Raw genomic sequence first — 57671 nt, forward strand, 5'->3', positions numbered from 1 at the left:
CCCCAGTCCCCAGTCCCCAGTCCCCAGTCCCCAGTCCCCAGTCCCCAGTCCCCCAAACACTACCTTTCCCTTTCCGAACGGATTCAATCTCGACCTTTACCACCTGTGGAAGTTGTGGATATGCGGGAAGAGTTACGGGAGGGGAATAAGTCGATTTTTAGTCGATCGCTCCAAGAAGCATTACAACAATTACAAACCCAAAAAAAACAAGGAATTCTCTTTATTCATCGTCGCGGACATAGTACTTTTGTCTCCTGCCGTAGTTGCGGATATGTCATCGAATGTCCCAATTGTGATGTCTCTTTGTCCTATCATCACACCCAAGAAAACGCACCCGAACTTTTACGTTGTCATTACTGTAACTTTATCCGTTCTCATCCCGAAGATTGCCCAGAATGCGGTTCTCCCTATTTAAAATTCTTCGGTAGTGGAACGCAAAAAGTAGCCGAAGAATTAAGAAAATTATTTCCTCAATTACGAGTCATTCGTTTTGACAGTGACACCACTCGCACTAAAGGAGCACATCGAACTTTATTAACTCAATTTACCAATGGCGAAGCCGACTTATTAGTAGGAACTCAAATGCTCACCAAAGGATTGGATATTTCCCAAGTTACATTAGTCGGAATAGTCGCCGCCGATGGATTATTACACTTATCCGATTATCGAGCAACAGAAAGAACATTTCAAACCTTAACCCAAGTAGCAGGTCGTGCAGGTAGAGGCGACGATCCCGGTCGAGTAATTCTACAAACTTACACCCCCGAACATTCCGTAATTCAAGCAGTTAAAAAACATGATTTTCAATCATTCATTGCTGAAGAATTACCCCAAAGAGCCGAATCAAATTATCCGCCTTACGGACGTTTAGTATTATTCAGATTAAGCAGTTTAGATGCTGCCCAAGTTGAAGAAGCTGCCCAAATTTTAGCAGGTTGGTTGCGTCCTCCACAAAATAGTAATAGTTATGAAATTTTAGGCCCCGCACCCGCTAGCATTATGCGCGTAGCTAATCGTTATCGTTGGCAAATTCTTTTGAAATTACCACCTAATATAATTGTGGAATTACCAGACTTTAACGAGTTGCGTGACTTATGCCCGAAAGCAGTTAGTTTGACGATCGACGTTGACCCCATAAACATGATGTAATTGGGAACTAGGAACTGGGGACTGGGGAAGTTTTGAGTTGAAGAGTTCTCTTGCCCCTCTGCCCCCCTGCCCCTCTGCCCCTCTGCCCCCCTGCCCCCCTGCCCCTCTGCCCCTACGCTGGACAAACAGAAGCATTTGTGCCGTCTGGTTTTAGTTGTTGATAAGTAAGGTTAAATCTGCCAACTGCGCCCGGAGTTGCACTAGTTACTAGTAAGTTATAAGTACCAGTTGTGGGTAATTTTGTCCGAATTACTGCGTTAATTGAATTTGCTTGTTTTGGCTGTTGCTCTACCATTTGACCATTAGGAGCATAAAGTACTACAACAGGATTAATTAATAATTGATTTACCTGTAATGTATCTGCCCTTGTTTGGGTAGGACTACCTCCGACTAAACTAACTCGAATTAATTGATCTTTTTGCCCATTAAACAAGTACTTTTGAAACCTTCTGCCTTGAAAACGAAAGTCACTTGTTGAGAGCCTACCCTGAATAGTTTTGTCACATTGTAAGCGGGTAGAACGAGAAATTTTCGCCGGAGATGGCAATTGACTTTGAGCAATCAGAAGTTGATTATTGGTTTGTTTAGGAATTAAAGCTTGAGCAAAACCATCAGGAAAGAACAGCGGATTACTCAAGATGGTCAACCCAAACCCCAAAAGGCAACAACCTAAATATACACCTAATTTTGCCAGGTAGCGTTTTTGCAACTTTTTCCCCACAATTACCACTGTTTGATTTTCCTCACTAATTCCAAATTTTAAAGTTAAATTCTCAAATTTTTAAGCAATGCCTGTGGGATTACTCCACAACCGTTGGATAATCCGATCGATCTCTTCTGCCTGTTCTTCTTTCCCTTGAGCTTTAAACAAATCTCTAGCTTTTTTAAAGGCTTCTATTGCTTCCTCTTTTTGACCTGTACGGCTCATAACTAAACCTAAGTTAGCGTAAGCTTCGGCAAATTCTGGCTGAATCCGAACCGTTTCTTCCCACTGTTTAATTGCTGCTTCTACTTCCCCTTGCTGGGCAAGAACGTTGCCTAAATTGTAGTGAGCTTTGGCGTAGTCGGGTTTAATTTTAATTGCTGCTTTATACTCTTTTTCTGCACCTGTAAAATCTTCTTGTTGCACTAACATATTGCCCAAGTTATAATGAGCCTCTGCCATGTTTGGTTGAATAGTTAGGGCTTTTCGATAAGCGGCGATCGCTTCCGAGTCTTTACCTTGACTTGCTAAAGCTACTCCCATATTTAAATGCGCTGCTGCTAACTTAGGATTCAAATTTAGGGCTTTTTGGTATTTGGCGATCGCTTCTGCCAATTTCCCTTGCTGTTGCAAAGAAATTCCCTCTTCATAATAATCTTGAGCCTGTTCTTTATTTTGGGAAACTTGAGCAACTACACTCTCAATGGTGGACTGATTTGTTCCCTGTTTCTGCCAACTTGACTCCGATAATGCTGGTGCAGGATTGCTTAGAGTGATGCCAGTAACAGCGGCAGTTAACAGGTTGATAAAAAAATAAGTGTTTTTAATCATTGACATGAACTGAAAAGTGTGTATTAGGAGCCTTAGCTGCTTTTCGCAGATTAAAACCCATGATATCGTTATCGAAAAAAAAAGCTAGTGTTTTGCCAAAAGTTCTGCGGCGACTAAATCTTTCTGAATCGCTAAAACTGCGGCTTGAGTGCGATCGCGCACTTCTAACTTTTGTAAAATTGCATGAACATGAACTCGCACAGTGCCAATTGTAATGTAAAGGAGTTCCGCAATTTCTTGGTTGTTTTTTCCCGCAGCAATCAACGCCAAAATTTCCTGTTCCCGCCGAGTCAGGGGATTAGTTAAAACTTCTGTTGATTTAGCATTAGAAGGCGGATTTGCAGCAAAAGCGGCGCGAATTTCGCTGGTAACAGTTTGATCCCACCAAGAAGCACCTGCGGCGACAGAACGCAATGCCAAAATTAAAACTTCTGCTTCAATTCCTTTGAGACAATATCCTTGAGCTCCTGCGGCAATTAAGCGTTCGATCAAAGGTTTTTGGGAATGGGAAGTTAAAACTAAAACAGGCAATTGTGAATGTTGTTCTTTGATGCGACGACAAGCTTCCACACCGCCAATTCCCGGTAATCCCACATCGAGTAAAACCACATCTAAAGGATATTGATTTGCTAATTCTACAGCTGTTTCGCCGTCAGTTGCTTCTGCTACTATTTCTATTCCAGGTTCTTGTTGCAAACGCATAAATAAACCCAGGCGAAATAGTTCATCATCTTCGACTAAAAGTATTCGTAAAAGTGCAGGTTTCATCACGAATTTTCAGAAATTGCTGGAGAACTTGGGAGTCGAAAACCAAACAAAGCGCCAGATGGTAAGAGGTTTTCTGCCCAAATTGTACCTCCATGAGCGGTAATAATTTGCCGACTTAAATATAAGCCTAACCCAGAACCTTGACTTTGGCGATCGCTACTTCCCTGGTAAAATCGCTCAAATAAGTGAGCTAGTTCATCTTTAGGTATTCCTTGTCCGCGATCTAAAATTTTGACTACTTGCTGATGGGAATCACTTTCTAATCTTACTTCTACTTTTCCCCCACGAGGAGAATGATTAATCGCATTAATTAGGAGATTGGTAAATACTCGCTGTAATTGTAAAGCATCTCCATTTACCCACAAATTTTGCCGAAAATTGGATGCACCATAATTAAGAGAAATATGCACGCGCCGAGAAGCTGCTAATTCAGTCAAAGTCGCAATTACCTCTTCAACTAACGATGCTAAATTAACTAATTTTAATTTTAGTTTTAATCCTTCCGAATCGTACTGATAAATATCTAAGAGAGTTTGAACTAATTGCAGGGTTGATTGATGGGAACGCACCATCATTTCTAACACTTTACGTTGAGCAAAACTACATTCCCCAAATTGACCTTTTTCAAAAGATTTAATAGTTTCAATTGCGCCCAAAATGGGAGTTTTTAAATCGTGAGTCAGCGTAGAAACAAAATCTTCTCGCATACTCGCTAGTCGTTGTTGGTAAAGTAATTTGCCTTGCTGATTAGCGATTGCTTCTTCATAATGACGAATGCGATCGCTTAACCAACCTGTCACCACAAGTGCCAATACTGCGATAAACCGATTTGCCAAAGTTGGTAGTGAAAAATCATAGTCAGGAATGAATAAATTTACCAATGTTAACGCTGAAGCTGCTAAAGTTACTTGTAAATTTGCTTTTCTACCTAAACGATAATTAGTCAATAAAATTGGCCCTGTATAAAGGTAGCCAAACACATATTCCGAAGGTGTAGCATACTCTAAAGCGATGACGATCGCAAATGCGATCGCAATCATTATCCAAGTATTTCTGCGATCGTTCTTAGTAAAAATAGCTGCCTTCATCGTTCACTATTTATAAATTGTAGGGTGCGTATAGCCTACGGCATTTAAGAAAAGCGACAGCGTAACGCACCATCTCCAACACTTAGCATCTTTCCCCAATATTAACGTAAAACCTCCAAAAAAAAATCACAACTATACTTCCAGATATAGATCCGTTTATAACTTCAAATATAGGTAACAACTGAAAGCTATTTTAAAATATATAGACGCAAAATATATAAACCATAATAACCACACCCAAACAATTTTATATCACCGATCTGATGTAAACAATCCCCAAATAAATAAAAATAATTGTAGAAATTCCCATTGGCTAAAAACATCATGAAAACCATAAACATGATGAAACCTAGACTGACTCAAATAACAATACAATTCAACAGTTGTTACTGCGGTTTACCCTTATCTGCAATTAAATTACCCAAACATTGCCTTTGTTTAGGAATCATCAGAAAAGATGAATTAATTTTAGCCAGCAGCGAACCAATAATTTACTGTGGAGATGACATTTTAGCCCTAGCAATTAAAGGAGGAAACGCCCCAGAACTTGAATTTATCCTCAGAAAACATCATCCAATTTTATGGTCAGGCATCAGCTGCGATCTAGCAAGAAAGCACCATTCTCATGAACACGAATTATTCCAGTGGTAACATTTTGGTAAATATTTATGTGGCAAGGATTTTTACAAATTGCACTAACTCTCGTCATTTTAATCATCATTACCCCCTTTTTGGGACAGTACATGGCGCGAGTATACTTAGGCAAAAAAACCTTTTTAGAACCGATAATTTCTCCAGCAGAACAACTGATTTATAAACTCAGTGGCATTGCTTACCCAACAGAAATGACAGGTTGGCAATATATCAAAGCCCTACTTTATAGCAACTTGTTCATGGGGATTTTCGTTTATTTAATCTTCCTGTTACAAGGAGTATTACCCCTAAATCCCACCAACCTAGATGCACCCAGTTGGGATTTAGCATTACATACAGCAATCTCCTTTTTAACTAACACAAACCAACAGCATTATTCCGGCGAAACAACCTTAAGTTACCTCAGTCAAACAGTTGCTATTACTTTTTTAATGTTCACTTCCGCAGCAACAGGTTTAGCAGTTGGCATTGCCTTTATTCGCGGATTAACAGGCAGACCATTAGGCAACTTTTACGTTGATTTAATTAAATCAATTACTCGAATTTTACTACCGATTTCTTTAGTTGGGGCATTGCTATTACTAATTTTTGGTGTGCCGGAAACCTTAGCAAGTCCAGCTACAGCCACTACCTTAGAAGGCAACATTCAAGTAATAGCCAGAGGGCCAGTTGCCCACTATGAAATTATTAAACAATTAGGAGAAAATGGCGGTGGATTTTTTGGGATAAATTCTGCCCATCCCTTTGAAAATCCTAATGCTATAACCAATTTAATTGAAATCCTTGCTATGGTTAGTATTCCGGCAGCGTTAATCTACACTTACGGAATATTTGCTAATAATACCAAGCAAGCATGGTTACTGTTTTGGATGGTATTTATCATCTTTGTTTTCTTAATTGGAATTAGCGCCATTGGTGAATATCAAGGCAACCCTTTAGTCAATACCATTTTAGGTAGACAAGAACCAAATTTAGAAGGAAAAGAAATTAGATTTGGTTGGGCACAAACAGCACTTTGGGCAGTTGTTACCACTGCAACAATGTGCGGCGCAGTTAACGGAATGCACGATTCTTTAATGCCTACAGGTGGTTTTTCCACTCTGTTTAATTTGTTTCTACAAATCATTTGGGGAGGTCAAGGAACGGGTACAGCTTACTTGTTTATTTACTTAATTTTGTCTGTGTTTGTGACTGGATTAATGGTAGGAAGAACTCCCGAATTTTTAGGGCGAAAAATTGAAAAGCGGGAAATAGTTCTGGCTAGTGTTATCCTCTTAGTTCATCCAATTTTTGTGTTAATTCCAGGGGCAATTACCTTAGCTTTTCCGGGGATTTCAGGAATTACTAACCCTGGTTTTCATGGCATTTCCCAAGTAATTTATGAATATGCCTCCGCTTCAGCAAATAATGGTTCTGGTTTTGAAGGTTTAGGAGACAATACATTGTGGTGGAATTTGAGTGCTAGTGTCAGTCTTTTGGGAGGACGTTACATTCCAATTATTGCGCTTTTGTTATTAGCAGATAGCATGAATAACAAACAACCAGTACCAGAAACTCCGGGTACTTTACGCACTGATACAACGTTATTTACTAGTGTTACAGCTGGCGTAATTTTGATTTTGGGTGCGTTAACTTTCTTTCCGGTTTTAGCACTTGGTCCGATCGCAGAAGGCTTTTTAATCGCCAGTGGTAACTAATCAATAAAACAGGACTTTTAACCAATGACAAAAACTACTTCTAAACCCAGACGTACACCTCAAGGTTCCAGAGAATCTCGCCGTCACACACCAAAAGTTAACACCAAAGGACTTTATAAAAGGGCGATTCGTGATGCTTTTGTCAAACTCGATCCCCGTATCCAAATAAAAAATCCGGTGATGTTTGTAGTTTGGATTGGCACAATTATCACCGCCTTATTAACAATCAATCCCTATTTATTTGGCAACGTACTAGGCGATAATTTACGGCTTTTCAATGGCTTAATTACTGTAATTTTGTTCCTCACATTATTGTTTGCCAATTTTGCGGAAGCAGTGGCAGAAGGCAGAGGAAAAGCCCAAGCAGATGCCCTACGTTCTACCAAATCAGACACCATTGCGAGAAAACTTTCTCCTGATGGCAAAGTTCAAGAAGTAAGTTCTACAACTTTGCGTCGAGGTGACATTGTTAAAGTAATTTCTGGCGATATAATTCCGGCTGATGGAGAAGTAATTTCTGGCGTTGCTTCGGTAGATGAATCAGCAATTACCGGAGAATCTGCACCAGTTTTAAAAGAACCGGGTTCTGATATTGCTAGTTCGGTTACAGGCGGTACAAAAATTATTTCCGATGAACTAACAATTAGGGTAACAGCTGACCCTGGAAAAGGGTTTATTGACAGAATGATTTCCCTAGTAGAAGGTGCAGAACGTAGCAAAACACCAAACGAAATTGCTTTAACTGTTTTATTAGCAGTTTTAACTCAAGTATTTCTCATCGTTGTAGCGACACTTCCGCCCTTCGCTAACTATGTACAAAATCCCGTCAGCGTGGCGATTTTAATTGCCCTTTTAGTCGCCTTAATTCCGACTACAATTGGCGGTTTGTTGAGTGCGATCGGGATTGCAGGAATGGATAGAGTTGCCCAATTTAATGTAGTTGCTACTTCAGGAAGGGCGGTAGAAGCTTGCGGCGATGTCAATACTTTAGTGTTAGATAAAACAGGCACAATCACTTTAGGAAATCGCCTTGCAGAAGAGTTCATTCCTGTTAATAATCATTCCGTAGAAGAAGTTGCCAATATTGCCTTAGCTGCGAGTGTTTTTGATGAAACACCGGAAGGTAAATCAATAGTAAGATTAGCGGAAAAACTGGGTGCTAAAGTGAATTTTAACCGCAAACAAGCTGAAGGAATTGAATTTTCTGCTAAAACCCGAATGAGTGGCACAGATTTACCAGATGGTAGAGAAATTAGAAAGGGTGCGGTGGATGCAATTAAAGGATTTGTTCGTTCTCGCGGAGGCAAATTAGCAGCAGATTTAGACGCAGCTTATGAAAGAGTTTCCCGCCTTGGTGGTACACCTTTAGCAGTTTGTCAAAATGGCGATATTTATGGAGTAATTTATCTCAAAGACATCATTAAACCAGGGATTCGAGAAAGATTTGAACAACTGCGACGCATGGGTGTGCGAACAGTTATGTTAACCGGAGATAACCGAATTACTGCTTCCGTAATTGCCGAAGAAGCGGGTGTCGATGACTTCATTGCGGAAGCAACTCCTGAAGACAAAATTGCTGTAATTCAAAGGGAACAAGCTGAGGGAAAATTAGTAGCAATGACGGGAGATGGTACTAATGATGCGCCAGCTTTAGCCCAAGCAAATGTAGGTTTAGCGATGAATTCTGGTACTCAAGCTGCTAAAGAAGCGGCGAATATGGTTGATTTAGATTCTGATCCTACAAAGTTAATTGATTTAGTGACAATTGGCAAACAATTGTTAATTACTCGTGGGGCTTTAACTACTTTTTCTGTTGCTAATGATATCGCTAAATACTTTGCAATTATTCCCGTAATTTTCGTTGCAGCAGGGTTAGAAGCTTTAAACATTATGGGATTAACAAGTACTCAGTCAGCGGTGTTATCAGCATTAATTTACAACGCTTTAATTATCCCAGTTTTGATTCCTTTAGCCTTAAGAGGAGTAAAGTTTAGACCTTTAACAGCTAACCAACTTTTGCAACGCAACATTTTAATTTATGGCTTTGGTGGAGTAGTCGCACCGTTTATCGCAATTAAGGTAATTGATGTCATCATTTCTGCGGTGGGATTAGCATAGTAAATTGATGAATTTTAGGAGATATTCTGATGAAACTTAGCAAAAATATTGAGTTATTTCAGTTGCAATTACCTAGAAAACCTTTACCAATTGTCCTGTTTTTTTCTCTATGTTTAAACCTGATTGTTGCTCCTGCGGTTTATGCGGCAGCTAATGGAGAGATCGATCGCTTTTCCGCCTGGGCAATTGGTTTATTAGGTTTATTAACTTTCGGTCTTTCTATCTACTTATTTGTTGTAATCTTTCAACCGGAGCGTTTTTAAAATGATGCGAGAAATTGGACGATCGATTCGCGTTAGTTTAGCACTTTGGGTGTTAACTGCTATTCTTTATCCCGGCGTAATGTTGGCTGTTGGTTTATTACCACCTTTGCAATTTCAAGCTAATGGAAGTATTTTGAAAAATCCTCAAGGACAGGTGATTGGTTCAGCTTTAATTGGTCAATCTTTCACTACAAATCGTTATTTTTTGAGTCGTCCTAGCACTGTTGATTATAGCACTTTTACGCAGCAGGAATTTAATCCAGTCAACCCTGATAATATCATTGAAAAAACTGGAACTTCCGGCGCTAGTAACTTGGCTCCCAGCAATCCAGAATTAATTAAAAGAGTGCAATTGCAAGTTAACAACCTTAAACAATTGGGTGTTCAACCAACAGCAGATTTAGTTTATACTTCTGGTTCTGGGTTAGATCCTCATATTAGTTTAGAAGCAGCTAAGGCTCAGATTTCTAGAGTAGCACAAGTGCGATCGCTAAATCCCAACCAAGTAGAAATATTGGTTAATCGAAATGTCGATCGCAGATTTTTAGGCATCTTCGGAGAACCCGGAGTCAACCTCCTAAAACTAAATCTAGCTTTGGATAATTTACCCGTAACTCGATAACTTTTCCAAAAATAAAGAAAAGTTTTGGCGGTTAAAACCGCAACTACACAAACAAAGTCCGCCTACGCGGACTTTCAGAATTAAAACCTGCGTAGGCAGGTTTTGTATGTATAGCCGCGACTTCAGTCGCACAAACAATACCAAAATTTCCCCGAACCGTTTATGATTCATTCCAGTGAAATTTTCCATCAATCAAATTCCCAACGTCGAGGCAAACACAAAATATTTATTGGTATGGCTCCCGGCGTTGGCAAAACTTACCGAATGTTAGAAGAAGCCCATAAACTAAAAGAAGAAGGAATAGATGTTGTAATTGGTTTGCTAGAAACTCATGGGCGAGAAGAAACAGCCGAAAAAGCAATAGGTTTAGAGGTAGTTCCCAACCAGGAAATTATCCACACTGGCATTATTTTAAAAGAAATGAATACCAATGCCATTATCGCCCGTCAACCCCAATTAGTCTTAGTTGATGAATTAGCTCATACCAATGTACCAGGCTCAATAAGAGAAAAAAGATATCAAGATGTAGAAGTGATTTTAGCAGCCGGAATCAATGTTTATTCTACTGTAAATATTCAACATTTAGAAAGCCTGAATGATTTAGTGGCTAAAATTACTAGTATAGTGGTTAGGGAGAGAATTCCCGATCGCATCCTAGACGAAGCAGACGAAGTTATAGTTATCGATGTCACCCCAGAAACCTTACAAGAAAGATTAAAAGAAGGCAAGATTTACGCCTCAGAAAAAATTGAACAAGCTTTACATAATTTCTTTCAACGTCGTCACTTAGTCGCCTTGCGAGAATTAGCTTTAAGAGAAGTCGCCGATAACATTGAAGAAGGTGCTGTCACCTCCAGTCCAACTGATAGATATTGCTGCGTTCATGAGCGAGTATTAGTTTGCATTTCCACCTATCCTAACTCGATCCAACTATTGCGAAGAGGTGCTAGACTAGCTTTACAATTACACGCCCGTTTGTATGCCTTATTTGTTACTCGCCCCGACCAATTTTTAACGAAAGAAGAAAGTTTATATATAGAAAATTGTGAAAACCTGTGTCATCAATTTGACGGGATATTTTTACGAGTAAATAGTACAGATATCGCTCAAACGATCGCAGACACCGCCCACAAATACCACATTACCCAAGTCGTCTTAGGACAATCACAAAAATCTCGTTGGGAACTATTCTGGCGAGGTTCCCTAGTGCAAAAATTAGTTAGATATCTCAAAGAAGTAGATTTGCACGTCATCGCCACCCAAGAAACCAAATCTAAGTAATACAAAATTCAGTTTAGCTACCCCCTTTATTGTTTTCTACTTCTTTCTTCTTTCTTCGTGTCCTTCGTGCCTTACGTGCTACGCACACGCTACGCGAACGTGGTTCAAAAAAAAGGGAAAATCAACCTGGATTTAGTGTTAATGTTCAATAATAATCAATTGGTTGACTTACCCATTACCAAATGACTAGAGTAATAGGATTAATTAGCGGTACATCAGTAGATGGGATCGATGCAGCATTAGTAGAAATTTCCGGCACAGAACTAGACCTGAAAATCGAACTTTTAGCCGGGGAAACATACCCTTACCCACCCGCATTAAGAGAAAAAATTTTAGCAGTTTGTGCAAACTCAGCCATTTCTATGGCAGAATTAGCAGAACTAGATGATACGATCGCCCAAGCCTTCGCCCAAGCCGCCCAAAACATTCAAAACAACCAACCAAAAGCCGAACTAATTGGCTCACACGGACAAACAGTTTACCATCGTCCACCTAATTTACCAGGAAGCAGCAGCACTTTAGGATATAGTCTGCAATTAGGTCGAGGCGAAGTCATTGCTCAATTAACTGGAATTAACACCATCAGCAACTTTCGTGTAGCAGACATCGCCTGTGGTGGACAAGGTGCGCCTTTAGTATCCCGTGTTGATGCCTTCGTGTTGAGTCATCCCACAGAATATCGCTGCATTCAAAACATCGGTGGGATCGGAAATGTAACCTATTTACCACCACGAAATCAAGAAAACTGGTTACAATCAATCTGCGGTTGGGACACAGGCCCCGGAAACTCCCTTTTAGATTTAGCAATCCAGTATTTAACAGCCGGAAGTAAAACCTACGACAACAACGGCGAATGGGCGGCTAGTGGTACCCCCTGTATTCCCTTAGTCGAACGCTGGCTACAACAGCCATTTTTTCAAGAACCACCACCGAAATCCACAGGGAGAGAATTGTTTGGTGTAGATTACTTAAAACAATGTTTAACAGACATTAAAGAATATGAACTAACTTCTGGTGATTTGCTGGCAACCTTGACCGAACTTACCGTTGCCTCAATAGTTGAAAGTTACCGCAATTTCTTGCCAAAAATGCCAGACAAAGTGTTAATTTGTGGTGGAGGTAGTCGAAATCTTTACTTAAAGAAACGCTTGGAAATCAAATTAAACTTAAATTCAGAAACCAAAATCCCTGTTTTAACCACAGATGAAGTTGGTTTAAGTGCAGACTATAAAGAAGCGATCGCATTCGCTGTATTAGCCTATTGGCGAAATCAACAAATACCTGGTAATCTTACGCAGGTAACAGGTGCCCAGAAAGAAGTAAATTTGGGGAATATTCACCTTGTTACCAATGGACTCCGTGTTAGCATAGAGTCCTGCAAATCGCGCAGTGAGCAATCGTAGCAAGGAATAGAGGCGTGGCTCACACCTTTCTGTTAGAGTCGGGGCGTTGGACGTTACAAGGAAACTGGCTTGAACGTAACGGAATGCCTATTATTGTTAAAGGGAAAACCCTGGTAGCATGGCGAGAAAACTGGTTCACGATGGTGACTCAGTTAATGTTTCCTGACAGCGATCGGGAAAACATCACCTTTCAGTACCGGGGACGTTTAGATCTTGGTGAACGCCAGTATACATTCGTGTTGCAGCATAATTTATTAGGGCGCGTCGAAGGCGAAGGTTGGATCGCCCCAGAATCGATCGTTCAGCGATACTGGGTATTAGGCGATCGACAACGCCGCAGCGGTTTTGAAACCATGCACCGACTAACCGACAACCAATACTATATGTCCAGCAGCATTCTAGCCGGACATTATTTAACCAGTATGATGGAAGTCACATTAGAACGTCAGCCAGAATAGAATTATCCTTGATTGTTAACTAAGGATGAGGGGGTCAAATCAAGAGATTTATCTCTTTAGTATCAGCTTTAGTCACCAAACCCTCACCTATTTCACTCACGGATAGTTTGAAACTTGACAAAGCAAAGGTTAAATTTTGAAAAGGAGGTCAACACTCTCCAACCCTTTTGGAGAAGCCAGAAAATAGTGAGTGCTTTATTGACTAGCCCGGTTCTCATTTTGACCGTTAACTTAATCAATGATTCGGTATCCTATTTTCTAATATTTAGATAAATTAAGTAAATAGGCATCTTGCCACTAGCAGCTAGGGTAATCTGTTCTAGCTAGTTTAGTCAGAAAAAAGCCTATCGAAAAGTACAATTTATACCTCTTTCCAATGGCGCTGAGGCATAAATCATGCCCAGCCAAAGGCAGGTATTTCAAGAAACTTAAGGGGAAAATAAGACTAATGTCTAGCGGGGTAAAAGGCATTTCTTTACCTGATAAATCGAGGTAATATCCCGATGTTATGAAGATAGGAATACCAAAAAACAGTTCATACCCAACTGAAGAACACTTATATTTTATTAACGCTCCTTTTTGAGCGGAGCTTTATCAAAATGGCAGATCCGAAAGATCCAAATATTGGTCGCTTACTTGATAGTCGCTATCAGCTAATGGAGTTGATAGGGACAGGGGCTATGGGTCGGGTTTATCGGGCTAATGATACATTACTAGGAGGAGTCCCCGTCGCTGTTAAATTCCTGTCTTTAGGAATTCAAAACCAAAAATTGCGACTGCGGGAGCGATTTGAACAAGAAGCCCGAACCTGTGCCCTTTTAGGTCAAAAAAGTTTACATATCGTCCGCGTTACGGATTTTGGCGTGGATGAAAACAGCACGCCATTTTATGTAATGGAATATTTACAGGGAGAAAGCCTTAGTGATGTAATTCGAGCGCAAGCCTTACCTTTACCTAAATTCCTGAGTTTAGCCAGACAAATCTGCTTAGGATTACAGTGCGCTCATCAAGGTATTCCTGTAGAAGGACAAATCTGCTCAATTATTCACCGGGATATTAAACCCAGTAATATATTGGTGATTCAAGACCCCAGTCTAGGACAGTTAGTAAAAATTCTCGACTTTGGGATTGCCAAACTACGTCAAGCTGATAGCGATCAAACTAATTATTATTTGGGAACTCTGGCTTACTCTTCCCCAGAACAAATGGAAGGTAAGGAACTAGACAATCGCTCAGATATTTACAGTCTCGGTGTCTTAATGTTTGAAATGCTCACCGGGAAAATGCCATTGCAAGCAGAAACACACTCCTTTGGAGGCTGGTATAAAGTACATCATTTCCAGAAACCACGCTCTTTCGATTCAGCTAATCCTGACTTAAAACTGCCAAAAGCTCTAGAAAGTTTAATTATGAGTTGTTTGGCAAAAACACCCAGCGAACGACCCCAATCAGTAGCCCAAATTTTGAAAGCTTTAGAACCTTTAGACCAAAGGTTTAGTACGGGTAGGCAAATTGGTCAACGCATCGGGAGTAAACTTTCGGAAATCTCCCAAGGACACCAAGCAAAACTGCTGAACACACCTTCAGCTTCTCCAGAGGAAATGGAGCGGTTGGCGAGAATGCAAACTTGGCCCACAGATAAACCGCAAGCAGAAATTGTCTTCGCCAATACTTTGGGTAATGGTAAGCAGAAGTTAGCTACTCTCTGGGTAATGCTGAAAAAACCGGATATTCAACGGCGCATGGTTTGCAAGCGTTATAATCAATTCTTGTTTTCCATGTCTCCTCATCCAATGCTGCTGTGGATTACGGCTCTTTACACTCGTGAGGCTGGTGCGAAGTGGCTGCGTTGTTATTTGGATATGAAAAATCCTCAAGGTGAGGAGATCACTAAACTTTTAGGGGAAACAGGTCGATATTTGGTGCTGTTGTTTCCTTTGGAGGAGCCGAAACGCTGTATTCATGTCCTGAGTGTGAATATTGCTCCTAGCCAATGTCAGTTATTACAGCAGTGGTCGCAAACGAGTCAGGCGTTGATCTCGACGGGATCTCCCAAAATAAGTAAGGAATTGCTCCACAATCAGTTTGAAAGGATTAAGCCGCAAATTTTGATGAAACTGGAATCTAGTTCTTCTTTGGGTCAACTGGATGACAAGTTTGAAAAACAAAGTTAAATTTACAGGTTAGCTGGAAGAATGCAGCCTCAATTTAGTTTCTGTTTATTAATAATTTAGTGGAATTACTTTTAGTTGACCCGATCGGCTTGATGGAAATTTGGGATCGGTTTTCGATCGAACAAGGTCAATTACTTTTTGTGAGTTCCTGTGTGAATTTTCGCTGAACGGTTTAGTTGACGCCCCATCATCCCCAGCTTCTTTCCCCAAGGAACAAAGCAAGAGAAGGAGGTCGCCCCCTGAAGCGACGATACTCTATTCAAAATGTGGACTTGGTTCTAAACCCCACTGGTGCTTGAGTAGATGTTTGTAGGTCGCTTCTCTATAAACCATTTGCTCATAGAGTTTAACGAGGAAGTCTTGCGCTTGTTCGTGGCTCATTTGTTCCACTTGGGTTTGGAAGGAACGGATGTTGAATTGTTGTTCTAGGGAAAGTTCGATCGGTTGATTCATGACTAACTCCTAAGAAATAGTACAAGGGTGTTGACTTTAAAAGTCTTTGTCCCATTCAGTTTGAGCAGTTCTGGTAGTCTGCCCTATCTTTATATTACAGAATATAACAATGATTTGACAAATTGCTCATACTGCTCTGGGTGTATAGTTCTACAATCAAAAGGTGGATTAGCGTTTCCGGAAAGTTCCATATCGCTTAATGGTATTTTTAGCAAGTAGTTCCAGTAAAAATTGCTCAGTGTGAACAAAAATCCTGAGTAAATTTACTTATTTGATTAAGAAAATATTTGGAGACTGAATTTTTTGCCGATCGCTACATTGTCGGACGGAATTCCCCAGATATAGTAAATTAACTGGATGTATTGATTGATTCATCCAGTTCCGATGGCACTAATGCCGTTGAGTTTTTCTAGTTTGGTCTAGGATTCTTGAGTGAGAGAACTTTCGATCGCCACAATGATCGCGGTAATATTGTCTCTGCCGCCATTCTCTTTGGCTGCTTCGACCAAAGCGGTGGCAGCTTTGTCACATAAAGGATACTCTAACAGCTTGGCAATTTCTGATTCTGGGACTTCTTCTGTGAGTCCGTCGCTACACAGGAGTAGGCGATCGTCCTTTTGCACATCCAGGGTGTGAATTTCTACCTGAGCTAAATCTTCCCTTCCCAAACATTGAGATAGCATATGTCGCCAGGGGTGTGTTTTCGCTTGTTTGGGGGTGAGTGCGCCAGCTTTGGTGGCTTTGGCGACCCAGGTATGATCTTCGGTGATTTGCTCCAAGTTTGCGGAACGGAGACGATAGAGGCGAGAGTCACCGACATGAGCTACCCAAGGACTTTGTTCTCTAAATATTAGTACCACGGCAGTTGTTCCCATGTCCGATCGCTCTGGGTGCTTGCCTTGGTCGTTTAAGATTGCCTGATTTGCTTTATGGAATGCTGCTTCTAAGAGATTTTCCGAATTTTGCGGGGAATCCCAATGTTCATCCAGATAGGACTGGATAGTTTTAGTAGCTATCCAACTTGCCTCTTGACCTCCGGCGTGTCCGCCCATACCGTCGGCGACGATAAAAAATCGTCCTTCGGGGTCGATGTAATAAGCATCTTGGTTTACCTGGCGAACCAGTCCGGGGTCAGAAACACCCTCAAAGCTACTTTTCATATCCTTGGTAATATACCAATAATAACGATCGACGTAATCGAATTAGAACATTCTTTCATAGCGGTCTAAGCGCCGGAGCAACCGAATTAAGGCTACAGAGACTATAACTGCCACTAAAGCGGCAACGATCGCTAGACCTACCTTATCATGAACGAATAAGATAGTAGCGGAAAGTGTCAAAGCACTTATGATTAGTCCGTAGGTTGTCCCCATTTGGGTACCATTAATTCGACGCAAAATCCGGTCTGTTTCTGTGGAACGGACGCGGACACGAATATCGCCCCGTTCTAATTTCTCTAGTGTATCCTCAATTCGCCTGGGTAGACCAAGGGCGGTGCTGCTAACTTGAGCAGCTTGACGACCGAGTTCTCCTAATAGACTATTGGTGGGATCGAAACCGTTTCCTTCGCTCATAAGCTGCATTGTAAAGGGTTGAGCAACTTCCATAAAGTTGAATTCGGGATCTAAACCTTTACCGACTCCTTCTAGAGTAGAAAAGGCTCGCATCACAAAGGTAAAGGTAGCGGGAAAGCGAAAAGGCTGATCGTAGGCGATTTCGTATAAGTCATCAGCGATCGCATTTACCGACTGAGTTTCAAACGGCTTATCCATAAAGTTATCCAGCATATACTGGATCGATCGCCGTACTGGGCCCATGTCATCGGTAGGAGATAAAGCGCCGAGTTTCACTAAAGAATTCATTACGCGATCGCCATCTTTCCCCGCAATCCCAAACAGCGTTTCCATCAACTGTTCCCGCACGTTGGTTTCAATTTTTCCCATCATCCCGAAGTCGTAGAAAATCAAAGCACCTTCAGGACTGACAGCGATGTTACCTGGGTGAGGATCGGCGTGGAAAAAGCCATAATTCAGCAATTGTTGTAAGTAAGCTTTTGCTCCTAATTGAGCTAAAGTTTTCCGATCCAATCCGGCTGTTTCTATAGCTTCGTAATGGCTAATTTTAATTCCGGGTAAATACTCCAAAGTTACGACTCTGGGTGAAGTATAACGCCAATAAACGCGAGGTACTTTTACCCAATCTGCATTCCGAAAGTTCCGCCGAAAAGTATCAGCATTTCTTCCTTCATTTAGGTAATCAATTTCTAGCCACAAAATGCGACAGCACTCTTCATAAATTCCTAACCAATCTCGACCTCGACCCCAGTTAGGATGGTTTTGAAAGTAGCGAGTGATGCCTTTAAGAATTTCTAAATCGATCGTAAATAGCTTCACTAAACCTGGGCGTTGTACCTTGACAACTACTTCTTCACCAGAATGTAATTGTGCTTTGTGTACTTGTCCCAAACTAGCTGCTGCTAAAGGAATTGGATCGAAACTGCGATACAGTTCCGGCACTGTTTTCCCTAAATCCTGCTCGATAATTGCTTCTACTTGTTCGTAACTGAAAGCAGGTACTTTATCTTGCAGTTTGCTCAGTTCCTCTACATATTCACCGGGAAATAAATCAGCCCTAGTCGAGAATAATTGCCCCAATTTAATAAAAGTTGGGCCTAAATCTAGGAAAGTATCTCGAATCCAGATTGCTTGTTTTTTCCTTCTCGCAGCTTTTTTGGCATCAGTCATTCCCCCCGGATAACTCCAGGGTTTACTGTCAAGCCACAATTCAAACATTAGGGTGAGAACGAAACCCCAAATGTCTAAAAAACGGCGTTGTCGAGAGTAATTTTCTCGATTCCAGCGGTAGGCTTTCTCTTTGTAGGGTTTTCCCATATTCCAAGACCTGCCTGATACCTTTGGGAAGGCAACTTCTTCACCTGGGGAAAGTTTTTCTGAGTATGGGCGATCGCTATATCGCTTGGGCATGGGTTGGTAAGGCAGGACAGATAATCGCGTTTACAACTTTGCTTAACTTAATAAATCAAGAAAATAAATTTTCCTTGATTATGATTAACGTGCAGCAATTTAGCTACCGTCTCTTCTCTATACTATACAGAGCAAAAGCGATTAGCGGGAAAAGCGCCAAGAACAGAGAAACTTATTTAGTCTCACCATCGACTTATTCCCCTGTGTCCTTTCCCACTTTAAACCGAACGATTGACGCGATAACGCTGTAATTCAGCCCGTAATTCGGCAACTTCGGCTCTCAAATCATCTATCATCGCTTGCAGGTCTTGTTCTTGATTCGGTGCAGAACCATAATCAGAACTATAGCCACTAGTCCGCCCCTGCATGGACAATTCTTCTTCTCGTCTTGCTCTTTCTAAAACTTGTTCGGTAAATTGACGCAGGTTTTCCCTTTGTTCGGCATCAAATTTGCCCAGTTCGCTCATAAAGTTAGTTAGGGCAGATTCTACTTGCTGATTAAGAGTTTCGGCAACTGCTCTACCCACAAAAAAAGCTTGAATCAGAGGATTACTCATGGAAAATTTCTTGCTTTAGAACCGAAAGAATTATAACGCGGTCTGGAGAAGGGGCGCAGAGAGGAAATTTCACAACTCGGAATTTTCTTCTGATTTTTCATTAGTTGGGAGACGTTTCTCGCTGGGGGGTGTTACGGGTTCCGAAGAGGGGGGAATGGGAGGCATGATTTGTAAAGGTGAGGATGGAGAGGATTCGCTGTTTCCTGAGTTGTTGGCGGAGTTGTTGGTTGGTGTGGGTTGGGTTTGTGCTGGGGAGTTTGTTTCTGGGGTAGTTGCGGAGTTGGTGCTTGAGGGAGAACTGGGGGTCGTGGTTTCTGGGGGGTTGGAGTTGGGGGTTTCTCTGGTGGTTTCGGGTGTTGTTTGGCGGTAGTTACGTATAGGTTGCTGGTAAGTTTGAGAGGAACGGACTCGACGACGGGGACGTTTTTTTGGGGTAGGTTCGGGTTGGGATACAGGTGTCTTGGTTGATTCTTTGGATTGTTTAGTTTGGGAGTTTTCTTGGTTTTCGGTTTCTGGGGATGCTTCGGATTCGGGGGTGGGGGAAATGGTGGGTTCTGCGGTGGGCCAATTTTCGGTGGGTGGGAAGGTCTGGGGGCGTTGGAAGATGGTTCCACCGTTGCTGAAGCGGAGGGCTAAGCCGAATGTCATTCCGACTAGGGCGGCGATGGAGGCGGTAATGGCTAAGGATTTGAATTTAGGATTTTGTAATAGTGAGGAAATGGCTAGTTGCTGAGGGGATGGGTTGCCCTTGGCATTTGGCAAAATAGTTTCAGTGGCGCTAGTCACAGATGTATTTTCGGTTTCTGTGTAAGGCAGTAAAGATAACCAATTTTCTACGGTTTGGGGACGTTTGACGGCTTCCATTTCCATTCCCCGCAATATTGCTTGTTCGGTTTGGGGGTTGATGTTGGGGTTGATTTGGCTAGGATTAGGTAAGGAAATGCGATCGCGCAATGCCGATGCTACTGGTGGTTGTCCTGTAAGTACAAAATAAAGGGTAGAAGCTAAAGCATAAACATCTGTAGCTGGACTCCGACGAGCTTGTGGTAAATATTGTTCTATGGGTGCATATCCGGCTGATAATACGCCTGTGTGAGTTTGGGTAACTCCAGGGGTAAATTCCCGGGCAATGCCAAAATCGATCAAGATTACGGTTTCTGTCCCTTGGCGACGAATAATATTTTGCGGTTTGACATCTCGGTGAAGTAACCCATTTTGGTGTACTACCTTTAAGGCTGAACCAATTTGACGAATGTAACAAATCGCTTGTGCTTCTACCAAAGGCTGTCCTGGGGCGACTAATTCGGCTAAGGTCGGGCCTGGAATATAATCCATGACAATGAAAGACTGCCCTTCTTCTTCAAAAAAGTCTAGCACTCGCACAATGTTGGGGTGCTGACATTTGGCAAGTCTTTGGGCTTCAGCGACAAATTGTTGCTGAAATCGTTCAAAATACCCTTCTCGGCGCAATTCTTCGTTTAGGGTTTTGATGACAACTGTCTGTCCTAGATAGTTGTGGGTAGCTTTGTAAGTAATGCCAAATCCTCCCTGACCAATAGCGCCATCCAGGACGTACTTGCCATTTTGTAAGGCTTTACCAGCAGTGATGTTCATGGAGCAATTAACGCAACTTAAAACTAGTGGCAGTTTTCCATCATAAGCTACTCTTTGACAACTGCCCCAAATGTAATATGCCAGTATCCGATCGAACTGTTTCTGACCAAAATGTACTATTAGGTGCATTGAGGTTTGTTAGTATCATTTGTTTTACTAGCCTTTTTCGGTGTGAAGAGAAATGGATAATTTATTGTGGCAAAGTTGGTTAATTAGTCCGGCGATTTTGGTTGCTAGTGGGTTAATGGCTTGGGGTACTTTGGCAGCTGAAGTGACGGAAAAGGGAAAAGGTAGGAGTGAGGAGGCGATCGAAGTTGCCCAAATTTCTGACTTAGGCGACACTACTACCATTGACGATCTCAACCAAACACCAACTGATTCTCTAGATGTTTCCGAATTAGATCAAGTAACCTCGGTTTCCCAATTGCGCGATGTGCAACCGACAGATTGGGCTTTTCAAGCTTTACAATCTTTAGTGGAAAGATACGGTTGTATTGAAGGATATCCCGATCGAACTTACCGCGGTAATCGGGCAATGACTCGCTATGAATTCGCCGCTGGATTAAATAGTTGTTTGGATCGAATTCAAGAATTAATTGCTGCTTTACCCCAAGGTGTGAGTCGCGAAGATTTAGATACTTTACGCAGATTACAAGAACAATTTGCTACTGAATTAGCCACCTTACGCGGTCGAGTCGATTCTTTAGAAGCTAGAGTTACTGAAGTAGAAGCAAATCAATTTTCTACTACTACTAAACTAAGTGGTTTTGTTACTTTTAATGTAACTACAGCTTCTATTGCTGGAGATAATGTTAAAGTTGAAGGTTTTAGTGGCCCTCCAGCCATAGCAATGCGCGATCCCGTGACTAATCAACCAATGGTTAGAAGAGCAAATAATCCCAATACTACCCTAAGTGGATTAGTATGGTTAACTCTGAATACTTCTTTTACTGGTAGAGATTCTTTAGTCACTAAATTAGTAGCTGGAAATGGTAATTCGCCAATCAATCAGTTGCTTTCTGCTGGATTATTTAACACTGCTGGTACGCCATTTTTTGACCAAACTGCTGGTGTAGTTGCTAATGATGTTGTACTTGGTGAATTATTTTATAGTTTTCCTGTGGGTGACAATTTACGAGTTACTGTAGGGCCAAGAATTAATTGGTTCCTTCACTTTGATTTTAATCCTTTCACTCTACCTTTTACAGGTGCTAATACTTTCAACGCCATTAACAGCACTACTATGACTTCCACCAAGCGGGGTGCAGGTGCAGTTGTCGAGTGGAATATCTCGAAAAACTTGGAATTTCGCACGGGATACTTAGTAGAAAACATTGAGTTTTTTCCTGGTGTCCGTCCTCCTGCCGATCCTAACAGAGGTTTGTTTAATGGCGCAGATACAATCACCGCTGAATTGACTTTTAAACCTGCAACAACGGCGAATATTCGTTTACTTTATCAGCGTTCTAATTTAGCGAGAAACTTTGCCGGACAAATTTCCGCCCAACCAATTTTAGGAGTTGCTGATGATGGTTTTGGTGGTAGAGTTCATGATGCTACTGCTGATACTTTTGGGGTAAACTTTGATTGGTTAATTACCAAAGGTTTTGGTATTTTTGGACGCTATTACTATTCGACTACTGACATTAGTCCGATTAATCCAGCACGTCGAGGTGGTAGTATTAATGCTCAAAATATCCAAGCTGGTTTAGCTTTTCCTGACTTAGCGAAAAAAGGTGCTTTAGCAACTCTAACTTTTGTCATTCCCTTTGATGTTTTGGAAGGTCGGAGATTTTTAGTTGCTGGTGGTGGAAATGGTGGAACTCAATATGAAATTGGTGCAACTTATTTTATTCCCCTTTCCCAAAATATCGCCATTGTGCCTTCTTTGTATGTAATTAGCAATATCAACAATTTCGATGATAATCCGACGGTTTTTGTCGGGAACTTACAAACTGAATTCCGTTTTTAAAACATAAGTTCCTCAAGTTCGTTGTCGGGACTTTAGTCCACTGAGACTGAAGTCTCTACAACGAACTTTTTTAGTTATTTTGATAGTTGGGTGTAGTTGTTTGTAGTCTGCGTTTTTGGTTGTTTCTAATTGTTTCAATTGCTTCTGGTGGTGTGTTTGGTCCGATCGCACCACAGTAATATAAGTTCATTACTGCTTTGAATGCCCAATCATTCGGTGATAAATCTCGAAAGGGTATGGGCAAAGTTTCCGGTATACCTTGAACGCAAGCATTAATAACTTGATCTTCGGTAACTTGTCTTGTAGGTTGAGGTGCGCTACTTTGGGCTAGGGCGGGTAACGCTAAACAAAGGTAAGTTAAAAAGGTGGAAGTTGTAATTTTTAAAGGTTTCATAGTTTTGCTTAAAAAGTAGGAAATAGCAAAAAACTTTTGAATTTTGAGTTCTGAGTTGAGGAGTAAGTTCTGAGTTCTAAGTTTTAAGTTATCTCCTCTGCCCCTCTGCCCCTCTGCCCCTCTGCGGTTTTAGTTTCAGTTTTTCAGGATAGTTTTAACTGATTAATGATAGAATCTTCGGCAGTTTGTGACTGGGCAAAATGTTTTGCTAATGGGGGAACAAAGACTAAAGGATTGCTAAAACCGGAGAAAATGTGAATGCCTGTAAAGCCGGGAATTTTTCCAATTACGGGTAAACTGTTATGGCTAAATGCTACTAAACAATGATGCCAGGTTCCGGGTAGGTTTGCTAATTTGGGGAGGATGTTTCCGACTTGGGTACGGATGGCAGTTTCGCTGGTTTTGCGATCGATCTTAGCATGGCGATCGCTCAATGTCCGGCTAATTTGTCCGATAATGATTCGGCCATTTTTAAATTGAATCGCACCTGGATCTAAAATATAAGGAATTATCTCTGTTTCTGGTTGTTCCCAAAGGTAATCAACTTCGGTTTTGCTAGATTCTGCTTCCAGTTGGAAGCGTTTGATTTGCGCTGGCATGACTAAAGTTTGTAACTTTGAATCAACGGGGGGAATTTCAATTAGTTCGGCGTGCGTAAAGTACAATCTAATATTAATTCCCGCAGCTTTGAGTAAACTTCTACTCATTCCGCCAGCACAAACGACAACGTTAGCACTTTGGTAAGTTTCGCTATTGGTTTTTACTCCGAAAATTCGCTGCGTTTCTTCAAGGAAACCTACAACTTCCGCTATTTGGATTTCTCCGCCTAATCGGATCATTGCTTTAGTGTAACCTTGGGTGGTTAATTCTGGGTTAATATGTCCATGTTTAACTGTTAAAGCACCATTAATAGAGTCGGGATTTAATAAAGGTTCGAGTTCGCCAGCTTCTTTACTATTTAGCAGTTTTGGGGGAATGGCAAATTGATTGTAAGCAGCGGCAATTTTTTCGGGATCTTCGGTGCGATCGATGGTTAAAATTAAGTTTAATTCCCGAAATTCTGTATCTGTTTCTAATTCTTCAGATAACTGGCGATGAATGGTAATTCCTTCGGTGCAAAGTTGCCGAGTTAATTCGCTTTTTCCTGACCAATATGCTAAACCACCGTAACTATAGCGAGTGGCATTTTCTGGTTTAATTTCTTTTTCTAAGAGTAGTACAGAAAAGCCGGATTTTGCTAGTTCATAACCTAATGCTGCGCCTGTAATTCCGCCGCCGATAACAATCCAATCGTAGGTTTTCATTTGTCAATTTTAGTAGTTGCCTAAATATCCAATTTAGCAAGTTCTGGGGGGATTTTAAATTTGCCGTTGGCATCTGGGGGAAAGGCGATCGCATTTACCACAGCATCAGTATTTAATGCGCCATAAATATGGGGAAACTTTTCTCCATCTACCACTTCATATTTAATTTCTGGTTGGACTTTTTCTGCATCAATACAAAGTAAAACTAATCCGGTTTGATTGGCGAAAAAATTATTCGCTGTTCTTTCAATTTGTGGGATAGTTGAACAATGAATAAATCCCTCGGAATCTAATGTGCTATTATGATAGATTCCAGCCAGTTCTGCTTGTTCCCACTGTATTGTTTCAGTAATATGTAAAATAAGGCTCACTTAAATTTCCTCCGTCTTTAGTCAGAGTTTTCTACAGATCAACTAAGCTTAACCCAAATATAAATTATACATAACCTTAGTGCCAGAAAATAGCAAAGAAAAGCAATGAATACCGACACCTCATTAGGACTTACGCAGAAAAACGCAGTGCTGTTACCTGCTTACTAAATAAGAGTTCCGGTAAGCAGTTAGCGGTTAGCTCCTATTTTTTTAGGTTAAAGCGTAAGTCCTATTCATATCTGTTTCTAAGAATACTTTCTGATTATATGAGTGGTTTTTCCGAAAATAAATGGCAAAGAATTAAGTTTTTAGCGGCGAGATTACAAGCTATTAAAAATTTGTTAGATACTTTTAGTAGAGAAGTAACTAATCAACCATTTGCTGAAGATTTACAACCAATTAAAAGACAGTTAGAAGCTGATTTTGAAGAAACCTTAGATGAGTTACTAAAACTTATTGATAATGGTAATAATAGTAATTCTGGTATCAACGAAGTAAATAATCATTAGATTTCTGGAACAAGGCAAAATCTAGGAATTTTTAACCGCGAATAAACTGAAATGAAAGGATTAAGTTTTTTAGACTTCTTTCCTTCTGCCTTATTGCATTAAGCTGTTACGCATTTAAAAGTCATATTGTAGGGTGCGTCAGATTTAGATATTTTCCTTTCTACATAGGCTTTACCGTCTGACGCACCCTACTCGTTAATAAGTGGTTTAAATGCGTAACAGCTTAAACTAGAAAGTAGATTAATCAGGTAGGAGTATTTCCCGATGACAGCAGAAGTAGGAGAAGCTGTTACCTATCAGGGTGGGTGTCACTGTGGCGCAGTCAGGTATGAGGTGGTAGTCGATCGCCATGAAGCAGTAAATTGTAATTGTTCAATCTGTAAAAAGAAAGGTTTTTTACATTTAATAGTACCCAAGGAAAAGTTTACCCTGTTAAAGGGTGAGGATGCTTTAACGACTTATACTTTTAATACGGGAGTAGCGAAACATCTGTTTTGCCGAATTTGTGGGATACATTCTTTTTATATACCCCGATCGCACCCCGATGGCATAGATGTGAATGTACATTGTTTGGATGAAGATATTGCCTCACGATTTCGCATTGTGCCTTTTGATGGCGCAAATTGGGAGGAAAATATAAATAATCTGCGAAAAAATTAGCGATCGGGTAACGATTAAATGCCAAAATAAATATTCTGCAATTTCAGATTGGGAACAGATATGACACAATCACAAAAATATCGGATTACGCTTTTGCCTGGTGATGGAATAGGCCCAGAAATAACTACCGTTGCAGTAGATGTATTAAAAGCGGTAGGTCAACAATTAGATATCACCTTTGAATTTCAAAAAGCCAAAATCGGTGGTGCTGCTATTGATGATACAGGCGATCCTTTACCACCCGCTACATTAGAAATTTGTCGTAACAGTGATGCCGTTTTACTCGCCGCTATTGGGGGTTGGAAGTGGGATAATTTACCTTCGCAGCAACGTCCCGAACAAGGACTTTTAGGGTTAAGGGCGGGATTAGGTTTGTTTGCTAATCTGCGTCCTGCGAAAATTCTACCGCAATTAATTGACTCTTCCACATTAAAAAAAGAAGTGGTGGAAGGTGTAGATATTATGGTGGTCAGAGAACTCACAGGGGGAATTTATTTCGGTCAACCCAAAGGAATTTTTCCTACTGAATCTGGGGAAAAACGGGGTGTAAATACGATGGCTTATACGGAAAGTGAGATCGATCGCATCGGTAAAGTAGCCTTTGAAACTGCTCAGAAACGCCGCGGTAAACTTTGCTCAGTAGATAAATCAAATGTGTTAGAAGTTTCGCAATTGTGGCGCGATCGAATTACTCAATTAGCACCAGAATATCCCGATATCGAATTATCTCATCTTTACGTAGATAATGCTGCCATGCAGTTAGTTCGCGCCCCTAAACAATTCGACACAATTGTTACCGGAAATTTATTTGGCGATATTCTTTCTGATGCAGCGGCAATGTTAACAGGTAGTATTGGTATGTTACCTTCTGCCAGTTTAGGTGCTAGCGGCCCCGGAGTGTTTGAACCAGTCCACGGATCTGCCCCTGACATTGCTGGTCAAGATAAGGCAAATCCCTTAGCACAGGTGCTTAGTGCCGCAATGATGCTGCGTTACGGACTCGATCGACCCCTCGCCGCTGACCGAATTGAACAGGCAGTAATGCAAGTCCTAGACAAAGGTTATCGCACTGGCGATATTATGTCAGAAGGAATGACACTTTTAGGCTGTCGAGGGATGGGAGATGCCCTATTGACAGAACTAGAAAATCTCAAATCTTAATCTTCCTTGTGTTATTGGCAGCTATTAATAAGCTGTTACGCATTTAAATCACTTATTAACGAGTAGGGTGCGTCAGACGGTAAAGCCTATGTAGAAAGGAAAATATCTAAATCTGACGCACCCTACAATATGACTTTTAAATGCGTAACAGCTTATCAGCTGCCGCAGCACCTAACAAGTCCAATAGAAAAATGGGATAAAACAGTGCTCAAAGCTGCAAAACAACAGGTAGAAGTTGACATCAGTTCATCAAATGTTCCGGCTTTACCCGATCCAGGTATACTGAAAGCTGCTCGTAACATTTATCGCATCTACTACGAAGTACATCCTAATGTTTCTCAGCGTCCTTTGGGTGTAGTAATTAATCAGAATAATTACCGAGGTAAACTGATTTTTTCTCATAAACCAGTCCTCTTACCCGCTGAATGTTTTGTGCCGTTTAATCAGATTGAATCGGAATTATATTGAACTGATTTACTGATTATTAGAACTAAAACTGATAATTTGTAAATATAAATAAACCAAGATCCGTAATTGCTTAAAAGAAATTTAGGCAAAGAAATTTGTGCGGAAAAGTCTCAGGAATATAGATTATCTCTGTTATTAATTTGACTTAAATCCCAACTTACCCGCCTCAGCTTAATATTTTAATGTGATATAGGCTACCAAATTCAGCAATAAAACTTTGCTAATCCGGTTTAGTTATCTTATATATGTTATACATTTGTTTTTTATGACAAATTTCTTACATCAAAGAAATATCATAGTAATTATAAGCAACCTGTAGTAATCCTGATGTAGCATCTATAACGAATGAGACGATCGAACAATAAAACAGAAACAGACAGAAGAAGCACTCCGGGAAAGCGAAGGAGGCTTTCGTCATGCTTTGATTATGCTGCCGCGGAATTCTAAATTTTTTCAAATAATGATTTAACCAAAATTCAAGCATAGCAAATAGTATCAAGATGGAAGCAGCAAAAATTTTAGTAGTCGAAGATGAAGCGATTGTCGCTATAGATTTACAAACTACTTTAGAAGAGTTGGAATATATAGTGATAGCAATTGTTGATTCAGGGGAATTAGCTATTGAAAAAGCTCAAGAAGAGCAACCTGATTTAGTATTAATGGATATTAGGTTAGCAGGGGAAATGGATGGAATAGAAGCGGCGGAAACGATCCGAACACAATTAGGTATTCCAGTAGTTTATTTAACTGCTTACGCCGATAAAGAAACCTTAAAACGTGCCAAATTGACATTACCATTTGGTTACTTAATTAAGCCATTTGAAGAAAGAGAATTGCAAACTACTATTGAAATGGCTTTGTATAAGCATCAAATAGAAAAGCAATTACGAGAAAAATCTCAATGGTTTACTGCTATACTGACAAGTATCGGTGATGGAGTAATTGCTAACGATCGTAAAGCTTGTATTACTTTTATGAATCCCATTGCGGAAACTTTAACTGGATGGCAGCAAGAAGAGGCGATTGGGAAAGATTTAGCAGAGGTTCTTCAAATAATAGATGAAACCGATCGCACCCCGATTCAAATTCCCTTAGCAGAAACTTTAGAAGCAGGTAATACTGTGAACTTACCATCACAAACTTTACTGGTGGCAAAGAATGGTAAAGTAGTGCCAATTGGAGATAGTGCCGCACCAATTAAGGATCGTAAAGGTAAAATTAAAGGTTCAGTCTTCGTGTTTCGGGATATTTCCGCACAAAAATTAGCGGAAGCTAAATTAGCCTATCAAGCATTTCACGATGCACTAACAAATTTACCAAATCGGGCTTTATTTTTACATCGATTAGAACAAGCAACTCAGCGATCGAAACAGCAAAAAAATTACTTGTTTGCCGTATTATTTTTAGATGTTGACCGTTTTAAATTCGTCAATGATAGCTTAGGACATTTTATCGGAGATAAACTGCTAATTGCGATCGCATCTCGGATCAAAAACTCTTTAAATAATAATGATTTAGTTGCCCGTTTAGGAGGAGATGAATTTGCTATTATCTTAGAAAATGTCGCAAATATTAAAGTAGTTTGTAGCATTGCCAACCAGATTGTTAAAGAATTAAGTTTACCTTTTATTGTTGAAGATTATGAAATATTTACTAATGCCAGTATTGGGATTGTCATGAGTTCAGAAATTTTCGATGGCATTGAAAGTTTACTTCGTAATGCTGACATTGCTATGTATAGAGCCAAGCGGGTTGGGGGAGCTTGTTATCAAGTATATGATAGATCGATGCACACTCAAGTTGTCGCACAGTTACAATTAGAAACCGATCTCCGCAAAGCCATTGAACGGCAAGAATTTACAGTTTACTATCAACCAATTTTTTCATTAACCAATTACCAAATTGTCGGTTTTGAAGCTTTAGTCCGCTGGCAACATCCGCAACGTGGTTTAATGAATCCAGGGGAATTTATCAACTTAGCTGAAGAAACCGGATTAATCTTACAAATTGATTGGTTAGTGCTGCATCAAGCTTGCCAACAAATGAAACTCTGGCAAGAAGAATTAGTAATTCCTGAATCTTTCACAGTTTCGGTAAACTTTTCTGGTAAACAATTTGCTCAAGCAAATTTAGTCGAACAAATTACTAGAGTTTTACAAATTACTGATTTAAATCCTAGTTTTTTAAGGCTGGAAATTACCGAAGGTGCGATTATTGAAAATCCAGAAGCGGCGATCGCAGTAATTAATCAATTAAGAAACTTAGGCATCAAAATTTACATTGACGATTTTGGTACTGGGTATTCTTCTTTAAGTTATCTGCATCGCTTTCCGATCGATACTCTGAAAGTCGATCGCTCTTTTGTCACCAGAATCGACAACGATATTAACAGTTTAGAAATTTCCAAAGCTATTGTAATTCTAGCTCATAACTTAGGCATGGAAGCAGTTGCCGAAGGAATAGAAACATTACAACAATTAACCAAACTTCGGGAATTAAAATGCGAATATGGACAAGGTTATTTGTTTTCTGCACCTGTAAACCAGTCAGAAGCAACAATGTTAATTATATCGCAAATGCAAAACTTCCAGGGAGAATAAAAAAGTGGATATTTTCCTAGAATTATTACTCAATATATTTGTATTTTTTGTAGGTTCATGTTTTGGCAGTTTTCTGAATGTTGTTATTTACCGATTACCAGCCGAATTATCCTTACTTTATCCGCCTTCTCGCTGTCCTAAATGCTTAAATCAACTCAAACCTTATGATAACGTTCCGGTTTTTGGTTGGCTTTGGTTAAAAGGGCGTTGTCGCTATTGTCGCAGCAAAATTGCTCTCCGCTATCCTTTAGTAGAAGCCGCCACAGGAATTTTATTTTTGTTAGTTTTTTGGCAGTTCGGTTTTTCCCTGCAAACCCTTGCTTTTTGGGCATTTTTATGCTGGTTATTAGCCCTAGCTTTAATTGATTTAGATACGATGACTTTACCCAATTCCCTAACGCAATCAGGTTTAATTCTTGGGTTAATGTTTCAATTTATACTTGGTTTTCTACCCAACTACAATTTAGCTCAAGGAATTAATCAATTATTTGCAGGTGTAGTCGCTGCTGTTTTAGGAATTTGGTTATTTGACTTGATTATTATTATAGGTTCGGTAATCTTTGGACAAGCGGCAATGGGTGGTGGAGATGCTAAATTAGCCGCCATGATGGGAGCTTGGTTAGGATGGAAAAATTTATTATTAGCTGGGTTTTTAGCTTGCTTAATCGGATCGTTTGTGGGTGGAGGAGCGATCGCCCTTGGCTTACTAAACCGACGACAAGCTATGCCCTTTGGCCCTTTTCTGGCACTAGGAGCAGCGATCGCCGTTTTCTTAGGCGAAATGATTTTATCAGCTTATTTAAAACTGTTTTTTCCCTTGGGCTAAGAACTAGCTTGAGGTTGTTGATTCGGCACATGATTTTGCACAACTACGATCCATTTACCTGTCTTAGGGTCACGATAAGTAGTAAATGGATTTGGCTTTAAGTACTTGTCGTAAATCTTCACTTGGCTATAGTCTCCCGATGGTAACTATAAAATATATTCTATTTTGTAACTAAATTCTACTAGTGTGATTGCTAGCTAGAACAAAATGTGAGTTTTCCGGGCTGGAAAAGTAATGTATATCACAACATTTGTGTGATTTGCTCCAGGTATAAGGATTAAGTATACGGAAACTCCGATCTATTGACCCAAACCTTATGCTATAATTCCTCAGCGCCAAGATTCAAGGCGGTAAACAGCAGATTTAAAATCCGACCTCACTCTGACCTGAGTTAAAAACAGGAAACAAACGGATCTTCATCCATCTTTAATAGATTCAGGTTTTGCCAAAAAGTTAAAGTTGATGATACTCCGGCTTAGTTAAAAAAAACTATTTTCATGTCTCTATTTGATTGGTTTGCAAATCGGAAGAAATCTATCAGTCCCATTAGTCAAGAACGGCAAGAAAGAGAAATTGCCGACGGACTGTGGACAAAGTGCGAAGCTTGCGGTGTGGTGTCCTATACCAAAGATCTGAGAGCTAATCAGATGGTTTGCCGGGACTGTGGTCATCACATTAGGATTTACAGTAATGAGCGCATCCGTCAATTAATAGATGCTAATACTTGGATGCCAATGGATGAGGGAGTGCGTCCCACAGATCCGCTGCAATTTCGCGATCGCAAATCCTACCGCGATCGACTGCGAGACACCCAAGAAAAAACCAGCTTAGTCGATGCCGTCAATACCGGAGTCGGACAACTCGAAGGCGAAAGAGTCGCTTTAGGAGTAATGGACTTCCGGTTTATGGGTGGTAGCATGGGCTCTGTAGTCGGGGAAAAACTCACCCGTTTAATAGAAAGAGGGACCCTGGAACGCTTACCTGTAATCATCGTATGTGCTTCTGGTGGAGCCAGAATGCAAGAAGGAATGTTGAGCTTGATGCAAATGGCGAAAATCTCAGCCGCCCTAGAACGTCACCGAGAAGCCGGACTGCTTTACATTCCCGTATTAACTCACCCGACAACTGGAGGCGTAACCGCCAGTTTTGCCATGCTGGGAGATATTATTTTGGCAGAACCAAAAGCGACGATCGGCTTTGCAGGTAAACGAGTCATCGAACAAACTTTAAGAGAAAAATTACCCGAAGGTTTCCAAACCTCGGAATATTTGTTGCAGCATGGTTTTGTCGATGCGATCGTCCCCAGAACCAACCTCAAATCAACTCTAGCCCAACTAATTCGCCTTCATCGCCCGCCACAACTAACCCCCCCTCACGTCTCTTTATCAGAAGTAATTAACGCCTACGCACCAGTACCGAGTGCAGAGTAAGGCAGAGGGGACAGAGCAGGGTTAATTGACGATCGGAGGAGAAAATAATTTGCTTAATCAGTTTTCCTGCTCCCCTGTTCCCCTGCTCCCATTCCCCCATCTGGGAAATTAAGAAATTAGTCTTTTTTCAGCCAGCTAAACATAGCCCGTAAATCTTTGCCGACTTCTTCAATGGGGTGTTCAGCTTCTTGGCGGCGCATAGCAGTGAAACCAGGCTTACCAGATTGGTTTTCCAAGACAAATTCTCTGGCAAATTGTCCAGATTGAATTTCTTGGAGAATTTTTCGCATTTCGGCGCGAGTTTCGTCGGTGACGATGCGAGGACCACGAGTTAAGTCGCCGTATTCAGCGGTGTTAGAAATGCTGTCGCGCATTTTGGCTAAGCCACCTTCTACGATTAAGTCAACAATTAATTTGACTTCATGTAAGCATTCAAAGTAAGCGAGTTCTGGTTGATATCCAGCCGCGACTAAGGTTTCAAAACCTGATTTAATTAGGGCACTCAAACCGCCACAGAGGACGACTTGTTCGCCGAATAAGTCAGTTTCGGTTTCTTCGCGGAAGGTGGTTTCCAAAATTCCGGCGCGAGTACCGCCAATGCCTTTAGCGTAAGCCATTGCTCGATCGCGTGCTTGTCCACTACCATTTTGATAAACTGCAAATAAACAAGGTACTCCTTCTCCTTGTTCGTAAGTCCGTCTTACCAAATGTCCTGGGCCTTTAGGTGCCACCATGACCACATCTACGTTTTCTGGTGGGACAATTTGACCAAAATGGATGTTGAACCCGTGAGCGAACAAGAGGACTTTACCTTCTGTCAAATGGGGTTCAATTTCGTTTTTATAAATACTTTTTTGAACTTCATCTGGCAGTAGGATCATAATCCAGTCAGCTTTTTGAGCAGCTTCCGCTACGTTGTAAACTTCTAAGCCAGCATCTTTGGCTTTAGTTGCGGACTTACTTCCCGGATACAAACCAACTATTACGTTAACGCCGCTATCTTTAAGATTTAAAGCGTGAGCGTGACCTTGAGAACCATAACCGATAATCGCTACCGTTTTATTTGCCAATAAATCTAAATTGGCATCAGAATCATAGTACATCCGAGCCATAAGGGTAACTCCTGACTTTAACCTGACTAATGAATGATGTGCAAACTTTTCATCATACCATAGTCAAATCTATAAAACGGAATTTGACTATGAAGAAAAACCTTTGATTGATTTAAGGATTGAGCAGTTGGGAAACTAAGGTTGGTTTTAAGAAAGTGCCACAATGAATAAATCTGCTTAGTTATGTTAAGGAAAGTTTGAATTTTTCATTTCTCTTTAAAAATCGATCGTCGTTGTAGTATTCACAACACATAGCAACTAAGAAAGTATGGTACAAAGTTAGCGGATAGACTATCACTATTTGTAAACTTTAGGAAAATACTGGACTTAAGATAATTTCTCAAGTTACTATTAAATTAAAAGTTGACAACTCATTCAGAGGTTTAAGTAAGAATATTTTATACATAAATCATCTGCCTAGAAAACTTTAGTGATTGTTTTCCAATAATCCTAGTCATCTTAAAACCCATAAAATATATGACTGTGCCACTACGCATTTTATTAATTCAAAACTCGAAAGAGGATGCTAAGTTGTTAGAGAATGAACTAAAACGTGGTGGTTATACGCCATTATTTACCAGGGTAGAAACACCCCAAGCTATGAATGTAGCTTTAGAAAGACAAGCTTGGGATATTGCCATTACCGATTACTCATTAAGAGCTTTTAATGCTTTAGTTGTATTGCAAATAATTAGAAAGAAAGTTTTAAATTTGCCAGTGATTATCCTAGCGGAAAGTCGCGATGAAGATTTGATAGTGACGGCAATGAAAGCTGGGGCAAATGATTGTTTAATTAAGGATAATTTAACAAGGATAGTAGCAATTGTAGAACGGGAAATTAAAGCGATCGCAATCAAAAACGGCAAGAATAAATTAATTACTCCAATTTTAGACCTGAAAGAATATCAAGAAGTTGCCCTAAAGAATCAAGAACAGGCTGAAAGAGAAAGAATTTTGAATGAAATTTTTCGAGTTCTGAATAGAAGCCTCGATCCCGAACATATTTTACAACAGATTGTCCGGTTAACAGGGGAATGTTTTAATGTCGATCGGGTAATTTTATTCGCTACAGAATCAGGAGAAATTCAGGTATTAAATCAGTGGTTGGCTAATTTACAAATTCCTTCCATGTTAGATTTTAAAGTGCCACTTTCCGAATGGTCAGATTTACTAGATCCTGAATCAGAATTTAATACAAGAAAAGCTTTTCATGTGCCTTATTATCCACCTTATCCGGTGACAGCTGCACAAGAGGAAAATATTCAAAAATTCCAGATTCGTTCGGTATTGAGCGTACCAATTTTCATTCACGATCGATTGTTTGGTGGTTTAGGTTTACATACTACGTCATCCTATCGGAACTTTACTGAGGAAGAAATCAAATTACTAGAAAGAATTGCTGAACAAGCGACGATCGCACTTTATAACGCCATCAGTTACGAACGCTTAGAACAGTTAGTTAAACATCGCACTCAAGAGTTAGAAAAAGCCAAGTCAGAAGCCGAAGCAGCTAATCGATCGAAAAGTGAATTTTTGGCAAATATGAGTCATGAATTACGCACTCCGTTAAACTCAATTTTGGGTTTATCCCAAATGCTTCAGCAAGAATTTTATGGCAAACTTAGTCCGAAACAAAAGGATTATATTAACTGCATTTATAGCAGTGGCGAACATTTACTATCATTAATTAACGATATCCTCGACTTAGCTAAAGTGGAAGCGGGGAAAGAAGAACTAATGATTGAAAGTGTAGAAATTAGAGAATTATGTTATTATTGCTTGTCTATTGTTGCAGAAAAGGCTAAAAGTCAAGGGTTGACCCTAAAAAGTGAAATCGATCCGCAAGTTAGTCATTTTATTGCCGATCAACGCCGCCTTTGCCAAATGTTATTAAATTTACTTTCTAACGCAATCAAATTTACTCCAGCTGGACAAGTAACTTTAATCGTGAAAAAAGAACCAAAAGGCACTTCATTTACTGTAGCAGATACAGGAATTGGGATTGCGCCTGAAGATATCTCATCTTTATTTCAGCCTTTTTCTCAGTTAGATAGTAAACTGAATCGTCAATATCAGGGAACTGGTTTAGGCTTGGTTTTAACTCGTCGTTTAGCTCGACTACATGGCGGAGATTTAACTGTAGAATCTCAGCCAGGAGTAGGAAGTGAATTTACAATTTATCTTCCAGATTTATCTTTAAGAAATTTTGCTAATGGTTCCTCTCAATATCAGCAAATAGAAAAAAATACGGTGAGCAATATTAGAGAAGAAATTATCTTAGGTGAAGAGCAATTAATGCAAAAACGACCTATTTTATTAATAGAAGATGATGATAAAACCGCGTTAGTTTTGCAGAATTACTTAAAAGTTTTGAACTACCAAGTAGAGCATTTATCAAGTAGTATAGGTTTTTTGGAACAGGTGCGGCTAATTAAGCCGGGATTAATTATATTAGATGTTTATTTGGCGAACGATCGCTCTGGTTTAGAATTACTAAAAATGTTGCGATCGCAAAAAGATTTAGCTCACGTACCAGTAATCATGCTCACATCAACACCCATGAAAGGCGAACGGGAAACTTGTTTAGCTGCTGGAGCTAATGATTATTTCACCAAACCGATTGGAGTCGCTAAAATAGAAGCGATTCTTTCCCAATATTATAATCGGGCGGAATATTCATGGTTGTTATCTATTCCACAGTGACAGGCGAGATGGCTGTTCTACGGGATAGTTTAAAGATCTTGGCGATATCCGTCAGGGAAAATAGTGGTGCGATCGGATTTTGCCTTAGAAAAATCTACCTTTTTGGCGCGATAAAAGTTAGCTCCCCCAAGTTGAGCCCAATCTAACTTAGCTTCTTCTAAATTAGCACCAGTTAAATCAGCATATCTTAAATCAGCAAAACTAAGATCGGCATTATACAAATCTGCGCCTTGCAAATTAGCTCCCGATAAGTCCGCACCTTGCAAATTGGCATAACGTAAACTAGCGCGAGAGAGATTAGCATCCTGTAAATTAGCTTCTGATAAATCCGCAGAATTAAGTTTAGCGTCACTTAATTCTGCTGCTAACATTTTTGCTTGACAAAGATTAGCTTGGCTTAAATTAGCATAAGGTAAATAAACTTCCTGAAGATCGCTTTGATTGAGATTAACATCCGCTAAATTTGCTTCAAACAAATTTGCTTGAATTAAATTAATTTGTGAAAAATCCCTTTTACCGCTAGCATATAGAGCTAGTAATTCCTCCGCGCTTAAATGCTGCATTTTGGTTTTAATGCTGTCACGACACCACTAAGTTGAGAATTTAGGAAAATATTGAGTATTTATGCTTAAACAAAATTTAAATTTACGATATTGTAAAGAAATTTATAGTTTTTCTAATATTTTTTTTAGATTTGGATGGGGTTCTGCGGATGGAAGCCAAATAATATAGCAGTTTTCCTGCAATAACATAATTATTGACATTTTACCCATTTAGTGATTGTTACCTTTGTATCTTTAGAGATAACACTTTTTACCCTGTTAATGCCAAAATCAAAAGCGAAGCAGAAGAGAAAGAAAATCTGGTATGACCACAGGAAAAATCTCGATCGCTCAGCACTACCACGAGCGAACCAAATACGACCCGAAAACCATAGCTAGCAAGAGTCATGGGTTAGATTGGTCACGCCAGCCAGCGGTTTTCAAAGAATATAGACTTGGCATCTCTTTTGACCTGAAGCCCTATCTTACAGAAAAATCAGACGAAATTGCCAATTCCTCAGAAGATAATTGGTGGCAAAGGTTATCACGCTTGCTGTTTTGTACTTATGGCTTAACCGCTAAAATGTTGACAATGACGGGAGAGCCAGTATACTTAAGAGCCGCTCCTTCTGCGGGTGGTTTGTATCCAGCAGAAGTTTATTTAATTTCGCGTGGCACGCCATTATTACCCGCAGGATTATATAATTATCAGCCAAAAACTCACTCCTTAATTCAGTTTTGGGAAAAGCAAGTTTGGACAGAATTACAAACAGCTTGCTTTTGGCATCCAACGTTAAATAATACGCAATTAGCGATCGTCACTACAGCAATTTTTTACCGTTCCGCTTGGCGATATCAAGACCGAGCTTACCGGAGAATTTATTTAGATACAGGACATTTATTAGGCAATATTGAATTAGCTGGCGCACTCACTGATTACCGTCCGCATTTAATTGGTGGATTTAGCGATCGGCAACTGAACGAATTACTTTACATCGACACCGAACAAGAAGGCGCAACTACTGTAATTCCTTTAGCCGACTTATTAGATCCCCAACAAAATTTACCCTTAGCAGCAACAGCACTACCTTCTGGAATCGATACAAATTATCCCCGCATAGCTGACGGAGAACTAATAAAATACTTTCATGAAGCTACAGAAATTTCTGAGGAATCGAAAAAAATAGAAGATACTAACCAGTCATCCTTAGAAGATAAATATAACTTTCCTTTCTGCCTAAAAGTGAGTACCAAAACTGAGCCAATAAACTGGGGAGAGCATCAAGAATTACTAGAAAATACGATATTGCGGCGACGTTCTACCCGTGCTTATAACGGTGCTAATTTAACACTAAATGAACTGAAAGCTTTACTAGATTTTACTTACCAACCCCAACATTATATCGATCAAAATTTTGACATTGCACCTGATTATTTTGACTTAAGTTTAATCGAAACCTTTATTGCTGTATCTGGTATTGATGGCTTAGAAGAAGGCTGTTATTATTACGCTCCCAAAGCCCAAGAATTGCGGCAAATTCGCTTTAAAAACTTCCGGCGCGAGTTGTATTATCTCTGTTTGCAACAGGAATTAGGCAGAGATGCCGCAGCAACAGTTTTTCACACCGCTGATTTAAAAACCGCAGTGGCAAAATATGGCGATCGCGTCTACCGCTACCTACATCTAGATGCCGGACATTTAGGACAAAAACTCAACCTAGCCGCCATTCGCCTCAACTTAGGTGTCAGCGGCATTGGCGGCTTCTTCGACGATCAAGTAAATGAAGTCCTGGGTATTCCTACCGATGAAGCAGTTTTGTATATCACTACTTTAGGTCGCCCAAGGTAATTAGGGACTGGGGACTGGGGACTGGGGACTGGGGACTGGGGACTGGGGACTGGGGACTGGGGACTGGGGACTGGGGACTGGGGACTGGGGACTGGGGGAAAGTTCCTTAATTTAATCAACAATTCTCCCCTGCCCCCCTGCCCCCCTGCCCCCCTGTAATTACCCAATAGCTAACAATATGTCAACCGGAAATTCCCTTAAATTGGTGGAAGTGAGATAATGGAAGTATAAAAAAATGGTAAATTTTACTTGGAAAGAGTAATGCTACCCTAGATACACAACCCTCTTAGGTTATAAATGCCTGAACTAAACAATTTAGGTAACAATCTATGACGACAGTTCTAGTTGTGGAAGACAATAAAGCTCAAAGAGAAATGATCTCTGATTTGCTCACAAAAATGGGGCTAAAAGTTAATGTGGCTAGTGATGGTGTCGAAGCACTAGAACAAATCGACGGAAATCCTCCCGATTTAGTGGTGTTAGACATCATTATGCCTCGAATGAATGGTTACGAAGTTTGTCGTCGGCTCAAAAGTGATACGAAAACTCAGAATTTAGTGGTGGTGATGTGTTCGGCGAAGAAGGAAGAGTTCGATCGCTATTGGGGAATGAAACAAGGTGCAGATGCTTACATTGCTAAACCTTTCCATCCCCAAGAATTGATCGGGACGGTGAAACAATTGTTACGGGCTTAATTTAGTAATTGGCGATTATTTACCAATACAAAAGCGGCTGAAAATGCGATCGAGTACCGATTCTGTTACTTCCTCGCCAGTAATTTCTCCTAATGCTTGAATTGCACCTCGCAAGTCAATTGTCCAAAAGTCTAAGGGTAATTGTTCAGCAATAGTAGTTAAGACTTGTTTTAAGGAAGTTTTTGCGCTTGTCAGGGCGGCTGCTTGTCTTTGATTAACTGCTAAATCTAGATCGGCGGCTTGTGCTTTACCAGCATGAATTACTGTTAAAATTGCTGTTTCTAATTCTTCAATTCCTTGGTTAAGTGCAGCAGCAGTGTGGACTTGAAATTGAAATTGAGGAATAGCAGTTAAGAGATTTTGTTTCTGATTTTCTGTAATTAAATCGATTTTATTAATTACTAAAATTACTGGGCGACTTTTGACTTGTTGGTAAATTTCGGTTTCGGCTTCTGTCCAACCAATTTCAGCATCAATTGTCAGTAAAATTAAGTCAGCGGCTTCTGCGGCACGGCGCGATCGCTCAACCCCAATTTTCTCAACCACATCGCTAGTTTCTCGAATTCCCGCAGTATCTAAAACTTGTACAGGTATTCCTCCCACAACTAACTGAGATTCAACAACGTCTCTAGTAGTTCCCGGTAGTTCGGTGACGATCGCGCGATCGCTACGACTCCAAGCATTTAATAAACTCGATTTTCCCACATTGGGACGACCGACAATCGCTACTTTAATCCCAGTTCGTAACAATTCTCCGCGATCGGCAGTTGCTAAAATTTGTTGCACTTTTGCGGTAACTTCGGCGATTTGTGCTTGAATATTTTCCTCATTTAATGGTGGTAAATCCTCCTCGAAATCGATTCTGGCTTCAATTTCTGCCAAAATATCTAAACAAGTATTTCGTAATTGCCGAATTGGTTCTCTTAACTTTCCTTGTAACCCCGCTAAAGCAGTTTGTGCAGCTTGGGGAGATTTTGCACCAACTAAATCTGCTATACTTTCCGCTTGAGTTAAATCAATTCTGCCATTCAAAAAAGCTCGCAGGGTAAATTCTCCCGGTTGTGCTAATCTTGCACCTTGTTCAATACACAATTGTAAGACTTTTTGTACTGCCATAATTCCCCCGTGACAGTGGAATTCGACAACATCTTCTCGCGTAAAAGAACGAGGCGCTTGCATAATTAAAAGCAACGCTTCATCAATTAATTCTTGTGTTTGGGGATGGCGAATATAACCGTAGAGAATTCGATGAGTTTCCCATTTTTGTTTACCGGGTGCATGAAAAAGTTGTTGCGCGATCGCGATCGCTTCCGTTCCCGAAACTCGCACAATTCCTACACTACCTTGTTGGGGAACAATCGCTGTGGCAATAGCTGCGATCGTCCCACTCGTTGCTAATGTCTGTGACATCAGTTTTATTTTTTCCCTTTTATACTATTCAAAGTTTATAACTAATGACAAATGACTACTGACAAATGACAAATGACAACGTTAAATAGACTTTTCCCTTTCTAATTTATCTAATAAATCCTCAGCAATATCACACCATCGCTGACGATATTTCGCATCCTCTGGTTTTTCAGTTAAAGCACGTCCTTTTAGTTGGGGATATTTAGCGTAAAATAGGCGATCGACCTGGGGATAAAAATTTCTCACACCTAAAGCCTTACTGCGCCGCATAATTTCCGTTTGACGGTCTATTTCAGCTTTAGTTAAAGTCGCAGAATTAGGCAAATTAGGTAACTTCGGAAAAGATAATTTTGTCGGCAATTTTAACAACTCAGCTTGAGCAAAATTCCAAGCGCCAACTCCCACCACAACAACTACACCTACTTTTAAACTATTGACTAAAAACTTGACTCCAAAAAGTTTTTTGCCAGGTAATTTAACAATAGTTTTGCCTACATTAGCAATAACTTGAGTAACATTAGTTTTCCACCCCCGACGACCGACAAAATTAAGAGTTGGTATTTGAGAAATATTCGGATTACTAGCAGGAACAGGTTGAGGATTAGGATTAGCAATAGGTTGAGGGTTAGGATTATTAACTGTTGGTAAAAGTTGGAAAACTTCTCTAGCTGACTGATAGCGATCGCTAGCCCGATAAGCCAAACACTTATCTAAAATTCTCCCCAATTCAGGACTCAAACTGATATGTTGTCGCCAACACCAAACCGCCTTAGAATTATCATAAAGTTCCTTGGGTTGTTGACCAGAAATTAACACCAAAACCGTCACCGCCAAAGCATACAAATCACTGCTAGGAAAAGCTTTTCCCTGACGAATTTGTTCCGGTGGTGCGTAACCTTCCTTACCCAACAAAGTTACCAAAGGTTGTCCAGTTGCCTTAGAAACCGCAGTTGTCGCCGCTTGTTTCACCCCACCAAAATCAATTAAAACTGGCATTTGATCCGCACTACGCAGCATCAAATTTTCCGGTGAAATATCGCGATGTACTACACCTTGAGAATGAATATATTCTAAAACTGGTAAAATTTGCCGCAGCAACTCAACTACTTCCGCCTCACTCAAACAACGCTGTTTTAAAAGTTGCGCGTAACTCTCACCTTCGATATAATCTTGAACTAGAAATAGCGATCGTTTGCCGTTTAAGTGCGATCGGAGAAACTCCCGAAAATTCGGAATTTGGGAATGTTGCAACTTATATAGAACACTTGCTTCCCGTTCAAATAACTCCTCGGCTTTTTGTAACTCCTTACCGCCTTTAATTTGGGGAGCAAATTCTTTCAAAACACAAAGTTCTTGATAACGGTTAATATCCCTCGCTAAGTAAGTACGTCCAAAGCCGCCTTGTCCCAACTCGCGGACAATTTCATAGCGATTTTCTAGCTTTGAGCCAACAGTCAGAGGTGAAGAGTTAGACATTCTTACGAGTCAAGAAACACAACAGGGAAGATTAAGAGATTTTAACTCATCAAGTGCTAAAAAACACCAGTCTTTCAAGCGATTTTCTCTGCACCTTTTAACATTAGTTGAGATATCGCCGCAAAAGCATCAATCCAAGCTTGCTTTACCTCTGCTGTCCAATTTTCTCCCAAATACAATTCAAAAGTTTTCAACAAAGTAGCACAGAAATCAGGATAATATTCTTTCAATGCTCCATATTGTACATGACGCTCACCCAGTTGTTTTAAAGCATCATTTACCGTTTCCGTATCTCGAATATTTTCTATAGTTAACATTAAAGCGCGGACTAAGTGCTTGCGTTGTTCCATCATATTTGTCCGTGCAAACAAAGGTTGAATCTGGGGATAATCGTGAAATAGATTTTCATAGAAAGTAATGGCGAACTCATCAGTTTGTTCTTTAATCTGCTGGAAAGTTTCTTGTAAAACTTCTACTTGCAAAGCCATTGTTGCTCCTACCTGTCAATTAGCTAAAAAATGGCTGGTATTGTTCAATCATAATTTCCCTTTTTGCCCAATACCAGCTATTACGCATAGTTATGTCTGAAGTTTAACCATTTCTGGAGTGTGATGCCAACATTTAGTTTATGTATTACAATTTGTAAAAGAAATTTTCATTTAATCACCGCCTTACCACTAAAGAGGTTACAAGTTTTGCATCGTGATTGGTGAAAAATAGGACTCAAGGAAGGAGAACATGGAAACTACAATAAATTGTGCTGAAGCCTGCGTTAATGGCTGTGTTTTGGGTGACAAATGTCCGAATAAGGAATACGCCGCCTCCGCATCAAAGTTTATCAACGAAGTTCCGTTAGATAAAATGCACGAAATTGCCGAAGCTGCTTTAAGAAAAAAAATGTCCCAGCCACCCCAATGGGTAATTCCCGATTTTCCCGAATCAAAATAGTTAGGATTTTTAGCGATCGCATTTTACCATTTTACATTTTGGTGAGGAGTTGGGGGGATGTGGGTGCGATCGCTAATTCAATTTTAGATTTTAGATTTTAGATTTTCCTGATTGCGTTGATTATTCATCAATATTAATTGAACCTGAACAATCACTATAAATATTACCTACTTTTATTTCTCGCCGCTTCTAATTTTCGACGAATAGCCGCTGCGGTGTCTCACAAATCGGTGCAGCGTCCTTCCCGTAAATGTTTTAATGCTTTCTCAGCAAGTGCATCAAGCTTACCTGCTGCTACATCCGCTTCAAACTTTTGATCCCAGACCTTTGCATCAAATTCCGCAAACCAGGTACGAAAAGCCGCAAGTTCCTCTGGGGAAAGTTGCTTAATAGCTTGTTCAATATCTTCTAGGTTATTCATGTGTCAGAACAACAAATCGTTTCATCGCATTTTATCATGTTACATTTTGGTGAGGAGTTTGGGGGGATGTAGTGCGATCGCTAATTCAATTTTAAATTTACCTTCAACTTTTCATTATCCTGCTGATTATATTAAAGCGGAAGATAATAAATCTGCCCTTCTAATTCGCCTTCTAAACTACAATCAATAACCATCAAAATATCTTCTATCACCCGTCCAACTTGTGCATCTGTACTCACCTCAATCACACCAGACATCGGTAAACCTTCCCTGATTCTTTCATAAGCAAAGCGTGTAATTGTAGCCACATCATGAGTTAGCAATATTCTATCTTCTTGGGCTGCCCAAGCCAAAATAGTTGGATCTTCCTCACCCGATAAACTAACATCTTGAACTCGGACAATATCAATACTTGGTCTACGGCGAAATAATCCTCTAACAATGGTATTATCAAAGTTCTCATCAGCAAGGAATTTCAACATACTTCCCGTTCAGCTTTGCGAGCTAATAATCTGTCGCGCAAACCCTGCGGATCAAACCTCGCTTTGTTCATATTACGAACTTCTTGAGCTTCCTGCTGCCGTAGCTGTAAATATGCTTCAACTTCATCCTGATGGTTGAGATAGAAGGCAATAGTAGCATATACATCAGCAAGTTTCAAAGATGGATAGCGATAAACAATTTCTTCTGTAGTCGCTCCTTGTTTGAAAACAGAAACTATAGTATCAAGCGTTACGCGAGTTTGGCCTACTCGAACTACACCATCAGCAGTAATATGCAGTGGTGCTCTTTCAGCTACAATTGCTAATGTCATAAGCAAGACCGAAATGTTTGCTTTTAAATATTAGCAAATAGTTAATCTAGGAGTGCGATCGCATTTTACCATTTTACATTTTGGTGAGGAGTTTGGGGGGATGTGGTGCGATCGCTAATTCAATAACCCAAAGTCAATAACATTACTTCTTCTAATCTAGTTATTGTTTCTGAATTTAATTCACCCAACTTACTCTGAAATCTTCTTTTATCAAGAACTCGCATTTGGTAACACAAAGCAACAGAATCTTGCAGCAAACCACCTTCACCAGTAGAAATTAGCAGACAGGTTGGCAAAGAAGCACGACGCAGATTTGTTGTTAAAGGAATAGCTAAAACAGTAGTTGTAAATTGAGAAACTATGTCATTTTGAAACACAATTACAGGTCTGATTCCGGCTTGTTCAGAACCTTCAGTAGGATTTAAGTTAGCAATCCATATCTCACCTCTTTTCACAGTAATTTCTGTCAATCTTCTCTCCTCAACATTTCGGCATACTCACCCATTCCCTCTTCAGCAAGTAATTGATCTTCTTCAGCAAATTCACTGTAAATTGCTGCTAATTTACTTTCATTTTCTCGCAAGGTAGCACATCGATCGCGGAATTTGAGGAAAGCAATAAAATCGACAACTTGTTTAAGTTGTTCTTCGTTCAGTGTTGCTAATTCTTGGTTAATTAATTCTTTCATTGTCCTTTCCGTAAATGTTTTAATGCTTTCTCTGCAAGTGCATCAAGCTTACCTGCTGCTACATCCGCTTCAAACTGTTTATCCCAGATTTCTGCATCAAATTCCGCAAACCAGGTACATCAAAATTGAGGCGAATAAAATGACCGCGTTCAGGAATTTTGACGACACACTGAGGATTACCTGGTAGATGCCTATCTACAGCGACGAAGGTAGTACCGAAGCCTCCTCCTCCTAAGTGGCGAATAATTTGGTAACGCCCACCCAGTATTTTTCCCAGCATTAGATTATCAAAGGGTAACGAGTTGTGACTCGATTAGTTCGTTAATCTAGATTTTGGCACAGAATGTTCAGCTTGCTAGTTAGTCATCTAACTAATTTTGTGCCTTTTGCTAGTTGGATTAGCCAAAATTGTCCCCTTCTGTGGCAACCTGAAGAACAGAGAGGATCAGCAAAGTAAAGAATAGGTTATGCAAACACTGCCCAATCCCGCTACTTCTACCAGTCAACCGGAATTTGATACCGTAATCAAACGGCGGAAAACTCGTCCCGTGAAAGTCGCTAACGTTACGATTGGCGGGGGCTACCCGGTGGTGGTACAGTCGATGATTAACGAAGACACGATGGATATTGATGGATCGGTTGCCGCAATTCGTCGCTTGCATGAGATTGGCTGCGAAATTGTGCGCGTTACCGTTCCTAGTGTCGGTCATGCTAAAGCAGTTGGCGAAATTAAGCAAAAACTCCGGGAAACTTACCAAGATGTGCCTTTAGTCGCTGACGTTCACCACAATGGCATGAAAATTGCTTTGGAAGTCGCCAAATATGTGGACAAGGTGCGGATTAATCCGGGATTATATGTGTTTGAGAAACCTAGACCGGATAGAGGCGAATTTACTCAAAGCGAATTTGACGAAATTGGGGAAAAAATCCGCGAAACTTTAGAACCTTTGGTGGTTTCCTTGCGCGATCAAGGTAAGGCGATGCGAATCGGGGTTAATCATGGTTCGCTTGCTGAAAGAATGCTGTTTACTTACGGTGATACACCGGAGGGGATGGTAGAATCTGCGATCGAATTCCTTCGCATTTGTGAATCCCTCGATTTCCGTAACTTAGTAATTTCCCTGAAAGCTTCCCGCGTACCCGTGATGATTGCTGCTTATCGCCTGATGGCAAAGCGGATGGATGAACTGGGAATGGACTACCCCCTACATTTAGGTGTTACCGAAGCCGGGGATGGGGAATACGGCAGAATCAAGTCCACCGCAGGAATTGCTACATTATTAGCAGATGGCATTGGTGACACGATTCGAGTTTCCCTCACCGAAGCACCAGAAAAAGAGATTCCAGTCTGCTATAGTATTCTTCAGGCTTTGGGACTCAGGAAAACGATGGTCGAATATGTCGCCTGTCCTTCCTGTGGTCGTACTTTATTCAACCTGGAAGAAGTGTTGCATAAAGTGCGAGAAGCCACCAAACACCTGACTGGTTTGGACATAGCAGTAATGGGTTGTATTGTCAATGGCCCAGGAGAAATGGCAGATGCCGATTACGGTTATGTGGGAAAACAGCCCGGTTTTATTTCTCTGTATCGTGGCAGAGAAGAAATTAAGAAAGTCCCAGAGTCTCAAGGTGTGGAGGAGTTAATCAACTTAATCAAATCAGACGGTCGTTGGGTAGATCCTTAATTACCGTATGACTTGTCAATATGCCATTAGCAAAATAGTCATAAGCACTGAACTTTGACTTCAGAAGCTTGTGCTAAATTGGGCTTATTTGCAGAACAGTTTTTTCCCTCCGGCTCAGTAAAAACAGTATGACAATAACTAGAAAAGGTCTCGTTGTAAGTGCGACAGCTGCGGTATTGACGACTGTTGCTGTCACCGGCGCTGGTATTCATCTTTCCAGTCAGGCGTTTTTCAGAGAAAGTCCGAAAGAACTTGTTGATGAAGTCTGGCAGATTGTCGATCGCAATTATGTGGATGGCACCTTTAACCAAGTAGATTGGCAAGCTATCCGCAACGAGTACCTGAGCCGGACTTACGCAACAAAAGAAGATGCTTACAAAGCAATCCGGGAAATGCTCAAAAGGCTGGAAGATCCCTACACCCGGTTTATGGACCCCCAAGAGTTTAAGAGTATGCAAATCGATACCTCTGGGGAATTAACGGGTGTGGGTATCCAGTTAACTCAGGATGAAGATACGAAGAAAATCATTGTCATTTCCCCCATTGAAGGTACACCAGCAGCAAAAGCGGGAGTGATTGCCAAAGATGAAATTATTAAAATCGATGGTAAGAGCACTAACGGAATGAACGTCAATGACGTAGTAAATCTGATTCGTGGTCCAGTAGATTCGGAAGTTGTCCTGACTATTAAACGGAACAACCAAGAAAAAATCTTTAAACTGAAGCGGGAAAGAATCGAAATTCATCCAGTACGTTTCGACGCTCGCAAAGATATCCCCAGTGGATTGGGTTATATTCGTTTGAATCAGTTTAGTGCTAATGCTGCACCAGAAATGCGTCAAGCAATTCAAGCTTTAGAAAAACAAGGCGTTGCTGGTTATATTTTGGATCTCCGTTCTAACCCAGGTGGGTTACTTTATGCGAGTATTGATATTGCCCGGATGTGGTTGAAAGAGGGATCGATCGTCTCTACTGTCGATCGTCAAGGCGAAAGCGAACGCCAAAAAGCTAACCATCGCCAATTAACAGATAAACCATTGGTGATTTTGATCGATGGCGGATCTGCTAGTGCTAGCGAAATCCTCTCCGGTGCATTGCAAGATAATAATCGCGCCGTTTTGGTAGGCACAAAAAGCTTTGGTAAGGGTTTGGTACAATCAGTCAGACCCTTGGGCGATGGATCGGGATTAGCAGTAACTATTGCTAAGTACTTCACTCCTAGCGGTAGAGATATTAATCACGCCGGAATTGCTCCTAACGTAGTCGTGGAACTTTCCGACGCACAAAAGCAAAGATTGGTGAAAAACCGCGACGAAATTGGCACATTGCAAGATCCACAATATGCGAAAGCTGTGGAAATTTTGCAACAACAAATCGCCAAACGTAACGGAAATGGTGGTTCAAGTTCTACTTCCTCTCGGCAGTAATTTAGCAGAGGAGCAGAGGAGCAGAGGAGCAGGAGGGAATACTCTTTAACCTTCTGCCTTCTGCTCCTTATTTTTGAGAAATAAAATTAAACTGAGGTTGAAAACAACAGAAAAACTGTTCTCTGTTTCCTTCCCTTACTAAAATGTCTGACTCAATTACCAATAGCTGTAAACCGAGAGAAAAATTTTCAAATATTCATAATTGTTAAAGAGAATTCTAAAGCAAAACCTGATTTTTGTGACAGAGTGTTAAATAGGGGTTAACCTCAGATGAAAGAGGAGGTAACTTCACAAATAGGTGATTTATTTAAGGACAACGCAGCAAAAAAATTTTAGATTTTCTTTGGATTTTAGTTAAAACTAAAACCTAAAACTCGACACAACAATTGCAAACATTACTAGACGCGACTGCTAGCGGGAGCGAGTAAAAAGGCGGTCGTAAAGGAGGATTTTATGAGCGAAAAAGTGGTTTCTAACTGCCGGAATGTGGCGATCGTTGGCCCTTATTTAAGTGGTAAAACTAGCTTGCTAGAAAGTTTATTATTTGTGACAGGTGCGATTTCGCGCAAAGGCAGTATCAAAGATAAAAACACAGTGGGAGATAGTGCTGCTGAGGCACGCGATCGACAAATGAGCGTGGAAGTATCAGTAGCAAACACCCAATACGAAGACATCAATTTTACCTTTTTAGATTGTCCGGGTTCGGTAGAATTTGCCCAAGAAACTTATAATGCGTTGATTGGTGTAGACGCAGCGGTGGTAGTTTGTGAACCAGTGTGCGATCGCGTCCTCACCCTCGCCCCCCTATTCAAATTCCTCGATGATTGGGAAATTCCCCACTTAGTTTTCATCAACAAAATGGATCGGGCGAACAACAACTTCATGGACGTACTGCACGCCCTAAAAGCCGTTTCTAGCCGTCCTTTAGTACCGCATCAATATCCGATCGGTCAAGGAGAAGACCTGATCGGTTTCATAGACCTAGTAACAGAACAAGCTTATCACTATCATTCCGGTGCCGCAGCTGACCCCGTACCCTTCCCCGCAGAACTCAAAGAACAAGAGCACGCCGCCAGGGAAGAAATGTTAGAAGAGTTAGCTAACTTCGACGATCACCTACTCGAAGAACTCTTAGAAGAAATTGAACCGCCTCAAGAAGAAATAGTCGCGGACCTGAAAATGGAACTAGGCGCAGACTTAATTTTGCCAGTATTCTTAGGAGTTGCCGAACAAGACTTTGGCGTGCGACCCTTACTAGAAGCTTTATTGCGCGAAGCCCCCGAACCAGACACAATTAAAGAACGGCGCGGAATTTCCCTCAAAGGTGAAGCACCCCTAGCCCAAGTATTGAAAACTTACTTCACTCCCCAAGGTGGCAAACTTTCCTTAGTTAGAGTTTGGCAAGGCGTTCTCACTGATGGCGCAACTCTCAACGGCGTGCGTGCTGGTGGTTTATATCGTCTGACAGGTCAACAACAAACGGGAGTCCAAGAAGCAAAAGCTGGGGAAATTGTGGCTATTGGTAGGTTAGAGGGCATAAAAACGGGCGATACCCTCTCAACTAACAGCGGACAACCGGAGTCAGAATTACCCAAAGCGGAACAATTGACTCCGGTTTATGCTTTGGCTGTAGGTGCGGAAAAACGCAACGATGAAGTGAAAATTAGCACTGCTTTTGCCAAGTTAATTGAAGAAGATCCCTCTTTAGCTTGGGAACAACATGGCGACACCCGCGAAGTCATCCTTTGGGGACAGGGAGATATTCACCTGCAAATAGCTTTAGATCGTTTGCGTCGCAAGTATAATTTGCCAATGGTGACACATTTACCGCAAGTTCCTTACAAAGAAACCATTCGCAAACCTGCCTCTTCCGTACATGGACGCTACAAACACCAAAGCGGCGGACATGGACAATTTGGCGATGTTTACTTGGATATTAAACCTTTAAGTCGTGGCGAAGGTTTCAACTTTGATGAAAAAATTGTCGGTGGAGTAGTTCCCCGGCAATATATTCCAGGTGTAGAAACAGGTGTGCGCGAATATTTGGCACAGGGGCCATTAGGTTTCCCAGTTGTTGATGTAGCCGTAACGCTAATTAATGGTTCTTATCATACGGTAGATAGTTCGGAACAAGCCTTTAAGCAAGCTGCACGTTTAGCAATGCAAGAAGGACTACCTCAATGTCAACCAATTTTGTTAGAACCTATTGCGGCGATCGAAATTTCTACTCCTCAAGATTTTACTTCCAAAGCGATGCAATTGCTCACCGGAAGACGGGGACAAGTGTTAGGTTATGAAGCGAAAGATGGTTGGAAGAGTTGGGATAAAATTTCCGCTTATTTGCCACAAGCAGAAATGCGTGACTTTATTATTGAGTTACGCAGTTTGACAATGGGCGTAGGTTTCTTTGATTGGAAATACGACCATTTGCAAGAAGTACCAGACAAAGTTGCCGAAAAAGTTGTGGCAAGTAACGCTAATGGTAACAGCAATAGCAAATAATCAGCCGAATTGTTAGTTACAAATTATAACTTTTTAGGATGTGTTATCTAGAATACCGATTCAGTAATAATCAAGAGCCTCATTTTGCTTTGGTCGAGAGCGTTAGAATGACTGCTTATCGTAAAGTTCTGGATTACTGAATCGGTATTCTAGTACACTATAAAATTTGAATACTTAGTGTAAAGTATTACATATTCTATTTCACAAAAAAGAAGGATTCAAAAAAATGGATGGCTCTAAAGAAATTGTTGACCAATCACAAATAAAAGCTAAAGCTATTGCCATTTTAATTTGTATATTAGCGTCTATAGTATTTTTATTTTCTGGTGATTTTTTAAACTATTTTTAAGTCTAGGCTTTTTAGGATATTTGTATTTTTTTAATGACTACTAATATTCTAGGATAAAACATAGATAAATATAGGCAAGTTTAGATGACCCAAACAACCACAGAATATAAATATGTAGAACTAAACGATCGCAATGTCCCGATCGTCGCTGGAACTACAATGAAAGTTATCGAATTAGTAACAGGACAAATTGCTTACGGGTGGAGTCCCGAAGAACTCCATTTTCAACATCCCTATTTAACCATGAGCCAAATTTATTCAGCACTAGCTTATTACTGGGATCATAAAGAAAAACTCGATGCAGATATACAACAGCGAGAAGAATATGCAGCAAATTTACGCAAGCAAGCAGGAGAATCTCCTTTAGCGAAAAAACTCCGCGCACAGGGGATAATTAAGTGAGCATAGCCCTTTACATGGATGAACACATTCGTCGAGCAATTACAATAGGATTGCGTTTGCGAGGTGTAGATGTCCTGACAGTTCAAGAAGATGGACGTGCTGGTACACCAGACCCAATTTTGCTGGACAGAGCAACAGAACTTCAGCGTGTCATGTTTTCACAAGATCAAGATTTTTTAATTGAAGCAAATCGTCGTCAAGTTGAAGGAATTAACTTTTCAGGTGTTATTTATTCCCCTTTGTTATCTATCTCTATTGGTGATTGTATCCGTGACTTAGAAATAATTGCTAAAGCTAGCAATCCTGAAGATTTAGCCGATCGAGTAGAGTATTTACCTTTGTAGTACTCTCTTCTTAGAAAAACTATCAATTACCATGACTAAATATCTAAACTTTCTACTGTAATTTCAGTAGAATGCTCAATACTAAACTGATAATAAACCTCCCGCTTAAATTGCCGTTTTCCCTTTGCTCTTAAATTGAGTAACCATTCTAATTGTCCTATTTCTCCTAGATGAATTTCTGGATTTGTATTAATCAACTTAACTTTTACTTTTTCATCGCGACTAACAGGTAATTGGACAATCAACCTGAGCTTAATCTTTTCTGCTTTTAAATTAAGCACTGTCAATTTATACCCGAATGTAGTCCGGCGATAGTTACCAATAATTTCAATCTCCCGTTCTACCAAATCCTGCTCAATTTTTAAACTTTGATCGATACCAAAGCTTAGTTTAAACTCTTGTCCAGGCGCAATATTTTCTAATTCAGTAGTTCCAATTAAAGCCCTATCAAAAAAGATATTGGCTTTTCCTGGTAACAAAGTTAATCCATTAGTGTTGTTAGTAACTGTGGCTTCTAAGTAAGCGAAACTAACTTGTTTGGGTATGGCAACATATTCAGTGCGACAAGGCAAATCTTTATGAAAAACAGCAACTTTGTGAGGTGTACCATCAGAGAGAACAGTATAATTTTTCTCAAGTTTAAATGTGACTACACCTGCAAATTTAGTGGTTTGCTCAACTAGCTTTTGTACGCGCAACAATTCTTGTTTTTTGTCAGTATCATTCTCTTCTGCTAATAAAGCTTCTAACTCGGCAAAATCATCATAAATTTGGTTACTTGTCTGCGAAAAAGTGGGAATCTTGCTACCAGTAATATACCAAGGTTCTATTTTTGGTGCTTGAGTAGCTAAAGTTGGTTTAGCTGTGGAAAGTGTGAGGTTAATATCTGTCCAATCTTCTCCGGTTCTTTGCCGAATTTCTGCTAAACAAGAAAGATCGATTTGTTTACCTGTGCTAGTATTTCTTAAGTCATAAAATGGTGTCCAACTAACCTGACTGACGAGGTAAGTAATTTCTAATTCACAGTCTGTTGGTAAAGCTGTTTCTAAGATAATTAAAATTTTAACGCTGCTTTGAATCTGTTTATAAATTGGTTGCTGTAATTGTTTGAATTGATAACGAAAAGCTTCTAAACGTTTGTCTATTTCTGTGAGTTGTTTTTCAGTTTCAGTAATGCTTTGGGCGTAATTTTGGTAAGATTCTCCAAGAAAGCTAAGTAATTCTTGAACTTTGGAAATTTTCAAGGAGTAGGAAGATAAATTATTGGCAAATTTATCTACAGATTTTTCACTAAGATTTTGAATAAAAACTTGTTGTAATTGCAGCGAATTTATTTGGTTTTCTAAATGGCGTTTTTGTTCTTCTAGTTGCCGAATTTTTCCTAAAATTTGATTGGTTTTATGTTGTAAAGGTTCATTAGCAAAGATGCGTTCTGTACGCAGTGCTAAGAGTTGTACTTTTGAGTTATCTAAACATCTTGCAGTGACAGAATCACTATGAACAGTTAGGGGTAAATTAGCGATCGCCACCTCTTGCTGTCCCCCCTTTAAATTAATTTTACCCCGTCTAGTAACCAACGCTTGGTTATGATAAACAGTTACTTCACAAATTTTACAGTTATTAGTCATAAGTCATAAGTCATTTGTCATTGATTTTAGGTAATTGGTAGTTGGTGTTTTCCAACTACCAACTACCAACTACCCATTATTGGTTACTAATTACTGAGGTTTCTTTTTAATGCGATCGATCTCTTTCTGCAACTCCTCTATTTGACGGCGTAAAATCTCCTCTTGACTTGGCGGTGTTTCTGCTTTCACATCAACTGCACCTTCAGAGGCAGATTTTTGATAATTACCGTTACGAATTTGGCGATACTCCTCAGAACCAGACCATTGTTGTAAGTGGCTAATGCGTTCGACTAGAAAAGGATGGCTGAGGAAAACACCTTGAGCTAGGTTATTATAAAGCAAGAATTTATAGACTTGATTCAACCCATCTTCATCTAAATTCTGGTATCTTTGCGATTGTTGAATAAATTCCGGTAAACTGCATTCATTGCCATATTTGAGACTACCACCAGCTAACTTCATCATTGACATTAAAACTGGATTAAGTTCGTCACTTAATAACAAAGCTGCGCGATCGGCTGATAATTCCGATCGTCTTTTCCACTCATAAAAAGCAAAAATCAAACCTCCACTAATCAAATTACCCAAACCAAAAGTCATTTCCCCAATAAATGAAGCCGTACTAATCGCCCAAAGTGCCATTTGGGTTAAGATAGTGTGACCACATTTAATATGTCCTAACTCATGGGCAATTACTGACTTAATTTCAGCTTCACTCATTAAATCTAAGAGTGCCGAATTTAACACAATTGAAGGATGTTCTTGCCCTAAAGCATAAGCATTAGCTAAAGGATATTGACTAATAAATATAGCTGGTTCCGGGTAAATATCTAAATCCTTGACACATTCACGAAACATTTGATAAATGGTAGAATATTGTCTTGGCCCAACTTGAATGCTGTTACCCAGATGATAAACAAATTGGGGACGTTCGTAGAGGAATTCCACAAATTTGCTGGCGACAAGATCGAAGCCAGGTAAATTGCGGAGAGTTTCTTCCGCTTCGCGATCGAGCGGATGACGAAATGCTTCACTGGAGATTCCTTTATAAGTTGGCATACTAACTGTTTTGATTGCAATAGGTAATAGCTATTTCTATTATGGTGTGGCTGTGGATGAATCCCTGTGTGCGAATCCATCCCTGATCTGCGAATCCATCCCGCCTGCGAATCAATTCGCAGGCTAATAGCGAAAGTCCGTTGAAACGGACTGAAGAATTGAGAAAAATTTAGTCCGTTTTAACGGAGTTAGGCTATTAGCCGGGAAATTGATTTCCCGGCGAGTCGGATGGGTAAGCAGTGATGCTTGTATGCGAATCCATCCCCGGTATGCAAATCCATCTCGCCTGCGAATTGATTCGCAGGCGAGTCGGATGGATCAGCAGTTATCCTTGTCTACGAACAAATATTTAACAATAGCTTGCCCAACATTACCAAAAGGCTATAAAATCATGCCATTGTAAATAGAAAAAAGAGATTTTTATGGCTCTTTGGCGGCTTTATTATCACCTTGTTTGGGCAACAAAAGAACGTCACCGCTAATCACTTCAAAAAGAGAGCCTGACCTTTATAATTATATCATTGGTAAAGCTGATTCACTTCGTTGTATTGTTCATGCTATCGGTGGCACAGAAGACCATATTCATTTAGTAGTTTCTATTCCTCCTAATTTGGCGATCGCAGATTTTGTTCAACAAATCAAAGGTAGCAGTTCCCATCAAATGAATCAGCTTTTAATCAGTTCGGAAGCGAAATTTGCTTGGCAACGTGGCTATGGGATATTTTCTTTGGGACGCAAGCAATTAAATGAAGCGATCGCCTACGTAAAAAATCAAAAACAGCATTATTTACAAGGAACAATTATTGCTGCTTTAGAACGAGAAACTGAGGAAAATGATGGCTCGAAATTAGGCGATCGAAATATTTGATAAATCAACTTACTCACAACTATTATTTTAGGCTAATCTATTGATAGAGCGATCGGAGAATACTATGCAAGCTTACAAACTTAAGGGAGCGATCGACGAATCTGGTAATTTAATTGTCAACGAACCGATTAAAATGGCTCCTGGTGAAGTAGAAATCATTGTTTTGCAGACCGTTGAAAAGGGGGACACAGGTGTAACAATTGAACCGCCAGCTGTAAAACCTAAAAGACAAGTTGAATGTTCAATCCCTATCTTAAAAGAATGGCTGGAAAATACCGATCCTACACCTCCTGATTTTGACCCAGAGCAAGCAAAATGGGAATATTTAAAAGAGAAACATAATCTATGAAAATTCTGATAGACACAAATATCATAGTAGATGTGGCTTTGGAGCGACAGCCATTTTACACCGAAAGCACGCAAGTTTTATCATTTGTTTACCAAAAACGAGTTGAAGGTTTCATTTCTGCATCAACAGTGAGCGACCTTTACTACATTATTCGTAAACCAAAAGGTCGAGAGCAAACTCTTGATTTTATCAGGAGAACTCTTACTTTTTGTCAAGTTGCTACTGTCGATCGAGATGTAATTTCAATGGCTCTAACTGCCAATTTTAGAGATTTTGAAGATGCAATTCAATACAGTGTTGCTAGGGTGAATGAATTTGATGCAATTGTAACACGCGATCGAGCAGATTTCCCAGTCACCTCTCCCCAAATTATCACCCCTACAGAGTTGATTCAGGAATTAACAAACTCTTTTTAAACCTCACAAAAACTTGTTTCACTGCTTACTAATTACTAAACGGGTTTAAAATCTCTTCAAGTCCCTGTTTAACTTTCTGAAGTTCTTCTCTTTGTTGCTTAATCCAAATTTTTTCAGCTTCTCTTTGTTTTGGTGTTTCTTGCTGATATCGTTCTTGTTTGGCTAGAAAGTCGCTGTAAAATGCGATCGCCTCATCAATAGCCTGTGTAGCGAACTTCACTTGCCGATCAAAGTATGAACTAATATCATTTTTAATTTTTGACCCAACTTTGTTCCGAAAAATTACTACTTCATGCCAAGGAATATCTCCCCATTTCTCCCAATTTACTAAATTAACTTTAACATTATCCCTAAATGCTGGAATAATTTCATTTGTATTATTTTGAACCTTTCCCAACCTTGCTTCAATTTCACTTAGTATGAGTTCAAGCTTTTTACTTAAGGTTGTCTGTGATTTCCAATCTAAAAGCTTTATACATTCCCAAATCAATTCTAATCTTATCAGGTTAATTTCTTGATGAATGAAGATTAAACTCTTGGCAGTTATTGTACTAAGTTCAGGAAGTGGAAAATGAGCATCCACTTCCAAGCGAATATCTTTAGTAAAACCATCTTTATCACCCCAACCAATTTTTTCTTTCAAATTGCCATTCTTATCAATAAACCATTTTTTCTTCAGTATTTCAACTTTGTTCTCCCAGTGTTCCTTCGCTTTTTCGATCGCTTCTTCTTTGCATTGTTGGCTTAACTGCTGAATTCTGAAATGTCGTCCACTTAATTCTCCAATATGTTCCCATATTTCTGCTGTTGGTGCTGCGGCAATTCTCGGCTTACTATCCCAAACTGCATCAGCATAATCTAACTCTTCAAAACTTTTCTGAATATATGATTTAAGTCGAGTAGCTGATTCTTGAAGTTCTTTAAAGAACGGTTGCAATGATTGATTAAGCTCTGTTGCAGCTTGTTTAATTTCTAAGGATTTAGAATCATTCGTTAGTAGTTGCGTCGAAGATTGATTAATTTTTTGAAAAGCTTTTAAATATTCATTCATTTTTCGCCTCACCTTGTATAGTTTTTCGTCACTGATGGGGAATCCTAAAATATAGTATAGTTCGCTAGTATCCAAAGAAACAAACATGAATATTTCCCCTGACCAAATATTATTTATGATTAGTGCGGCTAATACTATAGCCAGCTTTACCCCGGCATCCGTGTTCTTATGTCCCATACTCAACGTCGCCGGACAGATGTATGGAGGCTACCTAGACAGTCAGTGGAAAATGGCTGTTGAGGATAACTTAACAGGTATTAATGATAACCTCGCCGTTCTACAATCCACTACAGGCTTGATTGGACTTGGAACTGGCGCAGGTGCAACCATATCAGCAGTTAACCTTTACCAGACAATAAAATTGAGGCAAGAAGTAAAGGAACTAAAGCTGGTAGTTCATGGTGGCTTTATTAGTTTGGCA

The 57671-nt window shown here is 40.2% G+C and carries 58 protein-coding genes and 1 pseudogene (1 of these 59 running past the window's edge); 32 read left to right on the forward strand and 27 right to left on the reverse strand.

What is annotated here, in order from left to right; all coding sequences use genetic code 11:
- On the forward strand, positions 1 to 1149 hold a 1149-nt coding region (priA, locus tag ACE1B6_RS12895), incomplete at its 5' end, for a replication restart helicase PriA (protein WP_413257641.1).
- Between the two features lie 112 nt (positions 1150 to 1261).
- On the opposite strand, the gene ACE1B6_RS12900 is transcribed toward priA, so the two are convergent.
- From ACE1B6_RS12900 to ACE1B6_RS12915, 4 genes are all read right to left on the reverse strand, one after another.
- Positions 1262 to 1879 (reverse strand): hypothetical protein, encoded by a 618-nt coding sequence (locus ACE1B6_RS12900; protein WP_413257642.1) that lies wholly within the window; start codon positions 1877 to 1879, stop codon positions 1262 to 1264.
- Positions 1880 to 1930: 51 nt separating this feature from the next.
- Positions 1931 to 2683, reverse strand: coding sequence for a tetratricopeptide repeat protein (locus ACE1B6_RS12905; protein ID WP_413257643.1), 753 nt, complete (start codon positions 2681 to 2683; stop codon positions 1931 to 1933).
- Between the two features lie 84 nt (positions 2684 to 2767).
- Positions 2768 to 3451, reverse strand: a complete 684-nt coding sequence (locus ACE1B6_RS12910; protein WP_413257644.1) for a response regulator — start codon at positions 3449 to 3451, stop codon at positions 2768 to 2770.
- Positions 3451 to 4539: a sensor histidine kinase gene (locus ACE1B6_RS12915; protein WP_413257645.1), complete on the reverse strand. Its 1089-nt coding sequence runs from the start codon at positions 4537 to 4539 to the stop codon at positions 3451 to 3453. Before ACE1B6_RS12915 ends, ACE1B6_RS12910 begins: the two co-directional genes overlap by 1 nt.
- A 324-nt stretch (positions 4540 to 4863) precedes the next feature.
- Between ACE1B6_RS12915 and ACE1B6_RS12920 the strand changes: the two genes are divergently transcribed.
- The 9 genes from ACE1B6_RS12920 (at position 4864) to ACE1B6_RS12960 (ending at position 15209) form a co-directional block, all read left to right on the forward strand.
- Complete coding sequence (locus ACE1B6_RS12920) at positions 4864 to 5190, forward strand: potassium transporter TrkA (protein WP_413257646.1); 327 nt, start codon at positions 4864 to 4866, stop codon at positions 5188 to 5190.
- Positions 5191 to 5207: 17 nt separating this feature from the next.
- Positions 5208 to 6890 (forward strand): potassium-transporting ATPase subunit KdpA, encoded by a 1683-nt coding sequence (gene kdpA, locus ACE1B6_RS12925; RefSeq protein ID WP_413257647.1) that lies wholly within the window; start codon positions 5208 to 5210, stop codon positions 6888 to 6890.
- A 24-nt stretch (positions 6891 to 6914) separates the two neighbouring features.
- Complete coding sequence (kdpB, locus tag ACE1B6_RS12930) at positions 6915 to 9008, forward strand: potassium-transporting ATPase subunit KdpB (protein WP_413257648.1); 2094 nt, start codon at positions 6915 to 6917, stop codon at positions 9006 to 9008.
- A gap of 29 nt (positions 9009 to 9037) precedes the next feature.
- Positions 9038 to 9271, forward strand: coding sequence for a K(+)-transporting ATPase subunit F (gene kdpF, locus ACE1B6_RS12935; RefSeq protein ID WP_413257649.1), 234 nt, complete (start codon positions 9038 to 9040; stop codon positions 9269 to 9271).
- 4 nt (positions 9272 to 9275) lie between these two features.
- Positions 9276 to 9893: a K(+)-transporting ATPase subunit C gene (gene kdpC / locus ACE1B6_RS12940; RefSeq protein ID WP_459563023.1), complete on the forward strand. Its 618-nt coding sequence runs from the start codon at positions 9276 to 9278 to the stop codon at positions 9891 to 9893.
- A gap of 162 nt (positions 9894 to 10055) precedes the next feature.
- Positions 10056 to 11174, forward strand: coding sequence for a sensor histidine kinase KdpD (locus tag ACE1B6_RS12945; protein ID WP_413257651.1), 1119 nt, complete (start codon positions 10056 to 10058; stop codon positions 11172 to 11174).
- Between the two features lie 182 nt (positions 11175 to 11356).
- A complete protein-coding gene (locus tag ACE1B6_RS12950; protein ID WP_413257652.1) occupies positions 11357 to 12577 on the forward strand; it encodes an anhydro-N-acetylmuramic acid kinase in 1221 nt (406 codons plus the stop codon).
- Positions 12578 to 12591: 14 nt separating this feature from the next.
- Complete coding sequence (locus tag ACE1B6_RS12955) at positions 12592 to 13035, forward strand: hypothetical protein (RefSeq protein ID WP_413257653.1); 444 nt, start codon at positions 12592 to 12594, stop codon at positions 13033 to 13035.
- Between the two features lie 599 nt (positions 13036 to 13634).
- Positions 13635 to 15209, forward strand: a complete 1575-nt coding sequence (locus tag ACE1B6_RS12960) for a serine/threonine-protein kinase (protein WP_413257654.1) — start codon at positions 13635 to 13637, stop codon at positions 15207 to 15209.
- Between the two features lie 255 nt (positions 15210 to 15464).
- Here ACE1B6_RS12960 and ACE1B6_RS12965 read toward each other — a convergent pair whose 3' ends face one another.
- From ACE1B6_RS12965 to ACE1B6_RS12985, 5 genes are all read right to left on the reverse strand, one after another.
- A complete protein-coding gene (locus ACE1B6_RS12965) occupies positions 15465 to 15662 on the reverse strand; it encodes an NblA/ycf18 family protein (RefSeq protein ID WP_413257655.1) in 198 nt (65 codons plus the stop codon).
- Positions 15663 to 16081: 419 nt separating this feature from the next.
- Positions 16082 to 16822: a Stp1/IreP family PP2C-type Ser/Thr phosphatase gene (locus tag ACE1B6_RS12970; RefSeq protein ID WP_413257656.1), complete on the reverse strand. Its 741-nt coding sequence runs from the start codon at positions 16820 to 16822 to the stop codon at positions 16082 to 16084.
- Positions 16823 to 16864: 42 nt separating this feature from the next.
- The gene (locus ACE1B6_RS12975) at positions 16865 to 18553 is read right to left on the reverse strand and encodes an ABC1 kinase family protein (RefSeq protein ID WP_413257737.1); all 1689 of its coding nucleotides are present in this window, start codon (positions 18551 to 18553) and stop codon (positions 16865 to 16867) included.
- A 311-nt stretch (positions 18554 to 18864) separates the two neighbouring features.
- Positions 18865 to 19203, reverse strand: a complete 339-nt coding sequence (locus tag ACE1B6_RS12980) for a DUF6825 family protein (protein ID WP_413257657.1) — start codon at positions 19201 to 19203, stop codon at positions 18865 to 18867.
- Positions 19204 to 19272: 69 nt separating this feature from the next.
- Complete coding sequence (locus ACE1B6_RS12985) at positions 19273 to 20946, reverse strand: serine/threonine protein kinase (protein ID WP_413257658.1); 1674 nt, start codon at positions 20944 to 20946, stop codon at positions 19273 to 19275.
- Between the two features lie 52 nt (positions 20947 to 20998).
- Between ACE1B6_RS12985 and ACE1B6_RS12990 the strand changes: the two genes are divergently transcribed.
- A complete protein-coding gene (locus ACE1B6_RS12990; protein ID WP_413257659.1) occupies positions 20999 to 22789 on the forward strand; it encodes an iron uptake porin in 1791 nt (596 codons plus the stop codon).
- A 70-nt stretch (positions 22790 to 22859) separates the two neighbouring features.
- Here ACE1B6_RS12990 and ACE1B6_RS12995 read toward each other — a convergent pair whose 3' ends face one another.
- The 3 genes from ACE1B6_RS12995 to ACE1B6_RS13005 form a co-directional block, all read right to left on the reverse strand.
- Entirely contained in the window at positions 22860 to 23183 is a 324-nt protein-coding gene (locus tag ACE1B6_RS12995; RefSeq protein WP_413257660.1) for an S-layer protein, read from the reverse strand.
- A gap of 143 nt (positions 23184 to 23326) precedes the next feature.
- Positions 23327 to 24487 (reverse strand): NAD(P)/FAD-dependent oxidoreductase, encoded by a 1161-nt coding sequence (locus ACE1B6_RS13000; RefSeq protein WP_413257661.1) that lies wholly within the window; start codon positions 24485 to 24487, stop codon positions 23327 to 23329.
- A gap of 20 nt (positions 24488 to 24507) precedes the next feature.
- Entirely contained in the window at positions 24508 to 24858 is a 351-nt protein-coding gene (locus ACE1B6_RS13005; protein WP_413257662.1) for a DUF952 domain-containing protein, read from the reverse strand.
- Between the two features lie 266 nt (positions 24859 to 25124).
- Here ACE1B6_RS13005 and ACE1B6_RS13010 point away from each other — a divergent pair, with 266 nt between their 5' ends.
- The 6 genes from ACE1B6_RS13010 (at position 25125) to ACE1B6_RS13035 (ending at position 31082) form a co-directional block, all read left to right on the forward strand.
- Positions 25125 to 25367 (forward strand): hypothetical protein, encoded by a 243-nt coding sequence (locus tag ACE1B6_RS13010; RefSeq protein ID WP_413257663.1) that lies wholly within the window; start codon positions 25125 to 25127, stop codon positions 25365 to 25367.
- A gap of 264 nt (positions 25368 to 25631) precedes the next feature.
- Positions 25632 to 26027 (forward strand): GFA family protein, encoded by a 396-nt coding sequence (locus tag ACE1B6_RS13015; protein ID WP_413257664.1) that lies wholly within the window; start codon positions 25632 to 25634, stop codon positions 26025 to 26027.
- A gap of 60 nt (positions 26028 to 26087) precedes the next feature.
- A complete protein-coding gene (gene leuB, locus ACE1B6_RS13020) occupies positions 26088 to 27188 on the forward strand; it encodes a 3-isopropylmalate dehydrogenase (RefSeq protein WP_413257665.1) in 1101 nt (366 codons plus the stop codon).
- Between the two features lie 204 nt (positions 27189 to 27392).
- Positions 27393 to 27656: a hypothetical protein gene (locus ACE1B6_RS13025; RefSeq protein WP_413257666.1), complete on the forward strand. Its 264-nt coding sequence runs from the start codon at positions 27393 to 27395 to the stop codon at positions 27654 to 27656.
- Positions 27657 to 28156: 500 nt separating this feature from the next.
- The gene (locus ACE1B6_RS13030; protein ID WP_413257667.1) at positions 28157 to 30256 is read left to right on the forward strand and encodes an EAL domain-containing protein; all 2100 of its coding nucleotides are present in this window, start codon (positions 28157 to 28159) and stop codon (positions 30254 to 30256) included.
- A gap of 4 nt (positions 30257 to 30260) precedes the next feature.
- Positions 30261 to 31082, forward strand: coding sequence for a prepilin peptidase (locus tag ACE1B6_RS13035; RefSeq protein ID WP_413257668.1), 822 nt, complete (start codon positions 30261 to 30263; stop codon positions 31080 to 31082).
- Here ACE1B6_RS13035 and ACE1B6_RS13040 read toward each other — a convergent pair.
- The gene (locus ACE1B6_RS13040) at positions 31079 to 31204 is read right to left on the reverse strand and encodes a hypothetical protein (RefSeq protein WP_413257669.1); all 126 of its coding nucleotides are present in this window, start codon (positions 31202 to 31204) and stop codon (positions 31079 to 31081) included. The genes ACE1B6_RS13035 and ACE1B6_RS13040 overlap by 4 nt on opposite strands.
- 375 nt (positions 31205 to 31579) lie before the next feature.
- Between ACE1B6_RS13040 and accD the strand changes: the two genes are divergently transcribed.
- Complete coding sequence (accD, locus tag ACE1B6_RS13045) at positions 31580 to 32512, forward strand: acetyl-CoA carboxylase, carboxyltransferase subunit beta (RefSeq protein WP_413257670.1); 933 nt, start codon at positions 31580 to 31582, stop codon at positions 32510 to 32512.
- Positions 32513 to 32628: 116 nt separating this feature from the next.
- On the opposite strand, the gene ilvC is transcribed toward accD, so the two are convergent.
- On the reverse strand, positions 32629 to 33624 hold the full coding sequence (gene ilvC, locus ACE1B6_RS13050) for a ketol-acid reductoisomerase (RefSeq protein ID WP_413257671.1): 996 nt from the start codon (positions 33622 to 33624) through the stop codon (positions 32629 to 32631).
- Positions 33625 to 34101: 477 nt separating this feature from the next.
- Here ilvC and ACE1B6_RS13055 point away from each other — a divergent pair, with 477 nt between their 5' ends.
- On the forward strand, positions 34102 to 36327 hold the full coding sequence (locus tag ACE1B6_RS13055; RefSeq protein ID WP_413257672.1) for a response regulator: 2226 nt from the start codon (positions 34102 to 34104) through the stop codon (positions 36325 to 36327).
- A 29-nt stretch (positions 36328 to 36356) separates the two neighbouring features.
- Here the strand turns inward: ACE1B6_RS13055 and ACE1B6_RS13060 are convergent, their stop codons facing one another.
- Positions 36357 to 36890: a pentapeptide repeat-containing protein gene (locus ACE1B6_RS13060; protein WP_413257673.1), complete on the reverse strand. Its 534-nt coding sequence runs from the start codon at positions 36888 to 36890 to the stop codon at positions 36357 to 36359.
- 304 nt (positions 36891 to 37194) lie between these two features.
- Between ACE1B6_RS13060 and ACE1B6_RS13065 the strand changes: the two genes are divergently transcribed.
- Both ACE1B6_RS13065 and ACE1B6_RS13070 read left to right on the forward strand, forming a co-directional pair.
- The gene (locus ACE1B6_RS13065) at positions 37195 to 38718 is read left to right on the forward strand and encodes a SagB/ThcOx family dehydrogenase (protein ID WP_413257674.1); all 1524 of its coding nucleotides are present in this window, start codon (positions 37195 to 37197) and stop codon (positions 38716 to 38718) included.
- Between the two features lie 329 nt (positions 38719 to 39047).
- Positions 39048 to 39413 carry a response regulator transcription factor gene (locus ACE1B6_RS13070; RefSeq protein ID WP_413257675.1) on the forward strand — a complete coding sequence of 122 codons (366 nt, stop codon included), beginning with the start codon at positions 39048 to 39050 and terminating at the stop codon, positions 39411 to 39413.
- 15 nt (positions 39414 to 39428) lie between these two features.
- On the opposite strand, the gene mnmE is transcribed toward ACE1B6_RS13070, so the two are convergent.
- From mnmE to ACE1B6_RS13085, 3 genes are all read right to left on the reverse strand, one after another.
- The gene (gene mnmE, locus ACE1B6_RS13075; RefSeq protein WP_413257676.1) at positions 39429 to 40823 is read right to left on the reverse strand and encodes a tRNA uridine-5-carboxymethylaminomethyl(34) synthesis GTPase MnmE; all 1395 of its coding nucleotides are present in this window, start codon (positions 40821 to 40823) and stop codon (positions 39429 to 39431) included.
- Between the two features lie 81 nt (positions 40824 to 40904).
- On the reverse strand, positions 40905 to 42299 hold the full coding sequence (locus ACE1B6_RS13080; RefSeq protein WP_413257677.1) for a protein kinase domain-containing protein: 1395 nt from the start codon (positions 42297 to 42299) through the stop codon (positions 40905 to 40907).
- Between the two features lie 74 nt (positions 42300 to 42373).
- Positions 42374 to 42787 (reverse strand): globin family protein, encoded by a 414-nt coding sequence (locus ACE1B6_RS13085; protein ID WP_413257678.1) that lies wholly within the window; start codon positions 42785 to 42787, stop codon positions 42374 to 42376.
- A 250-nt stretch (positions 42788 to 43037) separates the two neighbouring features.
- Between ACE1B6_RS13085 and ACE1B6_RS13090 the strand changes: the two genes are divergently transcribed.
- A complete protein-coding gene (locus tag ACE1B6_RS13090; protein ID WP_413257679.1) occupies positions 43038 to 43247 on the forward strand; it encodes a hypothetical protein in 210 nt (69 codons plus the stop codon).
- A gap of 220 nt (positions 43248 to 43467) precedes the next feature.
- Here the strand turns inward: ACE1B6_RS13090 and ACE1B6_RS13095 are convergent, their stop codons facing one another.
- From ACE1B6_RS13095 to ACE1B6_RS13120, 6 genes are all read right to left on the reverse strand, one after another.
- Positions 43468 to 43668: a hypothetical protein gene (locus tag ACE1B6_RS13095; RefSeq protein WP_413257680.1), complete on the reverse strand. Its 201-nt coding sequence runs from the start codon at positions 43666 to 43668 to the stop codon at positions 43468 to 43470.
- A 131-nt stretch (positions 43669 to 43799) separates the two neighbouring features.
- On the reverse strand, positions 43800 to 44150 hold the full coding sequence (locus ACE1B6_RS13100; protein WP_413257681.1) for a DUF5615 family PIN-like protein: 351 nt from the start codon (positions 44148 to 44150) through the stop codon (positions 43800 to 43802).
- A complete protein-coding gene (locus ACE1B6_RS13105; protein WP_413257682.1) occupies positions 44144 to 44482 on the reverse strand; it encodes a DUF433 domain-containing protein in 339 nt (112 codons plus the stop codon). The genes ACE1B6_RS13100 and ACE1B6_RS13105 overlap by 7 nt, the downstream gene beginning before the upstream one ends.
- A gap of 119 nt (positions 44483 to 44601) precedes the next feature.
- Complete coding sequence (locus tag ACE1B6_RS13110; protein ID WP_459563024.1) at positions 44602 to 44943, reverse strand: type II toxin-antitoxin system PemK/MazF family toxin; 342 nt, start codon at positions 44941 to 44943, stop codon at positions 44602 to 44604.
- Positions 44944 to 44948: 5 nt separating this feature from the next.
- Complete coding sequence (locus ACE1B6_RS13115; protein WP_413257684.1) at positions 44949 to 45170, reverse strand: hypothetical protein; 222 nt, start codon at positions 45168 to 45170, stop codon at positions 44949 to 44951.
- A gap of 58 nt (positions 45171 to 45228) precedes the next feature.
- Positions 45229 to 45450, reverse strand: coding sequence for a hypothetical protein (locus ACE1B6_RS13120; protein WP_413257685.1), 222 nt, complete (start codon positions 45448 to 45450; stop codon positions 45229 to 45231).
- Between the two features lie 187 nt (positions 45451 to 45637).
- Between ACE1B6_RS13120 and ispG the strand changes: the two genes are divergently transcribed.
- From ispG to ACE1B6_RS13150, 6 genes are all read left to right on the forward strand, one after another.
- Positions 45638 to 46855 (forward strand): (E)-4-hydroxy-3-methylbut-2-enyl-diphosphate synthase, encoded by a 1218-nt coding sequence (gene ispG, locus ACE1B6_RS13125; protein ID WP_413257686.1) that lies wholly within the window; start codon positions 45638 to 45640, stop codon positions 46853 to 46855.
- 128 nt (positions 46856 to 46983) lie between these two features.
- Entirely contained in the window at positions 46984 to 48282 is a 1299-nt protein-coding gene (ctpC, locus tag ACE1B6_RS13130; RefSeq protein ID WP_413257687.1) for a carboxyl-terminal processing protease CtpC, read from the forward strand.
- 453 nt (positions 48283 to 48735) lie between these two features.
- Positions 48736 to 50784, forward strand: a complete 2049-nt coding sequence (locus ACE1B6_RS13135) for an elongation factor G (RefSeq protein WP_413257688.1) — start codon at positions 48736 to 48738, stop codon at positions 50782 to 50784.
- Positions 50785 to 51010: 226 nt separating this feature from the next.
- Entirely contained in the window at positions 51011 to 51133 is a 123-nt protein-coding gene (locus tag ACE1B6_RS13140) for a hypothetical protein (RefSeq protein WP_413257689.1), read from the forward strand.
- A gap of 84 nt (positions 51134 to 51217) precedes the next feature.
- The gene (locus ACE1B6_RS13145; protein WP_413257690.1) at positions 51218 to 51535 is read left to right on the forward strand and encodes a DUF433 domain-containing protein; all 318 of its coding nucleotides are present in this window, start codon (positions 51218 to 51220) and stop codon (positions 51533 to 51535) included.
- Positions 51532 to 51879: a DUF5615 family PIN-like protein gene (locus tag ACE1B6_RS13150; RefSeq protein ID WP_413257691.1), complete on the forward strand. Its 348-nt coding sequence runs from the start codon at positions 51532 to 51534 to the stop codon at positions 51877 to 51879. The genes ACE1B6_RS13145 and ACE1B6_RS13150 overlap by 4 nt, the downstream gene beginning before the upstream one ends.
- Positions 51880 to 51914: 35 nt before the next feature.
- Here the strand turns inward: ACE1B6_RS13150 and ACE1B6_RS13155 are convergent, their stop codons facing one another.
- A complete protein-coding gene (locus ACE1B6_RS13155; RefSeq protein WP_413257692.1) occupies positions 51915 to 53507 on the reverse strand; it encodes a mucoidy inhibitor MuiA family protein in 1593 nt (530 codons plus the stop codon).
- A gap of 90 nt (positions 53508 to 53597) precedes the next feature.
- Positions 53598 to 54566 (reverse strand): M48 family metallopeptidase, encoded by a 969-nt coding sequence (locus tag ACE1B6_RS13160; RefSeq protein WP_413257693.1) that lies wholly within the window; start codon positions 54564 to 54566, stop codon positions 53598 to 53600.
- A 422-nt stretch (positions 54567 to 54988) separates the two neighbouring features.
- On the opposite strand from ACE1B6_RS13160, the pseudogene tnpA reads away from it, so the two are divergent.
- From tnpA to ACE1B6_RS13175, 3 genes and pseudogenes are all read left to right on the forward strand, one after another.
- A pseudogene (gene tnpA, locus ACE1B6_RS13165) lies at positions 54989 to 55434 on the forward strand (IS200/IS605 family transposase).
- 64 nt (positions 55435 to 55498) lie between these two features.
- The gene (locus tag ACE1B6_RS13170) at positions 55499 to 55783 is read left to right on the forward strand and encodes a hypothetical protein (protein WP_413257694.1); all 285 of its coding nucleotides are present in this window, start codon (positions 55499 to 55501) and stop codon (positions 55781 to 55783) included.
- Positions 55780 to 56199, forward strand: coding sequence for a type II toxin-antitoxin system VapC family toxin (locus ACE1B6_RS13175; RefSeq protein ID WP_413257695.1), 420 nt, complete (start codon positions 55780 to 55782; stop codon positions 56197 to 56199). Before ACE1B6_RS13170 ends, ACE1B6_RS13175 begins: the two co-directional genes overlap by 4 nt.
- Before the next feature lie 28 nt (positions 56200 to 56227).
- Here ACE1B6_RS13175 and ACE1B6_RS13180 read toward each other — a convergent pair whose 3' ends face one another.
- Positions 56228 to 57337: a hypothetical protein gene (locus ACE1B6_RS13180; protein WP_413257696.1), complete on the reverse strand. Its 1110-nt coding sequence runs from the start codon at positions 57335 to 57337 to the stop codon at positions 56228 to 56230.
- Between ACE1B6_RS13180 and ACE1B6_RS13185 the strand changes: the two genes are divergently transcribed.
- Positions 57336 to 57671 carry the 5' end (the start) of a hypothetical protein gene (locus ACE1B6_RS13185; RefSeq protein WP_413257697.1) on the forward strand. 855 nt of this gene lie beyond the right edge of the window, so only the first 336 of its 1191 coding nucleotides appear in the window; its start codon is at positions 57336 to 57338; its stop codon lies beyond the right edge, outside the window. The two genes, ACE1B6_RS13180 and ACE1B6_RS13185, sit on opposite strands and share 2 nt — an antisense overlap.

This window comes from Floridaenema fluviatile BLCC-F154, from assembly GCF_041929135.1.
Taxonomy (GTDB): domain Bacteria; phylum Cyanobacteriota; class Cyanobacteriia; order Cyanobacteriales; family Aerosakkonemataceae; genus Floridanema; species Floridanema fluviatile.

Excerpts from the sequence above, each read along its gene's own strand:
- ACE1B6_RS12905 (WP_413257643.1), bottom strand. The coding sequence starts at position 2,683 with ATGATTAAAAACACTTATTTTTTTATCAACCTGTTAACTGCCGCTGTT.
- ACE1B6_RS12910 (WP_413257644.1), bottom strand. The coding sequence starts at position 3,451 with ATGAAACCTGCACTTTTACGAATACTTTTAGTCGAAGATGATGAACTA.
- ACE1B6_RS12915 (WP_413257645.1), bottom strand. The coding sequence starts at position 4,539 with ATGAAGGCAGCTATTTTTACTAAGAACGATCGCAGAAATACTTGGATA.
- ACE1B6_RS12920 (WP_413257646.1), top strand. The coding sequence starts at position 4,864 with ATGAAAACCATAAACATGATGAAACCTAGACTGACTCAAATAACAATA.
- kdpA (WP_413257647.1), top strand. The coding sequence starts at position 5,208 with ATGTGGCAAGGATTTTTACAAATTGCACTAACTCTCGTCATTTTAATC.
- kdpB (WP_413257648.1), top strand. The coding sequence starts at position 6,915 with ATGACAAAAACTACTTCTAAACCCAGACGTACACCTCAAGGTTCCAGA.
- kdpF (WP_413257649.1), top strand. The coding sequence starts at position 9,038 with ATGAAACTTAGCAAAAATATTGAGTTATTTCAGTTGCAATTACCTAGA.
- kdpC (WP_459563023.1), top strand. The coding sequence starts at position 9,276 with ATGCGAGAAATTGGACGATCGATTCGCGTTAGTTTAGCACTTTGGGTG.
- ACE1B6_RS12945 (WP_413257651.1), top strand. The coding sequence starts at position 10,056 with ATGATTCATTCCAGTGAAATTTTCCATCAATCAAATTCCCAACGTCGA.
- ACE1B6_RS12950 (WP_413257652.1), top strand. The coding sequence starts at position 11,357 with ATGACTAGAGTAATAGGATTAATTAGCGGTACATCAGTAGATGGGATC.
- ACE1B6_RS12960 (WP_413257654.1), top strand. The coding sequence starts at position 13,635 with ATGGCAGATCCGAAAGATCCAAATATTGGTCGCTTACTTGATAGTCGC.
- ACE1B6_RS12965 (WP_413257655.1), bottom strand. The coding sequence starts at position 15,662 with ATGAATCAACCGATCGAACTTTCCCTAGAACAACAATTCAACATCCGT.
- ACE1B6_RS12970 (WP_413257656.1), bottom strand. The coding sequence starts at position 16,822 with ATGAAAAGTAGCTTTGAGGGTGTTTCTGACCCCGGACTGGTTCGCCAG.
- ACE1B6_RS12975 (WP_413257737.1), bottom strand. The coding sequence starts at position 18,553 with ATGGGAAAACCCTACAAAGAGAAAGCCTACCGCTGGAATCGAGAAAAT.
- ACE1B6_RS12980 (WP_413257657.1), bottom strand. The coding sequence starts at position 19,203 with ATGAGTAATCCTCTGATTCAAGCTTTTTTTGTGGGTAGAGCAGTTGCC.
- ACE1B6_RS12985 (WP_413257658.1), bottom strand. The coding sequence starts at position 20,946 with ATGCACCTAATAGTACATTTTGGTCAGAAACAGTTCGATCGGATACTG.
- ACE1B6_RS12990 (WP_413257659.1), top strand. The coding sequence starts at position 20,999 with ATGGATAATTTATTGTGGCAAAGTTGGTTAATTAGTCCGGCGATTTTG.
- ACE1B6_RS12995 (WP_413257660.1), bottom strand. The coding sequence starts at position 23,183 with ATGAAACCTTTAAAAATTACAACTTCCACCTTTTTAACTTACCTTTGT.
- ACE1B6_RS13000 (WP_413257661.1), bottom strand. The coding sequence starts at position 24,487 with ATGAAAACCTACGATTGGATTGTTATCGGCGGCGGAATTACAGGCGCA.
- ACE1B6_RS13010 (WP_413257663.1), top strand. The coding sequence starts at position 25,125 with ATGAGTGGTTTTTCCGAAAATAAATGGCAAAGAATTAAGTTTTTAGCG.
- ACE1B6_RS13015 (WP_413257664.1), top strand. The coding sequence starts at position 25,632 with ATGACAGCAGAAGTAGGAGAAGCTGTTACCTATCAGGGTGGGTGTCAC.
- leuB (WP_413257665.1), top strand. The coding sequence starts at position 26,088 with ATGACACAATCACAAAAATATCGGATTACGCTTTTGCCTGGTGATGGA.
- ACE1B6_RS13030 (WP_413257667.1), top strand. The coding sequence starts at position 28,157 with ATGGAAGCAGCAAAAATTTTAGTAGTCGAAGATGAAGCGATTGTCGCT.
- accD (WP_413257670.1), top strand. The coding sequence starts at position 31,580 with ATGTCTCTATTTGATTGGTTTGCAAATCGGAAGAAATCTATCAGTCCC.
- ilvC (WP_413257671.1), bottom strand. The coding sequence starts at position 33,624 with ATGGCTCGGATGTACTATGATTCTGATGCCAATTTAGATTTATTGGCA.
- ACE1B6_RS13055 (WP_413257672.1), top strand. The coding sequence starts at position 34,102 with ATGACTGTGCCACTACGCATTTTATTAATTCAAAACTCGAAAGAGGAT.
- ACE1B6_RS13060 (WP_413257673.1), bottom strand. The coding sequence starts at position 36,890 with ATGCAGCATTTAAGCGCGGAGGAATTACTAGCTCTATATGCTAGCGGT.
- ACE1B6_RS13065 (WP_413257674.1), top strand. The coding sequence starts at position 37,195 with ATGACCACAGGAAAAATCTCGATCGCTCAGCACTACCACGAGCGAACC.
- ACE1B6_RS13070 (WP_413257675.1), top strand. The coding sequence starts at position 39,048 with ATGACGACAGTTCTAGTTGTGGAAGACAATAAAGCTCAAAGAGAAATG.
- mnmE (WP_413257676.1), bottom strand. The coding sequence starts at position 40,823 with ATGTCACAGACATTAGCAACGAGTGGGACGATCGCAGCTATTGCCACA.
- ACE1B6_RS13080 (WP_413257677.1), bottom strand. The coding sequence starts at position 42,299 with ATGTCTAACTCTTCACCTCTGACTGTTGGCTCAAAGCTAGAAAATCGC.
- ACE1B6_RS13085 (WP_413257678.1), bottom strand. The coding sequence starts at position 42,787 with ATGGCTTTGCAAGTAGAAGTTTTACAAGAAACTTTCCAGCAGATTAAA.
- ACE1B6_RS13090 (WP_413257679.1), top strand. The coding sequence starts at position 43,038 with ATGGAAACTACAATAAATTGTGCTGAAGCCTGCGTTAATGGCTGTGTT.
- ACE1B6_RS13095 (WP_413257680.1), bottom strand. The coding sequence starts at position 43,668 with ATGAATAACCTAGAAGATATTGAACAAGCTATTAAGCAACTTTCCCCA.
- ACE1B6_RS13100 (WP_413257681.1), bottom strand. The coding sequence starts at position 44,150 with ATGTTGAAATTCCTTGCTGATGAGAACTTTGATAATACCATTGTTAGA.
- ACE1B6_RS13105 (WP_413257682.1), bottom strand. The coding sequence starts at position 44,482 with ATGACATTAGCAATTGTAGCTGAAAGAGCACCACTGCATATTACTGCT.
- ACE1B6_RS13115 (WP_413257684.1), bottom strand. The coding sequence starts at position 45,170 with ATGAAAGAATTAATTAACCAAGAATTAGCAACACTGAACGAAGAACAA.
- ACE1B6_RS13120 (WP_413257685.1), bottom strand. The coding sequence starts at position 45,450 with ATGCTGGGAAAAATACTGGGTGGGCGTTACCAAATTATTCGCCACTTA.
- ispG (WP_413257686.1), top strand. The coding sequence starts at position 45,638 with ATGCAAACACTGCCCAATCCCGCTACTTCTACCAGTCAACCGGAATTT.
- ctpC (WP_413257687.1), top strand. The coding sequence starts at position 46,984 with ATGACAATAACTAGAAAAGGTCTCGTTGTAAGTGCGACAGCTGCGGTA.
- ACE1B6_RS13135 (WP_413257688.1), top strand. The coding sequence starts at position 48,736 with ATGAGCGAAAAAGTGGTTTCTAACTGCCGGAATGTGGCGATCGTTGGC.
- ACE1B6_RS13140 (WP_413257689.1), top strand. The coding sequence starts at position 51,011 with ATGGATGGCTCTAAAGAAATTGTTGACCAATCACAAATAAAAGCTAAA.
- ACE1B6_RS13145 (WP_413257690.1), top strand. The coding sequence starts at position 51,218 with ATGACCCAAACAACCACAGAATATAAATATGTAGAACTAAACGATCGC.
- ACE1B6_RS13155 (WP_413257692.1), bottom strand. The coding sequence starts at position 53,507 with ATGACTAATAACTGTAAAATTTGTGAAGTAACTGTTTATCATAACCAA.
- ACE1B6_RS13160 (WP_413257693.1), bottom strand. The coding sequence starts at position 54,566 with ATGCCAACTTATAAAGGAATCTCCAGTGAAGCATTTCGTCATCCGCTC.
- ACE1B6_RS13170 (WP_413257694.1), top strand. The coding sequence starts at position 55,499 with ATGCAAGCTTACAAACTTAAGGGAGCGATCGACGAATCTGGTAATTTA.
- ACE1B6_RS13175 (WP_413257695.1), top strand. The coding sequence starts at position 55,780 with ATGAAAATTCTGATAGACACAAATATCATAGTAGATGTGGCTTTGGAG.
- ACE1B6_RS13180 (WP_413257696.1), bottom strand. The coding sequence starts at position 57,337 with ATGTTTGTTTCTTTGGATACTAGCGAACTATACTATATTTTAGGATTC.